The sequence below is a fragment of the Streptomonospora mangrovi genome, from assembly GCF_027604915.1.
In the GTDB taxonomy this organism is placed as follows: Bacteria; Actinomycetota; Actinomycetes; order Streptosporangiales; family Streptosporangiaceae; genus Streptomonospora; species Streptomonospora mangrovi.
Window position 1 is genome coordinate 56248 of sequence record NZ_JAJAQC010000024.1, and the last position, 57671, is coordinate 113918.

Here is a 57671-nt window from a genome sequence, read left to right on the forward strand (position 1 = left end):
GCGAAGGCAACCCCGCCCCGGCCCCTGCACGGGACACCCGGACGGCCAACCGCCGTCCCGCCGGGTCGAGACCGTCTCATCCCGCGCCTCGACCGTCCCTGCGCAGTGACGCGGCCCGGCCGTCGCCCGCCTGGGCCGAGCCACCCGGCACCGAAGTCCACCAGACAGCTACCCTCCCCCCGGCCCGCGAGGGACTGCCGCACCGGCCCCGGGCCGCGTACTGCCATACCTCCGCGACTGTCGCGGTCTTCGCGCGGGACGCCCGACCGGACGGCCACCGTCCCGTCAGCACGAGACCTCACTCCTTGAGCGCCCGGACCGTCTCGCTCAGGGCGATGGGACGACCACCACGCTCCTCCCCCGCCTCGGCGGCGGCTTGTCTCCCACCTGACGGCGAAGCCCACCCGGCGGCCCGCATATGGACCGGGAGTGGTTGCCGCGTCGGCCCGGGGCCGCGCGCGCTTCCGTCTTGCGGCCCTTGCACCGGCGCCCGGCGAGCCGTGTTGCCGGCGGCGCCCGCCACCGGGGTCTCTCCTGAGGTGATGATGTGGCCCGACCGGCGCGGCCCTCACCTCTCAGCGGCGACCTGTCGCACACCCGAAAGGCCCTCTGAACAGCGAAAACAGGGACGCCGCCCCCGGTCTCCCTCCTGCGCTCCGCGCGGACCTGCCCGGCCTTCGGCAGCGCCTTGCTTGGGAAATCGCTTTCGCCATTCCCGGGCGCGCTTTCGCCGTCCCCGTCTCGGGGCGGCCCGGCGTTTCTGCGTGCTCCTCGGTGCGAAATCCGGTAGTGCGCGCCGCCCTCGAATTGCGGCGCCGCGCGTCCCGCCGTCGCCATTCGCGACTTTCCCGTGCCCGGTCCACGGCGGGCGCGGTCCAATACCCGACGCGGGAAATGTCGGCGTCGCCGGGTTTCATCACGCGGGTGTGCGGCGGGCCGAGCGGCGAAGCATGTCCACCATGGCCGGCACCGGCGCGGGCGGGCGGCGGCGGTGGACCAGTGAGATCTCCCGCGCGAGACGCACGCCCGCCAGGGGGCGCGCCACCCAGCCGCCGGAGGGCGCGGCGTCCAGGATCATGCGGGGCACCAGCCCGATCCCCACGCCGGCGCGGATCAGCGCCAGCATCACCTCGTAGTCGCGCGTCTCGTAGGCCACGGTCACCTGCACGCCCTCGGCCTCGGCGGCGGCCTCCAGCGCCACCCGGTTGGAGATCCCGGGGGCGCCGCAGATCCACTCCTCCCCCGTGAGGTCGGCCAGCCGCCGGGGCGCGCCCGCAGCCGGGTGCCCCTCGGGCAGGACCAGCAGCAGCGGGTCGACCAGGATCCGCTCGCGGTGCAGCCCCGTGGCCGCCGGCGGGTCGACACCCGGGTAGCGGTGGGTGATGAGCAGGTCGAGTTCGCCGGAGGTCACCAGGCCGAAGCCGTCGGGCGGCTCGACGTCGGTCAGGGACAGCCGCACCTGGGGGTGCGCCCGGCCGAAGGCGGCGAGCGCGCCGGGCACCAGGTGCTTGCCGGCGCTGGTGAAGGCGCCCAGCGACAGCCGCGTGGGGGCCTCCCCCGCCGCCGCCCGCACCGCCGCCTCGGCGTCGCGCAGCTCCCCCACCACGCGTTCGCCGTAGGCCAGCAGCACCCGCCCGGCGCGGGTGAGCCGCACCCCGCTGCGGGAGCGCTCGACCAGCACGCACCCGAGTTCGCGCTCCAGCTTGGTGAGCTGCTGGGACAGCGCCGGCGCGGTGAAGGACATGCGCTCGGCGGCGGCGGTGATGGAGCCCGCGTGGGCGATCTCGACCAGCACGCGGACCCGGTCGGCGTCGAGCACGGCAGCCACCCGCCTTCGCGCGCCCCGGCCAGCCCCCGGGCCGACCCAAGCAGCGCTTAATCATCGTTAGCAATGCCAACTTTAACTTAAGCCCCGGGAGGGGCAGGGTGAAGACATGAGTACTCCCAGCGCCGCCACCGCCGCCCTGCCGACGCCCGCCGACGTCGCCGACGCCGCCCGCCGCATCGCCCCCTACGCCCGCCGGACGCCGGTGCTCTCGGCCACCGTGGACGGCCGTCCGCTGTCCCTGAAGCTGGAGCACTTGCAGACCACCGGCGCCTTCAAGCTGCGCGGGGCGCTGAACGCGCTGCTGGCCGCCGACCGGCCGGCGCGCGTGGTCACGGCCTCCGGCGGCAACCACGGCCTGGGGGTGGCCACGGCGGCGCGGATGCTGGGCGTGGAGGCGCTGGTCTACGTCCCTGAGACCGTGCCCGAGGTCAAGGCGCGCCGCCTGGAGGAGTCGGGGGCCGAACTCGTGCGCGTGGGCGCCCATTACGCCGAGGCCGCCGAGGCGGCGGTGGCCCGCGCCCGCGCCGAAGGGCTGCGCTACCTGCACGCCTACGACGACCCCGACGTGGTCGCCGGGCAGGGCACGATCGGCGCGGAGATCGCCGAGGACGCCCCGCAGTGCGACGCGATCGCGGTGGCCGTGGGCGGCGGCGGGCTGGTGGCCGGCGTCCGGCTGGGCGCCGGGGACCGCACGGTGACGGCGGTGGAGCCCGAGGGCTGCCGGTCCATGCACGCGGCCCTGGCGGCGGGCGAGCCGGTGGCCACGCCGGTGGACTCGGTGGCCTCCTCGGCGCTGGGGGCGGCGCGGATGGGTGATGTGCCCTTCGCGGTGCTGCGCCGCAACCCGGTGGCCACGGCGCTGGTGACCGACGCGGAGATCGTCGCCGCGCGCGACCGCCTGTGGGAGGAGTTCCGCATCGCGGCCGAACCGGCGGCGGCGGTCCCCTTCGCCGCGTGGCTGGCCGGGCGGGTGCCCGGCGCCCACGTCTGCCTGGTCGTCTGCGGCGCCAACGCCGACTGGACCCCGGGCCGCTAGCCCGGCCGAGGCCGTCCCCGGCGGGGCCGGGGCGCGTCTTCCATGGATACTCGCCCTACCGCGCGGCCGCGTCGGGTAGGGATTCTCGGTCTCGCTGCGTCGTCGGTCGACAGGGAACCGCCCTGACTCCCTCCTCCCCCGGCCTTGCGGGAGCGGCGCCGGTCCCTGTCCGCTGCCCCGCGCGGGGCGCACGCGAGAGCGCCGCTCGCTACGGGCGATCCCATGAAACACCCTCAGCGGCCCGGCCGCCCCGGCCAACGCCCGGAGTTTCGAGGTTCCCGAGACTCCTGGAGCGCCCGAAGCCCTCGGCGGCGGGGCGGGCTGCGGCGTGCGCGTATGATCACCGAGTCCCCCGGTTGCGCCCCTGCTGCGGCATGGATCCGCACGCGCGGCGTGCGCGGGGATCGGTGCCGCCCGCCGGGTGGACGCGCTCCCCGCGTGGTCCGCCCGGCGCCGCCGGTACTACATTGTGCGGGGCGTTGGGCGCGAGACTCGGGGGAGACGGCATGTGGTACGACGCGGCGCGGGTGGTCAGTGCGCGGGTGGGGCACGTGCTGTACCGGCCGACCATCGAGGGGCTGGCCAACATCCCCGCCGACGGCCCGGTCATCCTCGCCGCCAACCACCTGTCCTTCTGCGACAGCGTGGTGATCCCGCTCGCCGTGCCCCGGCGGGTGCGGTTCCTCGCCAAGGCGGAGTACTTCACCGGGACGGGCGTGAAGGGCCGCATGTCGCGCGCCGCGTTCACCGCGCTGGGCGCGGTGCCGGTGCGGCGCGGCACCGGCCGCGAGGCCGTCGACGCCCTCGAACTGGGTCTGCGCTGCCTCAAGGACGGCGGCGTGTTCTCGATCTATCCCGAGGGCACCCGGTCGCCCGACGGCCGGCTCTACCGGGGCCGCACCGGGGTGGCGCACCTGGCGCTGACCTCGGGGGCGCCGGTGGTGCCGGTGGGGCTCATCGGCACCGAGCGCATCCAGCCGATCGGCGCGCGCCTGCCCCGGATCAGCCCGATCACGGTGCGGTTCGGCGCGCCGCTGGACTTCTCCACCGGCTATGACCACCTCAAGACCGGCCGGGCGCGCCGCCAGGTGACCGACGAGATCATGGCGGCCATCCAGCGCCTCACCGGTCAGGAGGAGGCCGGCGTCTACAACGAGCGCTCCCAGGAGGGCTGAGGCCGCCGGGCCGGGACCCCGCGCGGCACGCGGGGCGCGAGGCGCGAGGCGGAGCCCGGCGGGCGCCGCCGGGGTCAGCCGGCGCTGGGCAGCCGCTCGGCCAGCCACGCCTCGACGTCGTCGGCGCTGCGCGGCAGGGCCGAGGACAGCACGCGGTTGCCCTCGGCGGTCACCAGGACGTCGTCCTCGATGCGCACGCCGATACCGCGCAGTTCCTCGGGCACGGTGAGGTCGTCGGCCTGGAAGTACAGACCGGGTTCGACGGTGAGGACCATGCCCGGTTCGAGGTCGCCGTAGAGGTGGACCTCGGTGCGGGCCTTGGCGCAGTCGTGGACGTCGAGGCCGAGCATGTGCCCGGTGCCGTGCAGGGTGTAGCGCCGCTGGAGGCCGAGTTCGACCACCCGGTCCACCGGCCCCTCCAGCAGCCCCCAGGCCACCAGCCCCTCGGCCAGCACGCGCTGGGCGACCTCGTGGTACTCGGTGAAGGGCCGCCCCGGGGCGACCACCGCGAGCGCGGCCTCCTGGGCGGCGTAGACGAGGTCGTAGACCCGACGCTGCACCGGGGTGAACCGGCCCGAGACGGGCAGGGTGCGGGTGACGTCGGCGGTGTAGAGGGTGGTGGTCTCCACGCCGGCGTCGAGCAGCAGCAGGTCGCCGGCGCGCACAGGGCCGTCGTTGCGGGTCCAGTGCAGGGTGGTGGCGTGCGGGCCGGAGGCGGCGATGGTGCCGTAGCCGACGTCGTTGCCCTCGACCCGGGCACGCAGGAAGAACGTGCCCTCGATGTAGCGCTCGGAGGTGGCCTGGGCCTTGGGCAGGACCGCCGCGACGTCGCCGAACCCCAGCACGGTGGAGTCGACCGCCCGCTGGAGCTGGGCGACCTCCCACTCGTCCTTGACCAGCCGCTGGTCGTGCAGGGCGATGGCCAGTTCCTCGTCGCGCTCGGCGGGGTCGCCGAGGTCGGCGGCGCCCTCGGGCCGCGCCAGGCCGGCCGCGACCGCCTCCAGGGCGGGGTCGTGGCCGCGCAGGACGCGGGTGGGCGCGGGCGGCGCGGCGCGCAGGACATCGGCCAGTTCGCGGACGTCGTGGGTGGCCAGGCCCAGGAGTTGGGACGCCTCGCCCAGGCTGTTGCGCCGCCCGGTCCACAGTTCGCCGTGGCCGTCGAGCCAGAACTCGCCGTTGTCGCGGTTGGAGCGCGGGCGCAGGTACACGGTGGTGTCGTGGCCGCCGCCGGGCCGGGGCTCGAACACCAGGCAGCCGTCGTCGGACTGGTCGCCGGTGAGGTAGACGTAGTCGCAGGAGGCGCGGAAGGGGTACTCGGTGTCGTTGGAGCGGGTCTTGAGGCTGCCGGAGGGGATGATCAGGCGCTCGCCGGGGAAGCGCGCGCTGAGGGCGGCGCGGCGCTTGGCGGTGTAGGCGGCCTGCTCCAGGGGTTCGAGGTCGCGGATCTCGGTGTCGGCCCAGCCGGTGCGCATCCAGGCGGCCAGTTCGTCGGACACGTTCTGGGCCTGGCCGTTCTTGCGGGGCGTGAACACCGGAGTCTCGGGGACCTCGGAGGCGGCGCGCTCCTGGGCCTGGGGACGGGTGCTGCGGTGCTCACTCACGGTGGTGCCTCCTGACCTGGAAAAACCGGACGGGCGGGAGCGCCGGCGGCGCCCCTGCCTTCCATCCTAGGGCGGAGGTCCACGGCCGGTCCGGCGCGCGGCGCGGCCTGTGGACAACCGGGTGCGGACGGCGGAGGGCGGCCCTCACCGGTCCGCGCTCACGCCGGGTCGGGCAGGAGGGCTTCGACGTAGGCGCCCAGGACGGTGCGGAGTTCGCGGCAGGAGTCGGGGCGGCGCACGCCCTCGGCGTCGACGGCGTGCCACAGCAGGGCGGCCAGGACGCGCACGTAGACCTCGGCGGCCGGGGCGCAGCGGTCGGGGGCCACGCCCGCGCCCGCGAACGCCTTCTCGACGCGGTGGGCGATCGCCGCCTGCATGGACGCGGCGATCTCGGTGAGGTCGCGGGAGGGGAACACCGGGCACAGCAGCGGCCGGACGCCGGGGTGGGCTGCGGTGTAGTCGATGACGCCCTCGACCACCGCGCCGTGGACGGTGCGCAGGTTGGCGCCCACGGCCGCGCTCGCGGAGGCGCTCGCGGTGCCGGGGGCGTCGGCGGGCGCGGAGAGGCGGGCGGACGCAGCCTCGGCGGGATCGGCGGGGCCGGTGGGTTCAGTGGGGACTGTGAGGGCGGGGTGGCCCGCGGCGGCGCCCGAGGCGGCCGCGGTGACCTGGTCCAGCGCGGCCAGGTGGCGCGCGGCGACGGCGTCCAGCAGCGCCCGCTTGTGCGGGAAGAACTGGTAGAGCGACCCGATGGAGGTCTCGGCCCGGGCCGCGATGCTCCTGGTGCTGGCGGAGTCGTAGCCGACCTCGGCGAACTCCGCCTCGGCCGCCTCGACCAGCCGTTCGACCCGCGCCCGGCTGCGCCGCTGCGCCGGTGTCCGCCTTAGTGAGCCGTCCACCGCCGCCCTCCCCTCTCGCGGACTCCGCCGCGTCCCTTGACATTCCCGCCGATTTCTGCGCACAGCGCGCGTCGAGCGATCGTACCGAAGGGCGCCGACAGAACCGGCGGAGGCGAAAAGGGCGGGTGGAAGGGCAGGGCGGGAGGAGGCACCGGGCCGTCGCGGACGGGGCGCGGGTGCGGCCGGGGCGCTCAGGCTCAGGCGCTCACGGGACCCGGCGCCGACGCCGGCGCCGCCCCGATGGGACGCCCGCGACGCGAGCGGTCTGGGCGCCCGCTGCCTCGGCCCGAACCCCTAGCGCTCGGCGTTGGGGCCGTACCCGGCGTCGTGGTCGCGCGGGTCGTCGGGGTCGGCGGTGTTGCCGATGATGACCGCGATGGGCGGCAGCACCATGGCCACCGCGCACATGGCCAGCGCCCAGCCCGAGCCGAGCAGGTAGTACACCGGCAGCGACCCGCCGAACAGGACCAGGCAGGTGCCCATCAGCCACGCGTAGCGGCGCACGCGCCGTTTCATGCCTCAAGCCTAGTCACCCGGCCAAGGGCGCGGCGGCTCCCTCGGCACCGGCGGAGCGCCGGGGCGCGGCCGGGCGGCGGGCGGGGCCGTGGAGCCCGCGGAACCCGGCCGCCAGGTCGCGCTGCCCGAGGGCGCGACGGTCGGCCGCGAGCGGCTCACCTGCGTGCTCACCTCACTGCCGGGAGGGGCCGGCGCGGCCGGGGATCGGCGGGTCGGCGGGCGTTCACCGCCTTGACGCCGCAGCGTCCAACCAACGTCCCGACCGACCGGTATGCGAGGGGGTAGCGTGGCCCTTCCCGCAACCCCGACGGCAGGAGGCGGACACATGGGCCCCACCCTCGCACCCGACACCCAGGCGCTCACCCTGCGCCGAGGCGACCTCGTCTTCGACGCGCTGGCGGCCGGACCCGCCGACGGGCCGCTGGTGCTGTTCCTGCACGGCTTCCCCGAGTTCGCCACCTGCTGGCGCGAGGAACTGGCGGCGTGCTCCCGGGCGGGCTTCCGCGCGGTGGCCGTGGACCAGCGCGGCTACTCCCCCGGCGCGCGCCCGGCCGACACCGCCGCCTACGCCGTGCCCGAACTGGTCGGCGACGTCCTGGCCTTCGCCGACGCGCTGGGGGCCGAGCGGTTCCACCTGGTGGGCCACGACTGGGGCGGCGTGGTGGCCTGGCCCACGGCGGCGCACCACCCCGAGCGGGTCGCCAGCCTGACCAGCCTGGCCACGCCGCACCCGCGCGCGCTGGCCGAGGCCATGGCCGGCTCCGCCGAGCAGCGCGAGCGGCTGGGCTACATCCGGCTGTTCCGCAAGCCCGGCACGGCCGAGGAGTACCTGCTGGCGGACGGCGCCGAGCGGTTGGCGGCCGTCTACGAGGGCCGCGTCCCCCAGGACCTGCTCGCCGACAACGTGGCCCGGCTCTCTGAGGAGGGCGCGCTGACGGCGGCGCTGAACTGGTACCGGGCCCTGACGTCGGACTCCGCCGACGCCGACACGGTGCCGGTACCCACCCTCTACCTGTGGGGCGAGCACGACCTGGCCTACACCTCGGCTTCGGCGCGGGCGACCGGGCGGCATGTGGCGGGACCCTACTGGTACGTGGAACTGGACGGCGCCTCGCACTGGCTGCCCGAGGAGGCCGCCGACCGGGTCGTGCCGCCGCTGCTGGACCACCTGCGGGCCGCCCAGGAGGACTCCCCGGCCTGAGAACGGCGGGGCGCGCCGCGCCGGGGAGCGGTGCGCCCCCCGGGGAGCGGCGGGCGCGGGCCGTCCCGGGCAGGCCACCGCCTCGGGCGGGAGGGCGTCAGGGCGGGCGGTCGGGGGCGGGCGCCGCCCTTACAGGGCTTCGGCGATCGCGCCGACCACCTCGGCGGCGGGCCGCTCGGCCGCTGTGGCGTAGCAGGCGCCCGCCCACAGGTGCAGGGTGTCGGCGTCTCCGGCGCGCGCGGCGGCGGCCCGGATGGGCGCGGTCATGTGGTGCACGCGCGGGTAGCCGCTGGGCGCGATCCCGTCGTGCTCGGTGAGGAAGCGGTTGACCAGCCCGCGCGCCCGGCGCCCGCTGAAGGCGCGGGTGACGGCGGTGCGGGTGAAGCGCGGGTCGGCGAGCGCGTCCTTGTGCGCCTGGCGGGCGCCGCTCTCGGGGGTGCGCAGGAACGCCGTGCCCATCTGCGCGGCCGCCGCGCCGCCGCACAGCACGCGCCGCACGGCGGCGCCGTCGGCGATCCCTCCGGCGGCGAGCAGCGGCACCCGCACGGCCTGGCGGACCTCGGCGAGCAGTTCCGACAGCGGGGTGGTGCGCTCGTAGGTGTCCTGGAAGGAGCCCTGATGGCCGCCCGCCTCGGCGCCCTGGACGCACAGGGTGTCGGCGCCCGCGTCGGCGGCGGCGCGGGCCTCCTCCACGGTGGTGACGGTGACGACGACGTGGGAACCGGCGCGGTGCAGGGTCGCGATGTCGGCGGGCGCGGGGCAGCCGAAGGTGAAGCCGACCACGGCCACCGGGTTGGCGAAGAGCGCGGCGAGTTTGACGGGGTACTCGTCGTCGTCCCAGCGGGGTTCGCCGGGCTCCACACCCAGGCGCTCGGCCTCGGGACGCAGGCGCCGCCGGTAGGCGTCGATGGCGGCGGGGTCGGCGGTGTCGGGGTCGGGCACGAACAGGTTCACGCCGAAGGGGCGGTCGGTGAGGGTGCGCAGCCGGGAGATCTGGCCGGTCAGCTCCGCCACCGAGAGGTAGCCCCCCGCGAGGAAGCCCAGTCCTCCGGCGGCGTTCACCGCGGCGACGAGTTCAGGCGTGCTCGCCCCACCCGCCATCGGCGCCGCCACGACCGGCACGTCCAGGCCGTCCCACATGCACAAAACCCCCATCAGCCGGTTGTCTGTCCTGCACCTCGGCGCGGCCCCCGCCGGGCGCCCGCGCGTTCGTCCGCATCGGGCACCCCGGGGACCGGGCCGCCGGGACTGCCGGGGCCGAGCGGCCGTGGGCGCGGCTTGCGGCCGAGGCCGAAGCTGAGGCCGGAGCCGACCGCGTGGCCGCACCGCACGACCGGCGCACCGGTGTTGACAGGTCCGCGGGCGCGCAGCGCCCGCGGACCCCGAACCATTCCCGCCGTCCTTGTTCCCATGCGACGCCGGATGACACGGCCGCTGTGCACATATGCCGTAGATCACCTTGAGGGCGGGCAAATACCCCCAAGACATGAAGGGCACTACGGCCCTGTTCAAGCCCTTATCGCCCCCTGTCCGCGTCTGGTTCCGGGGGCAGGGAACGGCGATCGAGGACGGATGAGGAGCGCGGAGTGCCGGGATGAAGAGGTGGCGGCAGGAGTTCCCGGGCACCGATGGCCGGGGTGGCAACGGCGCCGCCGAGGACGGCGCGGGCTCGACAGGCGCCCCTCGTCGCATGTGGAGAACGCCACACTTCGGCCGGGCCTCGCTTTGGTCCCTTTCCATAGGTGTCCGCGCAGGTCACGGAGACCTTCCAGCACGCCCGCCGTACCGCCGAACGCACGTGACGGGGTTCACGAGCGCGAACGGCGACAACTTGAGTTAACGGTGATTACGCTTTCTCGGGAAAGCACGTTTCGCCGCTACCGCCGATGAGGCGCCATGGAGGCATCCGCGATGGTCGACAGCGCTCTTATGACCACGATGCTCGTCATCACCCTGGCGGGGATCGGACTCGTCTTCCTCGGCGGGGTGTTCTACGTCGGCTACGAGGCCGTCCAGCGGCGGCTGGACGCCCGGGCCGGGGTGACCGCCTCCGCCGCCGGGGCCGAGCGGCGGCCCGCCGCGCACGCGGCACCGCGCGCCGGGACCGACACCGGTGCCGAGGCGCACGGCACGGCCGACCAGCGCACCCGTGAGCACCAGCCGGCGTGACGCCCCGACGGCGGGAGACCTGAGGGCGGCGGGACCACCACCGGCTCCCGCCTACAGGCTCCCGTTCCCGCTCCCGGTGTCGGTCCCCTCGGCCTCCCCGACCCCCTCAGTTCTCCCCTCCTCCCCGGCGACGGCGCGCGCCAGCAGGTCCGGGGCGGCGTTGCCGCCCGAGACCACCGCGACCGTGCGCCCGCCGGGTGTGCGTCCGGCCAGGTAGGCGGCCGTCGTGATGGCCCCGCTGGGCTCGGCCACCACCCGCGCCGCGCGGGCGAGCACGCCCATCGCCGCCACGATCTCCTCCTCCCCCACCGTGACGATCCCGTCCAGCCGCTCCCGCAGGTGGGCGAAGGTCAGCGCCGACGGCCCCACGCGCACCCCGTCGGCGACGGTCTTCTGCGTCTGCTCGGTGGGCCACGCCACCAGGCGGCCCTTGGCCAGGCTCTCGGCCGCGTCAGCGGCCAGCTCCGGCTCCACCCCGACCACCGCCGCCCCCGGCCGCCGCGCCTTCACGGCCGTGGCCACCCCGGCGGCCAGTCCGCCCCCGCCCACCGGTACCAGGACGGTGTCCACGTCGGGCAGGTCGGCGAGGATCTCGGCGCCCACCGTGCCCTGCCCGGCGATCACGTCGCGGTGGTCGAACGGCGGCACCGGGGTCATGCCCCGCTCGGCGGCGATGGCGGCGGCCCGGCGGGCGCGCTCGGCCGGGGGCACCGGCACCACCTCGGCGCCGAAGGACCGCATGGCGGCCACCTTCACCGCCGGCGCGTTGTCCGGGCACACCACCACGCACCGCACCCCGTGCGCGCGGGCGGCGTAGGCCAGGGCCTGGCCGTGGTTGCCCGAGGAGTGGGTGACCACGCCCGCCCGCCGCGCCTCCTCCGGCAGCAGCGCCAGCGCGTTGGCGGCGCCGCGCACCTTGAACGCCCCCACGGGTTGCAGGTTCTCCGGTTTCAGCCACAGCCGGCCCCGCGCCCACGGGCAGGGCAGCAGCGGGGTGCGCACCGCCAGTTCGGCCACGCGGGGCGCGGCGGCGTCGATGTCGGCCGTTGAGATCAGCTCCATCCCCCGCAGTATGCCCGCCTCCCTCCCCCTCCGCCCGCGCCCGCACCGCCCGCCCCGCCCCCCTCCGGGCGCGCCCGCCCCTCCCCTCGCCCCGCAACGCGGCGTGCGCGCGCCGGCGCGGGCGGCCCCGGCGCTAACCTCGGTGACCATGCGCACCGACCTGTCTCCCGATGCGATGTCCGCCCGCGACTTCTACCGGGTCCTCACGGCCGTGGTGGTCCCCCGGCCCATCGCCTGGGTCTCCACCGTCTCCGCCGAGGGCGTCGACAACCTGGCGCCGCACTCGTTCTTCACCGTGGCCTGCGCCAATCCGCCGATCGTGCAGTTCACCTCGGTGGGCCGCAAGGACAGCCTGCGCAACGTCCAGGACACCGGCGAGTTCGTGGTGAACCTGGCCCCCGAACGCCTCCAGCGCGAGGTCAACGCCACGGCCACCGACTTCCCGGCCGAGGTCAGCGAGTTCGACGCCGTGGGCCTGGCGCGCGAACCCAGCACGGTGGTGAATCCGCCGCGCGTGGCCGACTCCCCCGTGGCGCTGGAGTGCCGCCTGCACTCCACGGTTGGCCTGGGCGACTCCACGCTGGTGCTGGGCCGGGTGGTGCACGTGGCCGTGGACGCGGCGGTGGTGGTCGAGGGCCACCCCGAGATCGCGCTGCTGCGCCCGCTGTCGCGGCTGGGCAAGGACGAGTGGGGCGCGCTGGGCGAGGTCACCTCGCTGCGGCGGATCCGCTACGCCGACTGGCCGGGCGAGGCGCCCCACGCCTGAGGCGCCGGCGCCGACGTGCGGCCCTGAGCCCGCCGCCCGACCGCCTCCGCACGCGACGCGGGGGCGCGCACCGCCGCGCGCGCCCCCGCGGCCAGGGCCGGGCCGCACTCCGAAACCACGACTCCGACCGCCCCCGCCCCTCCCCCTGATCCCCCTGTTTGCCGCACCGCCGTTACCCCCGTTGACAGGCACCTCGCCGCCTGCCTACAGTGCGTGGGAGCGCTCCCAACGAGTGCCGCGCGGTCCTTCCCCCTCCGCCGCGGGCGCCCGCCCGGTCCCCCTCCCCCGGGCCGGACGCCTGCCGGTGCGGACGGGGTGCGGGGCGGCCGCCGACCGGCCGCCCCGCACCCTTGCGCGAACGCCCGCCCGGTCGGCCACCCGGCCGCCACGTGGCCCCCGCCTACCCCGCCGCCGTGCGTGCGCCCGCCGCCAGCACGTCGTTGACGCAGCGCAGCACCGGCGCCCGCACCGCCGCCGACGTGTCCAGTCCCGCGCCCCCGGCCACCGTGAACGTGTGGGCCTCCCCCGGCAGCAGGGTCACCAGCATGTCGTCGGCCTCGGCGTCCGCGCCCAGCCGGTCGGCGAACAGCGCCACGTCGCGCAGCAGCACGTCCGCCGTCACCGTCACCTCCAGATCCTCCCCGCGCGGCGCCGCCGCGGCGGTGAACTTCGGCTCCGGGTAGGCGATCTCGTGGTCGCGGGCGTAGAACCACCACGCCCGGTCCCCGCCGGCCTGGGCCGTCAGCAGCTCGGCCCCGGCCTCGCCCGGTAGGGCCACCGCCTCGGGCACGGCCAGGCGCGCCGCCCCCCGCGCGGGCACCCGCAACTCCAGCACGGCCTCGGCCAGCGCGCGGCCGTCCAGCCCGCGCCGCACCACCGCGCACGCGCCCTCCCACGGCTCGTCGGTGTCGTTGACCGCCGCCACCACCAGGCCGCCGCCCTCGGGCTCCCCCGACTCCCCCACCCGCTCGGGCTGCACGCTCAGCAGCCGCTCCCGGTAGGCCCGCCGCAGCGCGTACCACATCGGCTTGCGCCGCCCCTGCCCGTCCACCGCCGACCACGAGATCACCGGCCAGCAGTCGTTGAGCTGCCAGACCACCGTGCCCGCGCACAGCGGCCACAGCGACCGCAGGTGCTCCACGCCCAGCGCCACGGCCCGCGCCTGGTTGAGCTGGGTGAGGTAGTGCCAGTCGTCGTGGGACTGGTCCGGCGGCACCGGCCCGAAGTGGGCGGTGTAGGCGGCCAGCAGCTTGGCGTGGCCGTCGTCGGCGCGCTGGTGGTGCAGCATCGCCGGGGAGTCGGCGCGCATGTCGGCCTCCTCCAGCGCCGAGCGCAGGGTGGCGTGGGTGGCCGGCCCCTGGAACCCGAACTCCGCGGCGAAGCGCGGCCGGTGCGTCCGATAGGCGGTGTAGTCCAGCCGGTTCCACACGTCCCACATGTGGGTGGTGCCGTGGCCGGGGTCGTTGGCCCGCGCCCCGCCCGGGGAGTGCGGGCTGCCGGGGATGTAGGGGCGGGTGGGGTCCAGTTCGGCCACGATCGCGGGCAGCACCCGGTGGTAGAACCCGGCGCCCCAACTGCGCCCGGCCAGCGGCTCCTGCCAGCCCCAGTCCTCAAAGCCCTCCAGGCACTCGTTGTTGCCGTTCCACAGCACCAGGCTGGGGTGGGGCGCCAGCCGGTCGACCGCGTCGCGCGCCTCGGCGGCGACCTCGCCGGCCAGCGGCTCCTCCTCGGGGTAGGCGGCGCAGGCGAACAGGAAGTCCTGCCACACCAGCACCCCCAGTTCGTCGCAGACGCGGTAGAACTCGGCGCTCTCGTAGCGCCCGCCGCCCCACACGCGCAGCAGGTTGACGTTGGCGGCCACCGCCTGGTCGACGCGGGTGCGGTAGCGCTGGGGCGTGACGCGGTTGGCGAAGCAGTCGTCGGGGATCCAGTTGGCGCCCCGCACCTGCACCGGCCGGTCGTTGACCCGCACCACGAACGCCGACCCGTGCTCGTCGGGGGCGGTGTCCAGGGCCACCGTGCGAAACCCGATCCGCATCGTGCGGGAGTCCAGCACGGTGGCGCCCGCCCCGCCCGCCGCCGTCAGGGTGACCGCCAGGTCATACAGCGGCTGGTCGCCGTACCCGCGCGGCCACCACAGCGCGCAGTCGGGCACCCGCGCCTCCACCACCGCCTCGTCCTGGCCCGGGGCCAGCACCGCCTCGGCGCGCACCCCGGCGACCTCCACGGCCGCCACCAGCCCCCCGCCCGTGCCGGCGGCGCCGCCGGGTGCCTCCCCGGCGCGCTCCACCGCCACGTGCACCCGCACCACGCCCTCGGGCCCGCGCGCACCCCGCTCCACGGTGACCTCGGGGCGGGCCGCGGCCAGCCGGGCGGTGCTCCAGGCGTGCACGGCCACCGGCCGCCAGATCCCGGAGGTGACCAGGGCCGGCCCCCAGTCCCACCCGAAGTCGCAGGCGGTCTTGCGGATGAACTGGTAGGGCGCGGTGTAGGCGCCGGGCCGCTCGCCCAGGTCGGCGCGCACGCCCTCGGCGTGGGGGTAGGGGGCGCTGAAGGCCACCTCCAGTTCGTTGCCGTTGCCGCGCAGCGCCGGGCGCAGGTCGAAGCGGTGGCGCCGGTGCTGGTTGCGCGCCCGCCCCACCTCGGTGCCGTTGAGCAGCACCCGCGCCACCGTGTCCAGTCCGTCGCACACCAGGTCCACGCGCTCGGCCCCGGCGGCGAAGGCGGCGTCGAAGCGCAGGCGGTAGGTCCAGTCGGTGCGCCCGATCCAGTGCAGCCGCTCCTCGTTGGTGCCGGCGTAGGGGTCGGGGATGAGCCCGGCGGCCATCAGGTCGGTGTGCACGCAGCCGGGCACGGCGGCGGGCAGGGCGCGGCCGGCGACCTCGGCGGGAACCGCGTCGCCGCCGGCGGCGCGCACGCTCCAGCCCTCGGTCAGGTCGATGAGCATGCCTGTCTCCCTCGTGTTCTCGGCGCCCGCGCGCACACCGGCCCGCCCCGGCCGCAGGGGGCCGAGGGCGGGCGGTGCGCGGCGGGCTGGGGGGGCGGTGTCAGTCCTGGGCGGTGAAGCAGCCGACGTGGTGGCCCGGCGCCAGTTCCACCGGGCCGTGGGCCCCGGGCTGCCCGCCCCGGGCGCAGCCGGGGCAGGCGCGCTCCCCGCCGGCGCGCAGGGCGGCGTCGGCCTGCTCCCAGGTGGTGTGCAACTGCGGCACCGACGACAGCAGCCGGCGGGTGTAGGGGTGGGCGGGCGCGGCGAACACCTCGCCGGTGGGGCCCTTCTCGACCACCCGGCCCCGGCGCAGGATGACCGCGGTGTCGCTGATGTAGTTGCCCAGCGACAGGTCGTGGGTGATGAACAGGATCCCCAGGCCGCGCGCCTTGAGGTCGCCCAGCAGGTTGAGCACGTCGATGCGGGTGGAGGCGTCGAGCATGCTGATGATCTCGTCGGCCACCAGCATCCGGATGTCCAGCAGCAGCGCCCGGGCGATCAGCAGCCGCTGCAACTGGCCGCCGCTGAGCTGGTGGGGGTACTTGCCCATGACCTGGGCGGGGTCCAGCCGCACCGTGGCCAGCGCCTCCTCCACCCTGGCGCGCCAGGCGGCCGCCGAGGCGGAGCGGTGGTACTCGGCGCGGATGAGGCCGAACACCCGGTCGGCGGTGAAGACGGGGTTGAAGCAGCTGAACGGGTCCTGGAACACCCCTTGGACGCGGCGGTAGTACTCCTTGGTGGCGCGGTGGCCGCGCACGGCCGCCACGTCGCGGCCCTCGAAGGTGATGGCGCCGGCGCTGGGCGCGATCAGCCGCAGCACCATCTTGCCGATGGTGCTCTTGCCGCTGCCGCTCTCGCCGATGAGCGATACCACCTCGCCCGGGGCCACGGCGAGGTCGACGCCGCGCACGGCGTGCAGCCGCTCGCCGCCGAAGGCGCCCACCCGGTAGGTCTTGGTGACCTGGCGCAGGTCCAGCATGGTCCTCACTCCGCCTTCCAGCAGGCGGCCCAGTGGCCGGGGGCGACTTCGGCGAAGGGCGGCTGCTCGGCGCACTTGTCGAACGCCAGCGGGCAGCGGTCGCGGAACCGGCACCCGGGCGGCGGGTCGAGCAGGCCGGGCGGGCGGCCGGGGATGCCCTGGAGGCGCTTGCCCGCGAAGGTCACCCCCACCTCCGGCAGGGAGGAGATGAGCATGCGGGTGTAGGGGTGGCGCGGCGCCTCGATGATGGTGCGCGAGGACGCCTTCTCGGCGGGCCGGCCAGCGTACATCACCATGATGGTGTCGGCGATCTGGTGCACCAGCGCCAGGTCGTGGGTCACGAACACCATGCTCTTGACGAACCCGCGGTCGCGGAAGCCCGCCAGCGCCTCGGCCACCGCCCGCTGGGTGGACACGTCCAGCGCCGAGGTGACCTCGTCGGCGATCAGCAGCGAGGGGTTGAGCAGGGTGGAGACCACCATGACCACCCGCTGCTTCATGCCGCCCGACAGCTCGATGGGGTAGCGCCGCAGCACCTGCTCGTCCAGCCCCACCAGCTCCAGGCGGCGCAGCAGCTCGGGGTGCACCCCGGCGTAGTCCACGCCGCGCGAGCGCACCAGCTCGCGCACCATCCGCCCGATGCGGCGGGTGGGGTTGAGCGCGCTCATGGCGTACTGGGGCACCAGCGACACCTGGTGGAAGCGGAAGGGCACCATGCGCGCGTCGTCGGCCACCGGCAGCTCGGCGCCGTCCAGCCGCACGGTGCCGGCCACGTGGCGCATGCGCGCGTCCATGCGGATCAGGCTCTTGCCCAGGGTGGACTTGCCGCTGCCCGACTCACCCGCCAGGCCCATGATCTCCCCGTCGGCCAGGGAGAAGCTGACCCCGTCCAGGGCGCGGACGTCGCCGCGCAGCGTCCGGTAGTAGACCGCGAGGTCGTTGACGTCCAGGCTCACGCGACTACAGCTCCCTCAGCTTGGGGTTGAACACCTCGTCCAGCCCGACGTTCATGATGTAGAGCGACCCCACGATGGCGGTGATGCCAAGGCCCGGCGGCACGAACCACCACCACATGCCCAGTTGCAGCGCCCCCCAGGTGACGGCGTTGTGCATCATCAGCCCCAGCGACACGCCCTCGGTGGGGCCCAGCCCGATGAAGTCCAGCCCGGCGGCGATGAGGATGGCGCCGCCGAAGAGCAGGATGAAGGTCATGAACAGGTAGCTGCTCATGTTGGGCGCGATCTCGCGGAAGACGATGCTGTGGGCGCGCCGCCCGCTCAGCCGCGCCAGGTCCACGAAGTCGCGGGTGGCCAGCGACAGGGTCTGGGCGCGCACCGCGCGCGCCACCCACGGCCACGACGTCAGCCCGATGAACAGCCCCTGGAGGGCGATCCCGCGCGCCTGGAGGTAGGCGGCGGCGATGATCAGCACCACCAGGGCCGGCAGCACCAGCACGACGTTGGTGATCATGTTGAGCACCTCGTCGACGAGCCCGCCGCGGTAGCCGGCGGTGAAGCCCACCACCATGCCCACCACGGCGGCGATGCCGCCGCCCACCAGCCCCACCAGGAAGGTGGAGCGCAGCCCGAACACGAACTGGGCGAAGACGTCCTGGCCGAAGTTGGTGGTGCCCAGCCAGTACTGGGCGGAGGGCGCCTGGGCCTGGGGGCCGACGTAGACGTTGGGCCCCTCCTGCACGAACAGCGGCGCCACCAGCCCGGTCAGCAGCAGCGCCCCCACCACCCCGCCGCCGATCAGCAGCTTGGGGTTGCGCAGGGCGAAGTGCAGCGACTCCCCTAAGCGGCGCTCGGGCGGCCCGGCCTGGGCGGGCAGCCCCTCGGCGGCCTGGACGGCGCGGACGTCGGGCTCCATCTCGCTCATGTGCGGCTCCTTGCGGTCCTGCGGCGGGGGCGGTGCGGGCTCACGCGGCGCTGCCCTGCATCTGGGTGCGGGTGCGGGGGTCGACCACGACGTAGATGACGTCGACGATGAAGTTGGCGATGAGCACGCCGACGACGATGAACAGGAAGGCGCCCTGGAGCAGGAAGAAGTCCCTGTTGTTGAGCGCCTCCAGGATGAGGTTGCCCAGGCCGGGGTAGGCGAAGACGATCTCGGTGAGCAGGGCGCCGGCCACGATGGTGCCCAGTTGCACGGCCAGCCCGGTGAGCTGGGGCAGCACGGCGTTGCGGAAGGCGTAGCGGCGCACCAGGCGGCGGGGGGCGCCCAGCGCCTCCAGGTAGGTGGAGTACTCCGCCTCCAGCTCGTAGATGATCATGTTGCGCATGCCGATGGCCCACCCGCCGAACGCCACGAGGAACAGCGAGGCGAACGGCAGGAACCAGTGGGAGACGAGGTCGCTGATGAAGGGCCAGTTCCACCCGGGGATGGAGCCGAACCCGTAGGGCCCGGCGGTGGGGAACCAGCCTGCGACGATCCCCAGCCCCCAGGCCAGCAGGATGCCCAGCCACATGTAGGGCGTGGCGGTGAGGACGTAGCCCAGCGGCAGCAGGGTGTTGTCCAGCCACTTGCTGCGGGCGGCGAAGGCGCCGAACCGGTTACCCGCCACCCAGCTCAGCAGGGTGGCCGGCAGCAGCAGCGCCAGGGTGTAGGGCACCGCCGACAGCAGGATCTCGGTGACGGGCTGGGGGAACAGCCAGACGCTGATGCCCAGGTCGCCGCGGGCCAGGGAGGTCCAGAAGTTGAGGTACTGCTGCCAGGCGGGCTCGTCCAGGCCGAAGGTCTGCTCGTAGTAGGCGCGCATGCGTTCCATGGACGCCTCGTCGCCGGAGGCGCCGCGGCTGAGCATGGTGCGGATGGGGTCGCCGGGCATGAGCCGGGGGATGAGCCAGTTGATGCTCACCGCGACGAAGAAGGTGAGCGCGTAGATGAGGATCTTGCGGGCGAGGTAGCGGCGCAACGGGGCCTCCGGGGTTGGGGTGCCGGGCGCGGCGCCCCGCGCACGGGCGGGGTGGGCGGGGCGCGGGCGCGGGTGGGGCCGACCAGGGGGTGGCCCCGCCCCCTTCCCGGTGGCACGGGAGGAAGGGGGCGGGTCCCGGCCCGGCCGCGCGGGCGCGGCCGGGGGGCTGGTGCGCCCGGCCTACCGGCCGGCCGGCTCCAGTTCGGTCAGCGTGAGCACGGCGCCCAACTGGTTGTAGTTGCGCCAGGTGGTGGGCAGGTAGTGGGGGGCGTCCTCGGCGTCGGAGGGCCAGTTGCCCCAGTGCTGCGTGCTGTACTGCGACCAGAGGCCGTTGTACCAGAGCGGGATGATGGGCGTTTCCTGGAGCTGGATCTCCTGGATCTCGCTGATGGTGGCGCGCATGGCCTCGGTGTCATCGACCGGGGTCTCGGCCAGCTCCTGGGTGAGGTCCCACAGCTCCTCGTTCTCATAGCGCCCGAAGTTGACGGTGTTCTGGCTGTCCTGGACGGGCAGGCGGAACATGTAGTCGTAGTAGGTCCAGGGCGTGTTGCTGAGCTGGCGCTCGTTGTTGATGACCAGGTCGAACTCCCCGGCGGCGCGCTGGTCGGTGAGGGCGGCCTGGTCGGGGAACTCCTCGGTGACGTTGATGCCGACCGCCTGGGCGTTCTCGCTGATGATGCGGGCGGCCTCCATCCAGTCGCTCCAACCGGAGGGGACGATGAGGGTCAGGTCGATGGGGTCGCCGTCGGGGGTCTCCACGAACCCGTCGCCGTCGGTGTCCTCGTAGCCGGCCTCGGCCAGGATGGACTCGGCCTCCTGGGGGTCGTGGCTGAACCCGTGCTCCTCCACGAGGTCGGCGTCGACGTAGTCCTGCCAGGCGGGCAGCAGGCCGGTGGGGTCGGCGGGCTCCACGAGGTTGCTGTAGGGGCCCTCCACGATCTGCTGGAGGTCGATGGAGGAGGCCAGCGCCCGGCGGAACTCCGGGTCGTCCATGGGCTCGCGGGTGGTGTTGGGCACCAGCCAGGCGGTGTTGGCCGCCAGCATGTAGGGCGGCTCCTCGAAGTAGCTGGTGATGGTGGGGTTGCCCTCGATGGTCTGGTTGATGCCCGGCAGGAAGTTGTTGCTCAGGTCGACCTCGCCCTGGGTGAGCAGGCGCTGGGTGACCTCGTTGCTGGTGTTGACGATGTCCACGATGTACTCGGGGGCCACCCGCATGTCCAGCGCCTCGACGGCCCACCAGTCGGGGTTGCGCCGGTAGACCTGGCGGTCCTCGCTGTGGTCCTCGTAGAGGTAGGGGCCGCTCCCCACGGGGTTCTCGTTGGCCGAGGCGGTGACCTCCTCCTCGGTGCGGTCCTGCCACAGGTGGCGGGGCACGATGGGGTTGGAGTAGGTGAAGTAGGCCCACTCCTGGTAGCGGGGGGTCTCGAACTCGAACCGGGCGGTGCGCTCGTCGACGGCCTCGGCGCTCTCCAGCCAGTCCCAGACGTTGCTGTAGGGCACCGACTCGAAGCGGCCCAGCTCGTAAGTGAAGACGACGTCCTGGGCGGTGAGCGGCTCGCCGTCGGACCACTCCACGCCCTCGCGCAGGGTGACCTCGTAGGTGTCCTCGTCCACCCACTCCTCCGACTCCGCCAGCCAGGGGATGTACTCCCCGGCGAGGGGGTCGTAGAGGAACAGCGGCTCGTAGACGTAGCCGACGGTGCCGGTGGTGTACTCCCAGTTCATGATGGGGTTCCAGTTGGCGGGCGGGCCCCACTGGGTGCCGGTGGTGTAGAGGGTCTGGGCGCGGGGGTAGCCGCCCTCGCCCTCCCCGCCTCCCCCGCCGGTGCAGCCCGCGGCGGCCAGGCTCACGACCAGGGCCGCGCCCGCCCATCTCAGCCGGTTTCCCATGTCCTTCTCCCAGTGCTCGGATCCGCCAGGGGGCCGCCGCGGCGGCGGCTGGGGCGCCTCCTCCGGCGGGGGTCGGCGGCGCCGCCCAGGGGGTTGTGATCTGCGCCACCGGCGGACAGAACATCACTGAACCGGTTCAGTGGTCAAGGGGCGTTATCGAAACTAAACCGGTTTAGGACACGGGGGGCGAAAGAGGGTCGCACCCCCACTGCAAGCGCTTTCCGTGCGGGGCGGCGCGGGCGCGCGGGCCGGGCCGCCCCGGCCCGCGCGTCCCCCGCTCAGCCGCCCAGCGCCTCGGGCTCGCCCACGCGCACCCCGCTGACCAGCGCCCGGGTGTGGTCGACCGTGCGCGTGGGACCCTCCAGCGCCACCCGCGCGGTGTGCACCGCGCGCTCGCTGGAGGCCGCCAGCTCCAGCACCAGCTCCCCGGCCTCCACCACCCGGTGGCCCTCGGGGGCGGTGTAGGAGGCCAGGTCGGCCGGCACGGTGAACTCCACCCGCCGCCGCCGGCCGGCCGCCAGCTCCACCCGGGCATAGCCCACCAGGCGCCGCACCGGCAGGCTCACCCGCGCCACCAGGTCGCCCAGGTAGAGCTGCACCACCTCGGTGCCCTCGCGCTCACCGGTGTTGGCCACCGTGCAGGCCACGGTGAAGGACCCGTCGGTGGGCGCCGCGGCACGGCCGCCCGGCTCGGCCGGGGCCGCGGGTGCGGCGGCGGGCCCTTCCCCGCCCGCCGCCGCGCCCGCCACCGCGAAGTCCGACCAGGTGAACGCGGTGTAGCTCAGCCCGTGCCCGAAGGGGAACAGCGGCGCGGGGTCCACCGAGCTGACCTCGCTGGCCCGCCCCAGCGCCGCCGTCAGGTAGGTCGCCGGCTGGCCGCCGGGGTCGCGCGGCACCCCCACCGGCAGCCGCCCGCTGGGGTTGACCGCGCCGGTCAGCACGCCGGCCACCGCCGCCCCGCCCTCCTCGCCGGGGAAGAACGCCTGGACGACCGCCGCCGCGCGCTCGCCCGCGCCGCCCAGCGCGTAGGGCCGCCCGCTCATCAGCACCAGCACCACCGGGGTGCCGGTGGCCACCAGCGCCTCCAGCAGCCGCTGCTGCACCCCGGGCAGCCGCAGGTCGGCCACGTCGCAGCCCTCACCGGAGGTACCGCGCCCGAACAGGCCCGCGCGGTCGCCCAGCACCGCCACGCACACCCGGGCGCGTGCCGCCGCGTCGGCGGCCGCGGCGATGCCGGAGGTGTCCTGGCCGTCGACCGCGCACCCGGCCCGGTGCACCAGCTCGGTGCCCGGCAGCGCCGCGCGCAGCGACTCCAGCAGGGTGGGCACCGCCACACCCAGCCCCGCGTCGGGGTGGGCGGTGCCCACGTGGGCGGGGAAGGAGTAGCAGCCCAGCATGGCCTCGTGGGTGTCGGCCAGCGGACCCACCACCGCGATCTGCCCGCCCGGTGCCAGCGGCAGCGCCTCCTCGGCGTTGGCCAGCAGCACCACCGACTCCTCGGCCACGCGCCGGGCCAGGGCGCGGTCGGGGGCGGGGTCCAGGTCCACCTCGGGGGCGCCGGCCCCGCCCGCCTCGGCGCCGTGCCCGGCGGCCTCGCCGGGGAACGGGCTCCAGTCGGCGTCCAGCAGGCCCAGCTCGCACTTCTGGGTGAGCACCCGCAGCGCGGCGCGGTCCACCAGCTCCTCGGGCACGCGGCCGGCCCGCACCTCCGCGGCCAGGGTGGGCCCGTAGCAGCGCAGGTTGGGCAGCTCCACGTCCACCCCGGCCCCAAGCGCGGCGGCCGCGGCCTGGGCCGGGTTGGCGGCGGTGCCGTGCAGGGTCTCCAGGAACGCGATGCCGAAGTAGTCGGCCACCACCGTGCCCGAGAACCCCCACCGCTGCCGCAGCAGCCCGGTCAGCAGCTCCGGGTCGGCCGCCGCCGGCACCCCGTCGTTGGCGGTGTAGGAACTCATCACCGAGCGGGCGCCGCCCAGCAGCACCGCCATCTCAAAGGGCGGCAGCAGCACGTCGGCCACCTCGCGCGGCCCCACCGACACCGGCGCCAGGTTGCGCCCGGCACGGGAGGCCGAGTAGCCGACGAAGTGCTTGAGCGTGGCCACCACCCCCGCCGACTGGAGCCCGCGCACATAGGCCGTGCCCACGGTGCCCACCAGGTAGGGGTCCTCCCCGATGGTCTCCTCGGTGCGGCCCCAGCGCAGGTCGCGGGTGACGTCCAGGACCGGCGCCAGGCCCTGGTGCACGCCCACCCGGCGCATGGCCGCGCCGATGCGCGCGGCCATGGCCTCCACCAGGCCCGGGTCGAAGGTCGCCCCCCACGCCAGCGGCGTGGGGTAGACCGTGGCGGTGTAGGCGGCGAACCCCGACAGGCACTCTTCGTGGGCGATGGCGGGGATGTGGAACCGGTTGGCCGCGGCGATCTCCTTCTGGGAGTTGGCCAGCGCCTGCACCCCCATGGCGGGGTCGACCGGGGCCGTGCCGAAGGGGCGCGTGAGCTGGCCCAGGCCGTGGCGGATCGCCTCCTCCCACACCACGGGCTCCTCGGTCAGGTCGTGCTGGTGGGGCGCCACCCCCTCGCCGGAGGCATCAGCCCCCACCCAGATCCCATAGAGCTGGGCGGTCTTCTCCTCGAGGGTCATGAGCCGGAGGACCTCGCCCGCCCGTTCGGCGGCCGGACGCGCCGGGTCCTGCCAGGGGGCGGGCTCGGAGGGAGACGTCATTTACCGTCCTTCGTGAGAGGCCACGGCGGCGCGCGGTCGGCGGCGCCGGTGGCGGTCGGATCCGTTCGTGGCGGCGGGTACCGGGGGCGGCTACTTGCCGCCGACCCCCATGAGCCCGCTGATCAGCGACCGGCGGGCGACGAGGTAGACGAGGAACAGCGGCACGGTGGCCAGCACGACCGCGGTCAGCAGCCCGGGGATGTCGACCCGGTACTGGCCCTGGAACTCATACAGCCCCAGCGTGATCACCCGGGTGCCCGCCGACTGGGTCAGGATCAGCGGGAACAGGAACCCGTTCCACGCCTGGAGGGCGGCGTAGACGGCGATGGTGCTGATGCCCGAGCGCGACAGCGGCACCACCAGCCGCAGGAACGTGCGGCCCGCCCCCGCGCCGTCCAGCGCCATGGCCTCATACAGCTCGTCGGAGATGTCGCGCATCGACCCGGTCAGGATCAGCACGCAAACCGGCAGCGCGAACGCCGCCGTGGGCAGCACCACCGCCAGCAGGGAGTCGTAGAGGTCCAACTGCACGATGATCAGGTACACCGGGATGATCACCGCCTGGGAGGGGATCGCCAGCCCCAGCAGGAACACCCGGAAGAACCCGTCGGTCAGCCGGGTGCGCGAGCGCACGATGGCGTAGCCGGCCGTCACCGACAGCACCACCACCACCGCCACCACACCCGCGGTCACCAGCATCGTGTTCCACACGAAGGTGAGCAGCCCGCTGCCGAAGGCCCCCACGTAGTTGTCCAGGGTGGGATCGGCGGGGATCGTCAGCGGCCCGGCGGTGCGGTACTCCTCGGTGCGCTGGAAGGTGGCCACCAGCAGGGCGTACAGCGGCACGCCCACCACCACCAGCCAGGCCAGCGCGCCCAGCCCGGCCAGCGGGTTGGGGCGCTCGCGCCCCAGGCGGCGGCGCCGGGGCGCGGTGCGGGCGGCCGGGGCCGCCGGAGTCGTGGTCACATCCCCTCCCGGGTGCTGCGCATCGCGCCGAAGCCGGTCAGGCGCACCATCACCAGGGAGGCGGCCGTGGCCACCACCACCAGGGTGAAGGCGATCGCGCTGGCGTAGCCGTACTGGTAGCTCTCAAACCCCACCCGGTACATCAGGTAGGGCACGATCGTGGTGTCGGTGCCCGGACCGCCGCCGGTCATGATGAGCACGGTGTCGAAGTAGGTCAGCGAGCCCACCACCATCAGCACCGAGGAGGTGGTGATGGTGTTGCGCAACTGGGGCAGCGTGATGTGCCAGAACGCGCGCAGCCGCCCGGCGCCGTCGATCTGGGCGGCCTGGTAGAGCGAGGCGGGGATCTGGCGGGCGCCGCCCTGGTAGAGCAGCATGTGCAGCGGGATGAACTGCCAGGCGGTGACGAAGACGATCACCCCGAAGGCGGCGGTGCCGTCGCTGAGCACGTCCAGGCCCGGCATGCCGATCAGCGGGCCGATCTGGGCCAGCGGCCCGAAGTTGGGGTCCAGCAGCGCCCGCCAGATGATGGCCACCGCCGCCGAGGACAGCAGCAGCGGCACGAAGAACAGCGCCGAGAGCACCGCCCGGTTGCGCTGGCGGCCGGCCGCCCATACCCCCAGCAGCAGCGCGATGGGCGTCTGCACGGCCCAACTGCTCACGCTCAGCACCAGGGTGAGCACCACCGCGCGGTGCATGGCGGGGTCGCCGGCCAGCCGCGTCCAGTTCTGCGCGCCGATGAAGCGGGGCGTGCCCAGGCCGCCCCACTCGGTGAAGGACAGGTAGACCACCAGCCCCATGGGCAGCACGGCGAACGCGCCGAAGAACACCAGGGCGGGCAGGGCCCACCAGGCGCCGGGACGGCCCACGCGCGGCCCCGGCCGGCGCGCCCGCCCCGAGGGGGCGGTGCGCGCCGAGGGGGCCGCGGTGGGCCGGCGGCGGCCGTCGCGGCTGGGCGAGAGCACGCTCACTGGAGCGCCGCCAGGGTGTCGACGAACTCCTCCGGCGTGGTCTGCCCGTTGAACAGCCGGTCGATCTCGGTCAGGACCGGCTCGGCGGCGGTGCGGGGCAGCGCCTGGTCCCAGGAGAGCTGGAAGGTGGGGGCCTCCTGCACCAGGTCGTACTGGTAGCGGGCGAAGTCGGGGTTGGGGCTGTTGTCCAGCAGTTCCTCGGCGCCGGTGGTCACCGGCACCTCGCCGTTCTCCACCATGTCGGCCACGTACTCCTGGGTGTAGGTCTGCTTGAGGAAGTCCACCGCCGCCTCGGAGTCGGCCTCCGAGGTCACCGAGAAGTAGTTGGTGGGGTTGCCCACCACGGCCGCCGGGTCGCCCTGGCCGTCGGGGACCTCGGGGAAGGTCGTGTAGCCCAGGTGCTCCTCGGCGAACTCCGGGGCCTCGGCCAGTTGGGTGGAGTACTCCCAGGAGCCCATGAGGTGCATGGCGGCGCGCCCCTCGGCCAGCAGCGCCGAGGCACCGCCCTCGGTGTAGCTCACCGAGGCGAAGTTGTCGCCGAAGGCGCCGCGGTCGACCAGGTCCTGGACGGTCTGGGCCGCCCACAGCACGGCCGGGTCGCGCCAGCCCTCGAAGTCGCCCCCCTGGATGCGCTGGAACACCTCGTGGCCGCCGCGGCGGTCCACCAGGTACTGGAGCCACATCTGCTGGGTCCAGGTGGTGTTGCCGGCCAGCGCGAAGGGTGTGACGCCCTCGTCGTTGAAGGTGTCGATGAGGCTGAGCAGGTCCTCCCAGGTCTCGGGCGGCTCCACGCCGGCGTCCTCGAAGACCTGCTCGTTGTAGAACAGCATGACCGGCTGGGTGCCGCGCAGCGGGATGCCGTACTGCACGCCGTCGATCTTGCCCGCGTCCAGGACGGAGGGGATGAACGCCTCCTCCATCTCGGGGTTCTGCGCCAGGGCGTCGTCCAGGGACAGCAGCATGTCCTGCTCGACGTAGGGCTCGATGCTGCCGCCGCCCCAGTTGAAGAAGACGTCGGGGGCCTCACCCGATCCCATGACCGTGCGGAGCTTGTCGTCGTAGCCGTCGCCGGGGACCTCGTCGATCACGGCCCGGACATCGGCGCCCTCGTTGTAGCGCTCGGCGGCGTTGTGCTGCACCACCGCCAGGGTGTCCTGGTACATCATCACGTTCAGTTCGCCGTCGCCCGACTCGGCTTGGGAACCGGAGCCTCCGCAGGCGGTGGCGGTCATCAGGAGCAGCGCGAGCGCGGCGGCGGTGCCCGTCCGTTGGGGGGGTGTCATGGCCACGTCCTATCGAAACTATCGGACAAGTTATCGCAATGCGTGCTGCCAGAATTTACGGCGCTGCCACAAACACCGTCAATACTCCACGAGAACTTCGTCACCCTCCCGGCGGCCGACCCCGCGCGGACTCCCAGTAAAATGCGGCCTTGTGACAGCCCAACCCGCACCAGTCCCCTCCGGCGCCGCCGGCACCGAACCCGTCACCATCTCGAAAATTGCGGCGGCGGCCGGTGTATCGGTGCCCACGGTCTCCAAGGTCCTGAACGGCCGGGCCGACGTCGCGCCCGAAACCCGCGCGCGCGTGGAGGAGCTGATCCACCGCCACGGCTACCGCCGCCGGCGCGGACCCGGCGCCGGGCGCGCCCCGACGATCGACCTCGTCTTCCACGAACTCGACAGCGCCTGGGCCATCGAGGTCATCCGCGGCGTGGAGCGCATTGCCCGCGCCGAAGGGCTCAGCGTCGTGCTCTCGGAGTCCGGCGGCGAGCAGCGCCCCGGCGACGCCTGGGTCGACGCGGTCCTCAGCCGCCAGTCCACGGCCGCCATCCTGGTCTTCTCCGACCTCGCCCCCGAGCAGCGCGCCCGCCTGGCCGCCCGCAGCATCCCCTTCGTGGTGGTCGACCCCACCGGCGACCCCGGCGAGGACGTGCCCTCGATCGGCTCGGCCAACTGGAACGGCGGCCTGGTGGCCACCCGCCACCTCATCGAACTGGGCCACGAGCGCATCGCCGTCATCGGCGGCCCCGCCGACGTGCTGTGCAGCCGCGCCCGCATCGACGGCTACCGCGCGGCCCTGGACACCGCCGGCCTGCCGGTGGACCCCTCCCTCATCCGCACCGGCGACTTCCACGTGGAGGGCGGCCACGGCAACGGCCGCGACCTGCTGCTCTCCCCCGAGCCGCCCACCGCCATCTTCGCCGGAAGCGACCTCCAGGCCATGGGCCTGTACGAGGCCGCGCGCGAACTGGGCGTGCGCATCCCCGAGGACCTGAGCGTGGTGGGCTACGACGACCTCCCGGTCGCCCGCTGGGTGGGCCCGCCGCTGACCACGGTCCGCCAGCCCCTGACGGAGATGGCCGAGGAGGCCACCCGCCTGGCGCTGCTGCTCAGCCGCGGCCAGCAGCCGCCCAACCTGCGCCTGGACCTGGCAACCAACCTGGTGGTACGCCAGAGCACCGCCCCGCCGCGCAAGGGCTAGGGCGCACGGCACAGCGGAAACCGGCGGCGCACGCAGAGCCCCGCCCCGCGCGGAAGGGGTGGCCGGCGGGGCGGGGCCTTCCTGCGCGGACGAGGGGCGGGACCGCAGCCGTCCCGCCCCTCGTCGCGGGGCGCCCCCAAGGGGCCGGAGGGGGCGCCCTATCCAATGAAGTCCATTGAAGTCCATGCCGGCCGCGAGGCCGGCCCTGGGCCGGTGCCCGGGGACCGGCCGATCAGCCTGGCCTGGGACCGGCCGCACGAGGCCGCAGTGATGTGAATGCGGCCGGCCCCAGGGTCGTAGAGCGGTCGCCGCGCGGGGGGCGCGGCGGGCGCAGGCGTTTCCGGGCGCAGGGGACCCGCCCGGACCCGGTCTGCCGACGGCCCGGAGGGCGGCGGCCGGATACGGCCACCGTCGTCCGGATGGGGTACCGCCGTCCGCCGCGCTGGGCACGGCGCCGCTCACAGTCGCGCGGGCGCGAAGCGCGCCACGCGGCAGCGGAAACACGGGGATGGGTGTGATGGGGTGCTGGTGCCCGCCCGATGGGGACGCCGGGGGACCTGCCGGACACGTTCCCCCTCGGGGGAACGGGCCGGGTGGAACCCCGGTGCACGGTCGGCGCTGACTAGGCCGGAAGGGGCGGGCGCGTCCGCGCGCGGCGTCGGGAAGCGGGTCGGGCCACGGTGTCGGTCCTTCCTGTCGGTCCAACTCGGAGTGCCACTGCCACCTGCGCTCCCATTGGGAGCGCTCCCATGCGTGACGAATGTAACACGGTCGCCATCCGGCACCAAGAGGTGACAGATCGAAATTGCCCCGAAACCGCAAAGACCGATGTCACAGCCCCGAAATCCGCGAGGAAGCGGGACTGCGTCAGGGCCGGTGGGGCAGCCGGAAGGGCGAGGGCGGGCGAAATCCGGTACCGCTGCGCGGTTGCCACGGCGGCGACGGGGCAGCGAGGGCGGCCACGGGATGGGCGGGGCGCCCACCGGAACGCGCGGTGCGTGGCCGGTGAGCCGACGGGGCACCGACGGCGGCGGGGGTTCAGGTGCGCGACCATCGCCCCGAAGCACTACGGCCCGGTTCGCGTCGATGGCGGCGAGGGCGCCCACGGGCGCGGCGGGGCGCTCACCGGAACGCCGGGCGGCGGGCGGGTGAGGCGGTGAGGTGGCGAACCGAGGACCGCATCCGCCCGAGTAGCGCACTCCATTCACGGAAAGGCGCGCAACGCGTCCGATCAACGCCTACCAGCAGCCCTATTTGTTGTCTTTTGCCCCATTTGCGCGAGCATCAACGAGTCCCGCACTGGCCCCCGCATCGCACTTGTCTCACAGTTCGAGACACTCGGCCAAATCCGCGCGCATTTGCTCGCTTATGGCCGATTTGCAAGGCGACGATCCTCGTCTTTCGCACGAAAGGCGCACCAAAGGCGTGGCCGAACACGGCACCACGGCCAATCGTCTCACCATATGAGACTTCCTGGGGTGGTATGCACTCTTTGCCCCCGTTCGCCACGTCGCCCATAAGGCACATCCGCAGAGAAGCGCATTACTTCCGCATCGGCGGAGAAGATAAGGGCACGTGCGCCTCGATTTGCCCGCAATGTCCCACCGGCACGATGGCGGACCACCCTCGCGCCCCCTCGCCATCCCCGACACCGCCGCGCGCACGGGCAACCGCAAACCGGAGGCATCCACCCGCCGCCGCCCCCGTCGCAACCGTCGCCACCCGCCGCGCGTAGCGACGGCGGTCAGGTTGTCAGTCCGGCGAAGCCTCGGTGGTGCTGGCGCGCTGGACCAAGGTGGGCGGGCTGGTGCTGACCTGGCGGGGCGGGGCGCCCGCGACGGCCTCCAAGAGGAGGGACGCGGCGAGGCGGCCGTGCTCGGGGAGGTCGCGGCGCACGGCGGTCAGCCCCGGGCGCACCGACTCGCACAGCGGGGAGTCGTCCCAGGCCACGATCGACACGTCGGCGGGCACCGACAGCCCCGACTCCTGGACGGCGCCCAGCCCGGCCACCGCCATCAGGTCGTTGTCGAAGATGAGCGCGCTGGGCCGGGGCCGCTCCCCCAGCAGGCGGCGGGCCGCCTCGGCCCCGCCCTCGCCGGTGTAGTCGGTGTGCACCACGCGCGGGGTTTCCATGCCGTGCTCGCGGGCGGCGGCCCGCAGCGAGTCGGTGCGCGCGGCGGTGTGCACGAAGGCGTCGGGACCGGCCACGTGGCCGATGCGGCGGTGGCCCAGCGCCGCGAGGTGGTCGACGGCGGCGCGCATGGCCCCGGCGTCGTCGGCCCACACGCACGGCAGCCCCTGGGTGTGCTCGGGGCCGCCCACCACCACGGCGGGCAGGCCGGTCTCGCGCAGCGCGCCCACGCGGGGGTCGTCGCGGCGCAGGTCGACCACCAGGACGCCGTCGACGCGGCGCTCGGCGTACCAGCGCTTGTAGGTGGTCAGCTCGGCGGCGGTGTTCTCGACCGATTGCAGCATCAGGGCCGTGGGGCCGTCGCCCAGTTCCTCCTGGATACCGGCGATGAAGCGCATGAAGAAGGTCTCCACGCCCAGGATCAGCGCGGGGCGGTCGATGACCAGTCCGATGGCTCCGGCGCGGCCGTCGGAGAGGGCGCGGGCGGCGCTGCTGGGCGCCCAGCCCAGGTCGGCGGCGATGCCGAGGATGCGCGCGCGGGTGGCCTCGGAGACCCCGGGGCGCCCGTTGAGGGCGCAGGACACCGCCCCTTTGGAGACCCCCGCGGCCTTGGCGATGTCGACAATGGTCGGGCGCCTCACCCTGGTCCCCCTGTCAAAGAGCGCGCCACCGCAGTCGGACACGGACAAAGCTATCAGGCGCCGGGCCGCCCGCCGGGCGAACCGGCCGCCTCAGGCCACGCCCCCGGCCGGTCCCGGCTGCCTCCACCGCCTCGGCCCGCCCGCCCGCACCGCCCGGCCCGTTCCGTCCCCGGCGACCTCGGGGCCGACCGGTCCGCCCGGCCCCTGCCCCGCGCTCCCCCTCCACTCCTCCCGCCCTCTCCCGACACCCGCGCCGGCCTCCCCACCGCCCGCACCCGGCGCCCCCTCCCTCGCCTCCCGCCGTGCCGCCCCCGCCACCAGGCGACCGAAACTATCGAAACCTCCCGTCGCGGCCCCGCCCCATCCCCGCCCCTCACCGGCCGCCCCGCTGCCCCACCGGCCCCATACTGGGCAGATGCGTGCGAGTCGGCTGCTTTCGCTGGTGCTGCTGCTGCAAACCCGGGGGCGGATGACCGCCGCCGACCTCGCGGCCGAACTGGAGGTCTCCCCGCGCACCGTCTACCGCGACGTCGAAGCGCTCAGCGCCGCCGGGATCCCCGTCTACGCCGACCGGGGCACCGGCGGCGGCTACCAACTACTGGAGGGCTACCGCACCCGCCTGACCGGCCTGACCGGCGGCGAGGCCGAGTCCCTGTTCCTGGCCGGACTCCCCCAGGCCGCCGCCGAACTGGGCCTGGGCGCCGAGATGGCCGTGGCCCACCTCAAACTCCTCGCCGCCCTGCCCGAGGACCTGCGCGAACGCGCCGAGCGCGTGCGCTCCCGCTTCCACCTGGACGCCGTGGGCTGGTGGCGCACCGCCGAGGACACCCCCCACCTGTCCACCATCGCCGCCGGGGTGTGGCGCCAGCGCACCGCCGACATCGCCTACCGCCGCTTCGACGGCACCGACGTGCGCCGCACCGTCGACCCCCTCGGCCTGGTCCTCAAGGGCGGCGGCTGGTACTTCCCGGCCCGCGTCCACCCCCGCCCCGGCGCCCGCGCCGACGTGCGCACCTTCCGCGTCTCCCGCCTCACCGCCGCCCACCTGCGCGCCGACACCTTCGACCGCCCCGCCGACTTCGACCTCGCCCAGCGGTGGCGCGAGTGGTCGGCCGAGTTCGAGCGCAGCCGCCACACCCTGCGCATCCGCGTGCGCCTCACCCCGCGCGGGGTGGAACTGGTGCGCGCCCTGGCCTCCCCCCTCACCGCCGCCGGCCTCGACGGGCACACCCCCGGCCCCGACGGCTGGTATGAGGCCGACCTGCTCGTGGAGTCGATCCCGGTGGCCGTCAGCCAGTTCGCCTCCTACGGTCCCCACGCCGAAGTCCTGGAGCCCGCCGAACTGCGCGCCGAACTGGCCGCCTACCTGCGCGCCGCCGCCGACCGCTACCGCACCTGACCCCCGCCCCACCCGTCCCCGCACCCGCGGGAAAACGCGTTGACCCTCCCGTAAGGGGAGACCCCACGATGGCACCCATGCACACGCCCCACGACGCCCTGCTCACCATCGGCGAGGCGGCCGCCCGCACCGGCCTCACGGTCAAGGCGGTCCGCTTCTACGCCGACGAGGGCATCGTGCCCGAGACCGCCCGCAGCCCCGCCGGCTACCGGCTCTACGACTCCACCGCCACCGCCCGCCTCGACCTCGTGCGCAGCCTGCGCGACCTGGGCATCGACCTGCCCACCGTGCGCGCCCTGCTGCGGCGCGACGCCGACCTCGGCGCGGTCGCCGCCGCCCACGTGGAGTCCCTCGACGCCCAGATCCGGCTGCTGCGGCTGCGCCGGGCCGTGCTGCGCACCGTCGCCCACCGCACCCCCACCGAACGGGAGATCACCCTCATGACCGACCTCGCCCGCCTCTCCGCCCAGGAACGCCAGCGCATCATCGACGACTACCACGACGCCGTCTTCGGCGGCCTGGACATGGACGAGGAGTTCGTCGCCCACCAGCGCTCGGTGCGCGTCGACCTGCCCGACGACCCCTCCCCCGCCCAGGTCGACGCCTGGGTGGAGCTGGCCGGACTCGTGGGCAACCCCGCCTTCCGCGACCGCGTCCGCCGGATGAGCACCGCCCACGCGCGCGCCCGCGCCGAGGGCACCTACCGCCGGCCCGACCGCGACGACACCGCCTTGGCCGAGCGCGTGGCCGCCGAGGCGGGCGCCGCACGCACCGCCGGGCTCGACCCCGCCGACGCGGCCGCCCGCCCCGTCGTGGACGGCCTGGCCGCCGCCGCGCTGGGCACCCGCCCCGACACCCCCCAGGAGCGCCGCCGCCTCGCCGACGAGCTGGCCGTGTTCGTCGACGCGCGGGTGGAGCGCTACTGGCACCTGGTCGGTGTCATCAACGGGTGGGCGCCGATGGAGTCCCACACCCCCTCCTGGGAGTGGTTCCTGGCCGGCCTGCGCGCCCACGCGCGCTGAGGCCCCACCGCCCCCACCGCCCCACCCCCCCCCCACCCCCCCCCCCACCCCCCCCGCCCCCCCCCCCGCCACCCCCCCCCCCCCCCCCCGGGCCGCCCCCCCCCCCCCCCCCCCCCCCCGCCCGCTCGCGCCCCGCGCGCCACCCGCCGCGCCGCCTCGGCCACCTGCGCGCCGGCCCTCTTCCCACGCTCGCCCGCGCGCCCATTACCAGGGCACCACCGGTTTGGCCCTACGCTCGTGCGGGAAAGCGCCGGGCGGAACTCCCGCCGTTCCGGCAATACCACCAGTGGAAAGAGAGGCCGAAACATTGCCGTTATTTTCACGTTATTGCATTGCAACTCTCCAATGCGGCGGACACGCTTTCCCCGACGGCGGCCCGCTCCGTCGTGTGCCCTCAGCACCGGCCGTGCCGTGCGCACACGACGGAAGGTAAAGCGCGGCATACACACCACCCGCGCACTTTCCAGCAGCCCTCACCACGAAAGCACCGCACCATTGCGCAAACTCCGCAGCACACCGCGCCCCACCCAATCCGGCGCGCCCCGCACGTTCCCTGACACGAGGTTGGTTCGGCCATGACAACAGAAACACAGGAAACACCGGCGCCCACCACCCCGCCGCCGGACAAGCCGAGAATCGACCCCGTCGTCTTCGGCGTCTCCATCGCCCTCGCCGGCGTCTTCTGCGTCCTCGGCGCCGTCTGGCCCGACCAGGTCAGCGAGTACGGCAGCGCCGCCCTCAACTGGATCGTCGCCAACCTCGGCTGGGTCTTCGTCCTGGCCACCACCGGATTCGTCGCCTTCGCGCTCGTCCTGGCCTTCAGCCGCTACGGCCGCATCCCCCTCTCCGCCAACGGCGAACCCCCCGAGTTCTCCACCGTCTCCTGGGTCGCCATGATGTTCAGCGCCGGCATGGGCATCGGCCTGATCTTCTTCGGCATCTACGAACCCGTCTGGCACTTCGCCAACACCCCGCCCCAGACCGGCGTGGCCGACGGCAGCGAGGAAGCCGTCACCACCTCCATGGCCTACACCCTGTTCCACTGGGGCCTGCACCCCTGGGCCATCTACGCCGTCGTCGCCCTCGCCCTGGCCTACTCCATCTTCCGCAAGGGCCGCGGCAACCTCATCAGCGCGCCCTTCCAGTCCCTCACCGACAAGGAAGTCGAAAACACCTGGTGGGGCAAGGGCATCAACATCTGGTCCATCATCGCCACCAAGTTCGGCGGCGCCACCTCCCTGGGCCTGGGCGCCCTCCAGATCGGCGGCGGCATCTACCTGTTCACCGGCATCGGCGGCAACTTCACCAGCCGCGACCCCGAAGCCCTGAACGTCGCCTTCGCCATCATCGTCGTCCTGGTCATCTTCGCCATCCTCTCCGCCGTCAGCGGCGTGGGACGCGGCATCAAGTGGCTGTCCAACACCAACATGGTCCTGGCCGTCATCCTCGTCGTCTTCGTCGTGGTCGTCGGCCCCACCGTCTTCCTCTTCAACCTCATCCCCGAGGCCATCGGCGCCTACATCGTCGACCTGCTGCCCATGAGCTTCCGCGCGCCCCTCTTCGGCGACGCCGAGTGGTTCTCCGGCTGGACGATCTTCTACTGGGCCTGGTGGATCTCCTGGACCCCCTTCGTCAGCACCTTCATCGCCCGCATCTCCCGCGGCCGCACCATCCGCGAGTTCGTCCTGGGCGTCCTGCTGGTGCCCACCCTCGTCTCGGCGCTGTGGTTCATCTTCCTGGGCGGCGCCGGCGTCCACCTCCAGTTGACCGGCGCCGTCGACATCGCCGCCGCCCCCGACGAGGCCGTCGCCTTCTTCGAAGCCCTCCAGGAATACCCCGGCTTCACCATCACCGGCATCCTCGTCATGGTCCTCGTCGCGATCTTCTGGGTCAGCGGCGCCGACGCCAGCGCCCTGGTGCTGGCCACCCTGTCCTCCCGCGGCGCCATCGAACCCAACAAGTGGCTCGTGGCCCTGTGGGCCGCCCTCAGCGCGGTCGTCGCCGGCGTCCTGCTCTACATGGGCGGCCTCGACGCGCTCCAGACCTTCACCATCCTGGTCGCCTCACCGTTCATCGTCGTGATGATCGGCCTGTGCTGGGCGCTCTACGTCGACCTGCGGCGCGACCCGCTGCGCGGCCGGCGCCTGGGACCGGTACGCGGCAACGCGCCCTCACCCGGCTCCTACGGCATGATCCTCAGCGCCATCGCCCCCGCCACCGCCCGCACCGCCCCCACCGGCGACACCGCCGATGGCGCCACCGCGACGGACACCGGCACCGGCAGCGACGGCACGAGTGGCGGCACCGCCACGGCCGCACCCGCCACCGGCACCGCCACGGGCACCACCACCGCCGACACCGGCACCCCCGGCCCCGCCGCCCCCGGCGGCGAGGACGGCAGCGGCGACACTCGCTGACCACCGCGGCCCGGCGCCCCCGCGCCGGGCCGCAACGCGAAGGGCGGGCCGCACCTCGCCCCACGGCGACGCGGCCCGCCCTTCGCATGCGGCCCCCAACGGCGACCGCTACGCCTGCTCGGCCTCCTGCTGCTGCTCCTGCGCCTCCTGCGCCGCCCGCTCCGACAGCCCCGGCTGCCACAGCAGGTCCCCGTGCTCGGCGTTGGCCGTCCGCGCCAGCACGAACAGCAGCGCCGAAAGCCGGTTCAGATAACTCGCGGCCAGCAGGTTCATCGACTCCGGGTTCTGCTCCAGCGCGATCCACACATGGTGCTCGGCCAACCGCACCGACGCCCGCGCCTTGTGCAGGAACGCCGCACTGGCCGTACCGCCCGGGATCACCGCACTCGCCGACGGCGCCGTCTGGTCGCTGTAGGCGTCGTACAGCGCCTGGATCCGGTCGATGTAGCCGGTGGTGATCCGCACCTGGTGCTCGTCCTCCACCCCCATCGGCGTGTGCAGGTCGGAGTAGACGTCCAGCAGGTCGTTCTGGAGCAGGGACAGCAGGCTCACCATCTCCTCCGGCAGCACCCCGCCGAAGGCGATCACCAGCCCGATCGTGGCACCCGCGTCGTCAACGCAGGCCAGCGCCCCCAACCGGGGGTCGCTCTTGTGGACGTGGCTGCCGTCCCCCAGCACGGACACACCCATGTCCGTCTCCTGGAGGCCGGTGTTGTCCTGGTCTACACGTGCGCTCTCGCTAGCAGTCATGGGGACCAGCATTAGCACGACCCGCGGCCTTCACCCAAACGGCGCACACCGACACGCTCAGCCGAAGAACCCGTAGGTCCACAGCATCCCGTTGGTCCCCGCGATCACCGCCGCCGCCAGCACCACGCCCACCACGTAGCCCGTCCGCAGCGACCGGACCAGGTACTCCAGCCCGATGATGTTGTTGAGCAGGAAGTACCCCAGGTACAGGGCGTGAAAGAACCCCTCCCACGAGAAGATCCCCGCATACCACCACGGCTGCCCGCCCCAGGCCCCCGACTCCGTCGTGAACCACTGCCACGCGTAGGACACACCCGTGCCCAGCGGAATCTGGATGATCGGGATGATCAGCAGCGGCAGCAGCTTCACAAAGCTCCACAGGCTCGGCTGGTCGGCCTGGCGCGCCTGCTGCTGGGCGCGCCGCGCCGCCTCCTGCTCGGCCCGCACCCGCTGCCGGTGGGCGCGGTCGGCCTCCTCGCGGCGCCGCCGCTCCTCGCGCTCCTGCTCGCGCCGCCGGCGCTCCTCGCGCTCCTCCTCACGGCGCCGCTCCTCCTCCTCGCGGCGCCGCCGCTCCTCGGCCCGGGGGTCCACCCCCCGGGTCTCGGCCCGGCGCGACCCCCGGTACATGTCGGAGTAGGCGTCGTCGTCGGCCGCGGGCATGGCGGCGGTGGGCGGCGCCTGGCCGGCGCCGTAGCCCCCCGACGGGTCGTAGGCGCGCGTGTGCCGGCCGTAGGCGGCCGTGCCCGCCGGGTCCTGCGGGTCGTAGGCCCGGGTGCGCGGATCGGCGCCACCGGCGGTCTGGGGGCCCTCGGGGCGGTAGGGCGGCGGGTACTGGCCGGTGCCCCCGGGCAGGGTGCTCCCGGCGCCGCCCGCGCCCATGACCGAGGTGGGGTCGGCGCCGGCCGGCCCCGCCGCGCGGGTGGGGTCGTGGTCGCCGTAGCGGGCCGTGGCGGCGGCCCCGGCCGCCCCGCCCGCGGCACCGGCCGCCGCCGCGCCCAGCACGGAGGTGGCGCCGGGGGCGCCGCCCTCGGTGCCCGGGGCGCCGCTCAGCGCGGCGTTGGTCTTGGCCACCTGCTGGCGCACGCCCCGCATGACCTCCGGCGGCAGCCAGGACTCCCCGATGGGGACGTCGCCGAGCGCGTCCAGCAACTGGCCGGGGCTGGGGCGGTTGCGGGCGTCCTTGGCCAGGCACGCCGCCACCATGCGGTGCAGCGACGGCGGCACCGCCGACAGGTCGGGCTCGTGCTGGAGGATGCGCATGACCAGGGTGGGCATGGCGCCCTCGCCGAAGGGGCCGACCCCGCCGGCGGCATAGACCAGCACCGCGCCGAAGGCGAACATGTCGCTGGCCGGGGTGAGGTACTCCCCCTGGACCTGCTCGGGCGACATGAACCCCGGGGTGCCGATGATCGACTGCGTGGCGGCGGTGCCGTCGGTGGCGCGGGCGATGCCGAAGTCGATGACGCGCGGGCCGTCCTCGGCCAGCAGCACGTTGCCGGGCTTGAGGTCGCGGTGGATGAGCCCCACGCGGTGGATCTCGGTCAGCGCCTCGGCCAGGCCGGTGGCCAGGACGCGCAGGGTGTGCTCGGGCAGTCCGCCGTAGGCGCGCACGGCGTCGTCGAGCGGCAGGGAGGGCACGTAGGAGGTGACCAGCCAGGGGACGTCGCCGTCGGGGTCGGCGTCGATCACCGGGGCGGTGAAGGCGCCGCTGACCTGGCGGGCGGCGGTGACCTCGCGGGCGAAGCGCTCGCGGAAGGAGGCGTCGGTGGCCAGATGGGGGTGGATGCGCTTGACGGCGACCGCGCGGCCGCCCGCGGAGCGGCCGAAGAACACCTGTCCCATGCCTCCGGCGCCCAGCCGTCCGATCAGCCGATACCGGCCGATGCGCTCCGGGTCGCCGTGCTCCAACGGACCCACGTCCGTACCTCCGCATTCACCGCTGCGTCTACTGGAAAGAACTCGCCGGACCCCTGGATCGTGCCACATCGGCGGACGCGCCCCGTACGGTCGGCCGCGGGTGTGTGCCGGCCCGCGGGCGGGGCGCCGCTCCCTGAGTCGTCGGGGCGCGGACCGGGGTCCGGTGCGTGGCGGCGCCGCCTCAGGGAGACGTTCAGTCTAGGCGGTCGGTGTACGGACAGCAGTGCCTTTATGGCGTAGATTTCGGGTGATTCGAGTTGATGTGGGACACCCCGGATCCCCGTCCTCGTCGGGGCTTTGGGCACCGGCCCGGGCCGGCGAGCGCCGGCGGCCACCGCCCCCGCGCCGTCGCGTCACGCCGGGTGACGCCCTACGCTGCGGGTATGGCCCAATTCCTTCCTCCCGAGCAGTGGTTCGCCTCCCTGCCCACCGCCTACCTCGCGGCGTTCGGCCTGATCACCGACGAGTCCGGCCGCGTGCTGCTGGTCGACCCCAACTACCGCGAGCACTGGACCCTGCCCGGCGGGGTGGTGGAGGAGGGCGAGGCGCCGCACCGCGCGTGCGAGCGCGAGGTCGCCGAGGAGACCGGGCTCACCCGCACGGCCGGCGACCTGCTGGCCCTCCAGTGGAGCGCGCCGCGGGACCCGCGCCCCAAGCCGTTCGTGTCGTTCGTGTTCGACTGCGGGCAGGTGGACTCGCACACGGCCATCACCGTGCAGGCCGACGAGCTGGACGGCTACGCGTTCTTCGAGCCCGAGGCGGCCGTGGCGCACCTGCACCCGGCGCTGGCGCCCCGGCTGAGCGGGGCGCTGCGGGCGCGGGCCACCGGCACCACCGTCTACGTGCCCTGAGCACCGGGCGGCGCGGCCGCCGGGCTCCCCCGGCGGCCGCGCCGGGCCTCCGGTGCGGTCAGTGGCGCGGGACCAGGCGCACGAAGGGCAGTTCGCGGCCCATCGCGCGGTAGTCCTCGGGCGAGCCGTCGACCTTGAACCCCGTGAAGCCGGCCAACTGCTCCGCCGCGCGGGGGTGGCGCGTCGCGTAGCGGGCCATCAGCTCGGCCCCCTCGTCGGCGCTGAGCGGCTGGGCCGTCACCGCCATTGAACGCGCGCCCACCTGGATCGTGGCGCGGGGGTGGGCGATCACGTTGCGGTACCAGTCCGCGCGCGGCCCGAAGCCCGAGCACACCGCATAGGAGCCGTCGGGCGCGCGCTCGACCACCTCCAGCACGACCTGCCGGCGGGCGCCGGAGACGCGGCCGACGTGGTTGAGCAGCAGCAGCCGCCAGCCCAGCAGACCGCCCAGGCGCCACCGGTAGAGGTGCAGGGGCAGGCGGAACAGGAACCGGGCCAGCCCGGTGGGCGGCTCGGGGCGTTCGGTGATCTCCATGGCGGTGTCCCTTCGGATACGGGTCTGCGGACTGTGCGGTTGTGCGGGGTGCCGCGGGCGGCGCGGTGCGCCGGGGCCGGTGGGCGTCCGCCCGGGCCGACCGCGCGGGGCCGGGACCGGTGGGGGCGGTCGGGCCGGGAGCGGCCGGGGCCGGTCACCGGCGGCGCGGGAGCAGGGCGCGCAGGGTCTCGGCCGCCTCCTCGACGGGCAGGTCGGGATCGAGCACGGCGTGCAGCACCAGGCCGTCGATCTGGGCGGCCGCCAGCACGGCCGCCCCTTGGCAGCGCCCGGCCGGCCAGTCGGGACGCAGCCGCGCGATGCGCTCGGCCAGTCGCGCGCGGGCCTCGCGCAGGTCGCCGCGCAGCGCCCGGCACAGCTCCGGATCGCGCCCGGCGCCGGCGATGAGTTCCACCATGAGCCGCACGGCGGTCTCGTCGGCGGCCGCGGCCGGGATCAGCTCGGCCAGGCGGTCGAGCACGGCGGCGGGGTCGTCGCCGCCGACGAGCGCGCCGACGAAGGGCGCCACCACCTCCTGGGCGGCACTGCGCGCGACCTCGCGGCGCAGGCCGGGCAGCCCGCCGAAGTGGTAGTGGATCAGCCCGGTGTTGGCGCCGCTGCGCCGGGCGATCGCCCGCGCCGTGAGCGCGGCCCACCCGCCCTCGGCCAGCAGCGCCACGCCCGCCGCCACCATGGCGTCGCGCCGCCGCCGGCCCCGGTCGTCATTTACACGATCGGCTAAGTTAGCCATACGGCCAAGATAGCGCCTCGGGCAGCCGGGCGCGACTCTGGCCCCGGGCGGCCGGCGGACCGGCCCGCGCCGACCGCCTCCGCCCGCCGCGGAGTTCCCGCAGCGCCCGCCGGCGGCCGGATCCGGCCCCCGGGCACCCCGCGGGCGCGCCCCCGCGCGCGAGCGGATACGTTCGCAGCCAAGCCCAGCGTGTAAGGGGATCCGATGCCCACCCTCGACGACCTCCGCCTCGACCTCCGGCTGCGCTCCCAGCACGGCCTCACCTGGTTGTTCGCCCAGGCAGGCGACCCGCTCAGCCGGATCGACCACCGGCCCTGGCGCGACAACCCCTATCCGCTCTTCGCCCGCATGCACGCCGGCCGGCCGGTGGTGCGCAGCCGCCTGGGCCCGCTGGTGGCCGTGGGGCACGCGGCCAACCGGCAGGTGCTGCGCGACCGCGACTGCCGGGTGCGGGCGCCCGGCGGCCCCTCCCCCGAGGAGGGCCTGGTCGACCTGTCCTTCCTCCAGCGCGACGCACCCGACCACACCCGCCTGCGCGCCCTGGCCCGGCCGGCGTTCAGCCCGCGCCGCATCGAGGGCTACCGCGCCGGCATCCAGAAGGTCACCGACCGGCTGCTGGACGCCGCCGCCGCGCGGGGCGGCTTCGACCTCGTGCGCGACTTCGCCGCGCCGCTGCCCATCGCCGTCATCAGCGAACTGCTGGGCATTCCCGAGGTCGACAACGAGCGGTTCCTGCGCTACGGCAACGCCCTGGGCGCCTCACTCGACGGGGTGCGTTCGGCGCGCCAGTACCGCGAGCTGCGCCGGGCCGCGCACGAGATCGACGAGTTGTTCGCCCGGCTGATCGAGCGGCGCCGCGCCGACCCCGGCGAGGACGCGGTCAGCGCGCTGGTCACCTCCCTGGAGGAGGACCGGCTGACCGCCGCCGAACTGCGCACCATGGCGCGGCTGCTGCTCATCGCCGGGTTCGAGACGACCGTCAACCTGATCGGCAACGGCGTCGCCGCGCTGCTGCGCCACCCCGGCCAGTGGGAGCGGCTGCGCGCCGACCCCGGCCTGGCCGCCGGCGCCGTGGAGGAGGTCCTGCGCTTCGACTCCCCCGTGCAGGTCACCGGCCGCTACCCGCACCGCGACATCGAGGTCGGCGGCCTGGCGGTGCCCAGCGGCACCCCGGTCATCCTGCTGCTCGGCGCGGCCGGGCGCGACCCGGCGGTGTTCCCCGAACCCGACCGGTTCGACATCACCCGCGCCAACGCCGGCGAGCACCTGGCGTTCTCGGCCGGGGCGCACTACTGCCTGGGCGCCCCGCTGGCGCGCCTGGAGGGCGAGGTCGCGCTGCGCGCGCTGGCCGAGCGGCTGCCCGGGCTGAAGGCGGCGGCCGTGCCCACCCGGCGCCGCACCACCACCATCCGGGGCTACTCCCGCTTCCCCGTGCGGACCTGAGGCGGGGGCGGCGCCCGCCGAGGGGCCGGGCACGGCGCGGGCCGCCCGCCGCGCGAATCGCGGCGGGCGGCCCGGTCGGCGCCGCGCCTCAGCCGGCCGCCGCCGGGGCGCCGTTCCCGCACACCGCGCAGGCGCCCCGGCGCCGCAGGTAGTAGGCCAGCGTCGCCGCGCCCAGCGCCACGCCCCACACCGGGAACAGCAGGCCCGGCAGGAGGGCCATCATCCCGGCCGCTTCGGCGTCGCCGCTCACGCCCTGGCCGACCAGTTCGGCATAGCCCGACCACATCGCGAACCCGCCGACCACGACCAGCACCGCGACCACCGAGGCCGGTGCCACCGCGAGCGTGATCGGCACCCGCCGGCCGGCCAGCCCCACCATCCAGCGGGGGAAGACCTCGCCCCAGCGCTGGACCAGGCCGAGGGTGAGCACGGCGCCGACCACGGCGAAGGCGGCGAGGAACAGCCCGGAGGTCCACATGCCGTTCTCCTGCCCGGCCCGCAGGAACTCCCGGCTGATGCCCAGCGGGATCCCCAGCCACCAGGCCACGCGGGTGAAGGCGTAGAGCAGGGGCACCGCGGCGGCCACGGCCACGGCGTAGACGCCCCAGCGCGCGGCGGCACCCGGCGCGGCCCAGCCCTCGGCCGTGCCGTCGCGCCCGCAGGCGGCGCAGGCGCCGCGGCTGGTGCGGGCATAGGACAGGGTCGCCGCCAGCCACAGGAACCCGCCGGCCAGGCACAGGAGCTGGTGCAGGAAGGGCCAGTTGAGCACGGCGGCGCGGAAGGCCGCGCCCACGGGCGCGCCGGTCACCTGGCCCACCAGGCCGTAGGGCAGGTAGCCCAGGGCGGTGAGCAGGTTGACGTCGATCATGGCCAGCAGCAGCAGCGCCGCGACCAGCGCGCCGGCGGCGGTCAGCACGCGCCGCGCGGCGGGCGAGCGGCGCAGCATCGCCGCACCCAGGGCGGCGGCGGGGAACCCGGCCAGGACGATCGCCGCCCACGCCGGCCCGGTCCCGAACTGGGTGGCCAGCGGCGCGACGGGCGCGCCGACCATGCCCGCGTAGGGGAAAGCGCCGCCGACGGCCGCGCAGGCGGCGCCGACGACGCCGTAGCCCAGCGACCAGCCGAGGGCGGCCACAGGCGCCCAGCGCGGCCAGCCGCGCACCCGCCCGGCCGGGTGGCGGTGCGCCGGGCCGGACCGGGCCGCCGGGTCGCTGCCGCTGACGCCGGTTTCGGTTCGTGGACTGGTGTGCTCGGCCACCGTGCTCTCCTCGCTGCCCCCCGGCCCGCCGGGCCGGCTCCGCTGTTGGTCTCCACCCTGCGGCCGGGACCGGGGGCGGGGCATCCCGCAGGAGGGGGGTCGGGCGCGGCCGGGCTCCCCCCTGCGGGGGAGGCCGGCCGGCGAGGGCCGCCCGGCGGCCGAAGGGCCGGGCGGCGGGAGGCGGCGGAGGCCGACCGGGCGGGCCGGGCCGCCGCCGGTCAGCCTCCGGCGACCGAGGGCAGGATGCGGACCTCGGCGCCGTCGGGCACGGCGGTGTCCAGCCCGTCCAGCGCCCGGCATTCGTCGGAGTCCACGAACACGTTGACGTAGCGGCGCAGCCGGCCCTGCTCGTCGCGGACGCGGCGGTCCAGGCCCGGGTGGCGCCGCGCCAGCTCGTCCAGGACCGAGCGCACGGTGACCGCCGGGGCGGCGCCGTCGAGCGGCGGGGCCGCTTGGTCCAGCGGGGCGCCGAGCAGGATGTCGATCCTGGCGGCCCCGCCGGCGTGGGCCTGGAGGACCTGCGGGAGCAGCACGGTCACACCCATGGTTCAGACCTCCACCGCGCGCACGCACAGGACGTCGGGCAGGTGGGCGGCCACCAGCGACCACTCCTCGGTGGAGTCGGTGGTGGCGAAGACGTCGCCGGAGCGGGTGCCGAAGTAGAACCCGGGGTCGGCGGCGGCGTCGGTGCAGGTGCCGTCGCGCAGCACGATGCCGTAGTAGGGCTCCTGCGGCAGGCCCTTGTCGTCGGGCTGCCAGGACTCCCCCGCGTCGTCGGTGCGGTGCACCTGGAGGTGGTCGCCGGGCGGCAGGTGGCACTCCTGGCTGATCACCGGGAAGACGTAGCCCACGCCGGGCCGGTGCGGGTGGGCCAGGAAGTTGAAGCCGAAGTCGCTGGGCAGGCCCTCGGCGATGGAGGTCCACCCGGCGGCGGGGTCGGGGCTGCGGTAGACGCCGTGGTGGTTCTGGGCGTAGAAGACGCCGTCGGCGCCGACCGCGACCTTGTGCACGCACTGGCCGTACTCGGGGAACTCCTCGGGCAGGAACACCGCGCTGATGCCCTGGCTGGCCGGCGCCCAGGTGGCGCCGTTGTCGCGGGTCTGGTACACGCCGCCGGTGGACATGGCCACGGTCATGGCCGCGGGGTCGGTGCCGGCGGCGGTCACCCGGCCCGGCAGGACGGTGTGGATGGCGCCGCCGCCCGCGCCGGGGAACCACTCGGTGCGGTGGGGGTGGTCCCACAGGGGGCGGACCAGCTCGAAGCTCTGGCCGCCGTCGGTGGAGCGGAACAGGGCGTGGGGCTCGACCCCGGCGTAGACGGTGCCGGGTTCGTCGCCGAAGGCGAACTGCCACACGCGGGTGAGGCTGTCCTCGACGTCGTCTGGGAAGGCGATGGGCGCGTGCGGCGGTTCGTGCCAGGTGCCGCCGAGGTCGTCGCTGAACCAGACGCTGGGGCCGAAGTGGGAGCTTTCGGCGCCCACCAGGATGCGGCGGGAGCGGGGGTCGATGCCCACGGCGTAGACGCCCGCCATGTTGGCGTAGTCCTCGGTGTCGAGCCGGTGCGGACCCCGCAGCTCCCACCTGCGGCGGTCGTCGCTCGTGGCGGTGAACAAGCCCTTGCGTGTTCCGATGACCAGGAGATACGTCATGATCGCCCCACTGTGCCGATGGATTCGGGTGCTCTGCGTGACCACGGGGGCCACAGGTTCGCGCACCGGTGCGGTGGGGCCGGGAAGCCGCGCCGGCACCCCCTTGGCCCGCGCCTGAACCGCGCCGCCGATGTGGTCTAGCATACAGAACAAGTGCTAGAATTCGTACATGTGTTCGCCGCTTGTTCGCGAGGCTCAGGCGGGGGAGCGAACACACGAAGGGGCCGTCTCGCCGGACCGCTCCGCCGGCGAGACGGCCCCTTCTCCGCGGGCGCGCACCCGTGCGGCCGCCCACTCTCCGCGACCGCCCGTCGCCCGCCCCCGGCACCCCCCGAGGAGCCGCCGACCACGCCGGTGTCCGCTGGCCGCCGCCGGGCGCTCCGCTCCTCCGCACCGCCGCCGCACGACCCCCGCCACCTCTGCCGTCCGTGCGGGGGTATCCGTGAAATCACCAGTCTGGGGTCGGGTACCTGTCGGGAGCATTTACGTCTGTGTAATTTGAGCGTGTGTCCAGTGGAAACCCGACGGCCCCCCGTATCCGCCTGAGGGGCCGGGAGTCAGAGCAGCGCATGCTGGTCAACGCCCTGGACGGCGCGCGGGCCGGGCAGGGGACGGCGGTGCTCGTCTCCGGCGGCCCCGGCACCGGCAAGACGGCCCTGCTCGACCACGCCCACCGGGCCGCGCTCTCGCCTCCCGACTCCCCCGCGTCCAGCGCCTCCTCCCCCGAAGCCGAAGCCTCCGCCCCGTCCCCCTCCTCCGCCGCGCGCCCCGCCCTGGTGCTGCGGGCCCAGGGCACCGAGCCCGAGAGCGGCATGGCGTATGCGGGCCTGCAACGCCTCCTGCTGCCCGTGCTCGACCGCGTGGCCGACCTCGCCGCGCCCCACAACCACGTGATCGGGCACGCGCTGGAGACCGGCCGCGTCGCCGAGAGCGACCGGTTCGCCCTGTCCATCGGCCTGCTGCGCCTGCTCGGGCTGCTCGGCCACGCCGCGCCCCTCCTCGCCGTCGTCGACGACGCCCACCTCATGGACGCGCCGTCGCTGGACGCCCTCGCCTTCGCCGCCCGCCGGCTGGGCACCGACTCCGTGGCCATGGTCTTCGCCGCCCGCGACGACCAGCCCAAACCCGTCGTCCCCGGCATCCCGGCGATCCATCTCGCGCCGCTGCCCGACTCCGCCGTCAGCGAGGTCCTGGGCGACGCCGCCCCCGGCGGCCTGGCGGCCGGGGTGCGCGGCACCCTGGCCGCCGCCAGTCACGGCAACCCCGCCGCCGCCCGCGCCTTCGCCGCCGCGCTCTCCCGCGAGCAGCTCGCCGGCCTGCGCCCCCTGCCCCGCACCCTGCCGCTGCCCGCCGACCTGCGCCGCGCCTACGAGCCGCGCCTGGAGGCGCTGCCCGAGCCCACCCGCCACCTGCTGCTGCTGGCGGCCACCGACCCCGAGTGCGACGCCGACCTGCTGGTGCGCGCCGCTTCCCGCCCCGACGTCACCGTGGGCGACCTCGCCCCCGCCGAGGACGCCGGGGTCGTCCGCGTCGACGGCTCCCGGGTGGTCTTCGCCGACCCCCTGCTGCGCGAGTCCGTCTACCAGGCCGCCCCGGTCGTGCGGCGGCGGGCCGCCCACGCCCGGCTGGCGCGGGTGCTGGACCCCCACCGCGACCCCTCCCGCTACGCCCGCCACCGCGCCGCCGCCGCCCAGGGCCCCGACTCCGACCTGGCCGCCGAACTCGCCGCCGCCGCCGACACCGCCAAGGAGCTGAGCGGCCACTCGGTGGCCTCGGCCGCGCTGGAGCAGGCAGCCGAGCTGACCCCCATCCCCCGCCTGCGGGCGTGCCGGCTGTCGACCGCCGCCCAGGACGCCTGGCTGGCGGGGATGCCCGACCGCGCCGCCGAACTGCTGGAGCGCGCCCAGCCCGACGCGGTCACCCCCCGCCAGGAGGGCGTGCTCGAACTGATCCGGGGCCAGATCCGGCTGCGCGAAGGCAACGCCCTGGACACCGCCGACGCCCTCCTTGCCACCGCCGAGCGGCTGATCCCCCACGACCGCGAACTGGCGGTGCGGGCGCTGATGCGCGCCGCCGACGCCGCCTCCTTCGCCGGCGACCCGGTGCGCCACGCCGCCGCCGCGCGCCGGCTGGCGCCGCTGGCCCGCGACAACGACCCGCCGGTCATGCGCCTGGCTTTCGCGTTCATGGAGGGCGCCGCGCTGTCCTTCGCCGGGGAGTACGCCGCCGCCGTGGGCCCGCTGCGCCGGGCCACCGACATCGCCGAGGAGATCGACTCCCCCGTGGAGCTGATCTGGGCCAGCATCGCCGGGCTGCGACTGGGCGACGCCCCGCTGGTGCACTCCCTGGCCACGCGCGCCGTCGCCGTCGCCCGGCGCCGGGGCGCGCTGGCGGTGGTGCCCCAGGCGCTGGAGTTCCTCGTCTACTCGGAGTTCTGGAGCGGCCGGTTCCCCTCGGGCATCGGCAACTGCATGACCGGCCTGCGGCTGGCGCGCGAGACCGCCCAGCCCAACTGCGCCACCCACCACCTGGCCGCGCTCAGCCTGCTGGCCGCCATCCAGGGCGACGTCGAGACCTGCCACGCGCGGGCGCGGGCGGTGGCCGAGCGCGCCAGCGAGAACAGCCTGGGCCTGCCGGCGTCGCTCAGCTCGTGGGCGCTGGCGCTGCTGGACCTCGCCCAGGGCGACGCGGCGGGCGCCTACTCCCGGCTGCGCTCGCTGACCCACGCCGGACCCGGCTACGGCCACCCCACGATGCGGCTGCTGACCGCGCCGGTGTTCGTGGAGGCGTGCGTGCGCACCGGGCGCACCGAGCGCGCCGCCGCCGCGCTGGCGCCCTACGAGTCCTGGGCGGCGGCCACCGGCAGTCTGAGCGCGCTGGCGGTGGCGATGCGCTGCCGGGGGCTGCTGGCGCCGCCGGAGGAGGCCGAGCGCTGCTTCGCCGAGGCGGTGCAGCTTCACCGGGCCTGCGGCGACGACGACGTGGAGCGGGCGCGCACCGCGCTGCTCTACGGCACCGTGCTGCGCCGCAACCGGCTGCCGGGCCGGGCGCGCGAGCACCTGCGCGAGGCGCTGGAGACCTTCGAGTGGATCGGGGCGCGGCTGTGGGTGGAGCAGGCGCGCGCCGAACTGCGGGCGATCGGCGATCCGGAGTCCGCGGGCGAGCCGGCCCGGGCCGGCCACGGGCTGACCACCCAGCAGCACCAGATCGCCTTGCTGGTGGCCGAGGGCGCGACCAACCGCGAGGTCGCCGCGCACATGTTCATCAGCCCGCGCACGGTCGAGCACCACTTACGGGGGATCTTCCGCAAGCTCAACATCCGCTCGCGCGTGGACCTGGCCCGCATGTTCCGCTGACCGGGGCGCCCCCGCCCGCCTCCCCCGACCCCGCCCCTTTCTCCTCCCCCGCAGCCCGTGACCTCACGACCCCCGCACCCTCCGCCCATCCCCGTCCCCAACATGCCGACCGGACGGTCTGTGACTTGCGACACTCCGCCCCCGGCTTGGAAAGAGCGCCGATGACCACCACAACGCCCGACCCCTTACTCGCCGCCGAGGGGATCACCGTCCGCTTCGGCGGCCTGACCGCCCTGAGCGACGTGGGGCTGGCGGTGGCGCCCGGCACCGTCGTGGGACTGATCGGCCCCAACGGCGCGGGCAAGACGACCCTGTTCAACGTGGTGTCGGGGGTGGTCCGCCCCCAGCACGGCACCGTCGCCTGGAAGGGCCGCGTGCTGCGCGCGCACCGCCCCCACCACCTGGCCGGCCTGCGCATCGCCCGCACGCTCCAGGGCCTCAACCTGTTCCCCGGCCTCACCGCCCTGGAGAACGTCATGGTGGGCGCCGACCGGCTCGCGCGCGGCGGCACCTTCGCCATGCTCACCGGCCTGGGCCACTACCACGGCGACGAGCGCCGGCTGCGCGAGCGCGCGATGGCGGCGCTGGAGGAGTTCGGGGTGGCCGACGCCGCGCGGGCGCTGCCGGCGACCCTGCCCTTCGGCGTGCAGAAGCGCGTGGCCCTGGCCCGCGCCCTGGTCGCCGACCCCGAACTGCTGCTGCTGGACGAGCCCGCCAGCGGGCTCTCCGGCGAGGACATCACCGCCCTGGGCGAGGCGGTGCGCGGCTTCAGCGCCCGCATGGGCGTGCTGCTGGTCGAGCACCACATGGACCTGGTGATGGCCGTCTGCGACCACATCGTGGTGCTCAACTTCGGCCAGGTGATCGCCCAGGGCACCCCCGCCGAGATCCAGGCCGACGCCGCGGTCGCCCAGGCCTACCTGGGCGCCGCCGAGGAGGACTCCGATGCCTGACGACGACCCGATCCTGAGCATCGAAGAGCTGAGCGCCGGCTACGGCGCGGTCACCGCGCTGGACCGGGTGACCATGCGGGTGCCGCGCGGCGCGATCTGCGCCGTGCTGGGCGCCAACGGCGCGGGCAAGACCACGCTGCTGCGCACCGTCAGCGGCCTCAAGCGCGCCTCCTCCGGCCGGGTGCTGCTGGACGGCGCCGACGTCACCCGGCTGCCCGCCGAGCGCCACGTGCACCACGGCCTGGTCCACGTGCCCGAGGGCGGCGGGGTGATCGTGGAGCTGAGCGTTGAGGAGAACCTGCGCCTGGGCGGGCTGTGGCGCGCGGGCCGACGCGAGCGCGCCGAGCGCCGCGAGGAGGTCCTGGAGCTGTTCCCCCGGCTGCGCGAGCGCCTGGGCGCGCCGGCCGCCACCCTCTCGGGCGGCGAGCGCCAGATGCTGGCGCTGGGCCGGGCGCTCATGGCCCGCCCCCGCGTGCTGCTGCTGGACGAGCCCTCGCTGGGCCTGGCGCCGATGGTGACCCGGCAGATCATGCGCACGCTGCGCGACCTGCGCGCCGCACAGGGCCTGACCGTGGTGCTGGTGGAGCAGAACGCGCGCAGCGCGCTGGCGATCACCGACCACGGGTTCGTGCTCAGCCAGGGCGCGGTCGTGGTGTCCGACACCTCCCAGCGGCTCCTGGCCGACGACCGCATGCGCCACGCCTACCTGGGCTTCTAGGGGGAGCCGTGAACCACTTCATCGACCTGACCCTCAGCGGGCTGTCCTCGGGCGCGGTCTACGCCGCCCTGGCGCTGTCGCTGGTCATCATCTACCAGGCCACCCGCGTGGTGAACTTCGCCCAGCCGGCGCTGGCCCTGATCTCGGTCTACATCGCCTACACGGTGTCCCAGGCCACCGGCAACTACTGGCTGGGGTTCGGCGCCGCGCTGGTGACCGGACTGGTGCTGGGCGCGGCGACCGAGCGGCTGCTCATCCGCCCGGTGCACGGGCGCTCCCCGCTCAACGCCATCATCGTCACCCTGGGCCTGCTGCTGGTGCTCCAGGGCGTGGCGGGCATGGTGTGGTCCAACGAGCCGCACTCCTTCTCCTACCCGCTGGACTACCGGGGCCGGTTCTCCGCCTCCGACTGGTTCGCGCTGGGGTCGGTGGCCGCCGCCGCGCTGCTGCTGTTCGCGCTCTACCGGTTCACGCCGCTGGGGCTGCGGATGCGGGCGGCCGCCTTCCACCCCGAGGCCGCGCGGCTGTCGGGGGTGCGGGTGGGGCTGATGCTGACCGCCGGCTGGGCCATCGCCTCGCTCATCGGCGCGCTGGCGGGCATGCTCGCCGCGCCGCCGTTCATCTTCCCCAACGTGCTGGACGCGGTGTTCGTCTACGCCATCGCCGCCGCCGTGGTGGGCGGGCTGGACAACCCCTTCGGCGCCCTGGTGGGCGGCGTCCTGATCGGCCTGTGCCTGTCCTATGTGTCCGGCTACGCCGGGCCGGAGCTGACCACCCTGGCGGCCCTGGCCATCCTCGTCCTGGTCCTCAGCGTCCGGCCGGACGGGCTGTTCTCCCGCCCGACCGCGCGAAAGGTGTAGCCATGGTGTCCCTGCGCAACCACGAGTCCACCGCCCCGGCCCCCCGGGCGCGGCGCGGCGGCGGCCCCGGCGCGGCCGGGCGCTGGCGGGCGCTGCCCGCGCTGGTGCGGTTCCCCCTGGCGGCGCTGGCCGCATTCACCGCGGTGCTGGCGCTGACCTCCCTGACCGGCCCGGCCGAGGACCTGCGCATCGGCAGCGTGGGCTACTACATGCTGGCCATCGCCGGGCTGCAACTGCTCATCGGCTACAGCGGGCAGGTGTCGCTGGGCCACGGCGCGTTCATGTTCATCGGCGCCTACACCATGGCGCTGCTGGTGCTGCACCAGCCGGCGTTCCCGCTGTGGCTGAACATGCTGCTCACCGTGGTGGTGAGCTGCGCGGCCGGGGTGCTGGTGGGCGCGGCGACCGCCCGCCTGCACGGCCCCTACCTTGCCGGGGCGACCCTGGCGCTGGCGGTGGGGCTGCCCGCGCTGACCGTGCGCTTCCCCGAGCTGCTGGGCGGCAGCAACGGCCTGGCCTTCTCGGTGCGCGGCGCGCCGCCCGCGCTGGCCGGGGTGGTGACCACCAGCCAGTGGCAGGCGGCGGCGGTGTGGCTGACCGCGCTGGTCGGGCTGGTGGTGCTGGCCACGGTCAACGCCGGACGGCTGGGGCGGCGCATGCGGGCGCTGCGCGACGACGAGTCGGCGGCGGCGCTGGCCGGGATCCCGGTGGGCCGCACCAAGGTGACCGCGTTCCTCATCAGCGCGGGCAGCGGCGGCCTGGCCGGCGCCTGCCAGGCCTACCTGCTGGGCACCGCCACCCCCAGCTCCTTCACGGTCGCGCTGTCGCTGAGCCTGCTGGCGGCCCTGGTGCTGGGCGGGCTGGGCAGCATGTGGGGCGCGTTCTGGGGCGCCGTGGCGCTGGTCTACGTCGAGCTGTGGGGCCAGGAGCTGGCGCACTCCCTGTCCCTGGGCACCAACGTCGCCAACAACCTGCCGATCGTGTTCTTCGGCGTGCTGCTGATCCTGGTCATCCTCATCTGGCCGCAGGGCCTGCACGGGATGTTCAGCCGGCTCGCCGGCCTGGTCCGCCGCGGGCGCTGACCGACCTCCCCGCACCTGCCCGCACCGTCCCCCCACCCCCACCCCTATCCGGGAGAGCACACATGAGAAGACCGATAGTCACCCTGGCCGGGCTGATGGCCGCGGCCCTGCTGGCGACCTCCTGCGGCGGCGCGGGCGAGGTGGAGGACGGCGCGGCGGCCGACCTCGACGTCTCCACGGGGGTCACCGACGACGCGATCACCATCGGCACCCACCAGCCGCTGACGGGGCCGGCCGCGCCGGGCTACGCGCAGATCTCGGTGGGCCACGCGGCGGTGTTCGACTACGTCAACGACAACGGCGGCATCCACGGCCGGCGGATCGACTACGTGGTGGAGGACGACGTCTACGACCCGGCGCGCACCATCGAGGTCACCCGCGACCTGGTGCACACCGAGGAGATCTTCGCGATGCTGGGCGGCCTGGGCACGCCCACCCACTCCAAGGTCATCGACTTCCTCAACGAGGAGGGCGTGCCCGACCTGTTCGTGTCCTCGGGCGCGCTGATGTGGAACCGCCCCCAGGAGTACCCGCTCAGCTACGGCTTCCAGGTGGACTACACCAAGGAGGCCAAGATCCAGGGGCAGTACATCGCCGAGAACATGCCCGACGCCCAGGTGGGCCACCTCTACCAGAACGACGACGTGGGCACCGACTCCGAGGCCGGGCTCAACCAGTACGTCCGCGACATGGTGGTGGCCTCCGAGGCCTACGACCCGGGCAACACCGACCTGGGGCCGCAGGTGGCGGCGCTGGAGGAGGCCGGCGCCGACGTGGTGGTGTGCTCCTGCATCCCGGCGTTCACCGCGCTGCTGATCCTGGAGGCCCAGCGCATCGGCTACGAGCCGCAGCTTGTGGTCAGCTCGATCGGCGCCGACACCGCCACGCTGACCGGGCTGCTGTCGGAGTTCGCGGCCGAGGCCGGCACCGAGGACCTGCCGGCCGAGCAACTGCTGGAGGGCATGATCTACACCAGCTACCTGCCCACGGTGGAGACCCCCGACGACCCCTGGATCCAGCTTTACTCCGACATCTACGACGAGTACGCCGACTCCGAGAGCCCGATGACCAACACCACGGTCTACGGCATGGTGCAGGCCACGATGATGGCCCAGGCGCTGATGGCGGCCGGCGAGGACCTCACGCGGCAGAGCCTGATCGACGCCGTGGAGTCCCAGGACTGGGCCGGCCCCGGCATGGTGCCGTTCGCCTCCACGCCCGAGGACCACGGCGGCTTCGGCGGCGCGCTGGTCAGTCAGTTCCACGCCGAGGACGAGCCCGAGGTGCTCCAGGAGGCGCGGGTGACCGACCGCGAGGGCGGCGACATCACCGAGGCCGAGGTCGAGCGGCCCGACCCCGGGGAGGTCGAGTTCTACGGCGGCTGACGCCGCCCCTCCGCCGACACGGGCGCGCCCGGCCCTCCGACCACGGGGGCCGGGCGCGCCCGTGCGCGGGGGCCCGGCCGCGCGCGGGGGCCCAAAGCCCCTTGCGGGCTCCGCCCCGGGCGGGCGAATGGCCGGGAATTGCGAACGCCGCGCGGCGGGCACCGGCAATCCGGCCATTCCATAAACTGCCGCTTTCTTTAATCGCCTTTCACACGGGTGCGCACCCTCCCGGGGAAACGAATAGCGGCGCAACGAAAACGGGGGCCGCGGGCGCACCCCGCCGCCGCGCGGCGGCGGGCGGACCGTGGGCGGCGGACCCGCGCGGCCCCGGCGGGCGCCCCGCACCGGACCTCGGCGCGCGCGGGCGCCGGCCGCGCGGTTCGTCCTGGTGGATCGGCGGCCCCGCACCGGTGGGCGGCCCGCCCCGGGTCCACAGTGCCAACGGCGCGATGCCGCGTCCGTGCCGGTTGCGGGCGCCACCTAGGGTACAGTCGTTGACACAGGCATGGCCGCCGGGAATACTCGCAAACCTCTGCGTGAATTCCGCGGCGGCCTTGTTCGGTCGCATCCCGGTCCACCATCCGAGAAGCCATTCGGTCCCGCCGACTGGCGCCATGTGCTGTGCGTCGGCTTCACTCCGGGTTGTGGTCCGGACCCGGCATTTCGTCCAACGGCACAGAAGGGCGTGCGATGCTCCACAACGAACAGTCACCCCTCCCGGAAAGCCTCGCCGACGTGGTCCGGTCGCTGTTCGCCGAGCCCGACGTCCACGAGACGATGCAGCGGATCGTGGACCTGGCGGTGGCCACCGTCCCCGGCTGCGACCACGCCGGGGTCGCGCTGGTGGAGTCCCGCCGCAAGGTCGACACCCCCGTCTACACCCACGAGGTGGTGCGCCGCAGCGACGACCTCCAGCGCAGCCTGGGCGAGGGCCCCTCGATCGACGCCATGTGGTCCAGCACCCACATCCACCTGCCCGACGTCGCCGCCGACCGGCGCTGGCCGCGCTACGCCGCCGAGGCCGCCAAGCTTCCCGTCGGCAGCCTGCTGAGCTTCCGCCTGTTCACCGCCCAGGGCACCCTGGGCGCCCTCACCCTCTACGCCCGCGCCGCGCACGCCTTCGACGACCGCGCCCACGAGGTGGGCGTCATCTACTCCGCGCAGGCCGCCTCGGCGCTGGAGGCCAACCGGCGCATCGCCAACCTCAACCGCGCGCTGGACACCCGCGAGACCATCGGGCAGGCCCAGGGCATCCTGATGGAGCGCCACCAGATGACCGCCGAGCAGGCGTGGGAGCGGCTCAAGGCGGCCTCGCAGAACCTCAACGTCAAGCTGGCGGAGCTGGCCGAGAAGATCGCCCGCACCGGCGAGGACCCCACCGGCCCGCCGGACTCCGGGCGCTGAGGCGGGCCACCCGGCCCCGGCCGACGCGCCGGGCCGGCCGACGCCGAGCGCCGAGCCCGCACGCGCCGCCGCCGGCCGCGCGCGCCGGTGCCGCCGCCCGCGCCCCGGATCCGGGCGCGGTGCGGGCCCGGCACCGGCCCCCGGCTCCGCCCCGGCGGGCGGCTCAGCCCACGTAGCGGCGCGCCGGCGAACTGCGCTGGGGCGCCTCCAGCAGCCGCAGCCCCTCCTCCACCCGCGCCGGCACCGGCCGGCGCTGGGCCAGCACCCAGGGCAGCCCGGCCAGCGCGGCGGCCACGGCCCTGGCGCTGGCGGTGTCGCGCGGCACCGCGCCCAGCACCGCGCCGGTGCGGCGCAGGGCGGCCCCGGCGGGGCGGCGCAGCCAGGCGGTCCACAGCGTGTTGCGGATCCCCAGTCGGCGCCGCGCGGTGCTGTCGCGCCCGCGCGAGGGGGCGTGGTGCACCACCATGTCCTCGATCCAGCACATCCACCAACCGGCCGCCGCCAGGTCCAGCGACAGCAGCTCCTCCTCGCCGCCCAGCCACAGCCGCTCGTGGAACCCGCCGACCTGGCGGAAGGCGCTGACGCGCAGCACCGAGGCGCCGGCCAGCACGCCCAGCAGGGCGGGTCCGGGCAGGCCGGGCCGGCCCGGCACGGGCGAGTGGCGCAGCTCGGGGGTGATGGGGTCCTCGGTGCCCCCGGGCTCCACCAGGATCCGCGCGGTGAGCGAGGCGACGTCGGGGTGGGCGTCCAGCAGGTCGGCGGCGCGGGTGAGCGACCCGGGCTCCCACCAGGTGTCGTCGTCGGCGAAGGCGACGTAGGGGACCTCCAGCGCCTCCACCCCGATGTTGCGGCCCACCGCGCCCAGGTTGGCGCCCGCCCGGACCAGCAGGACGTCGGGGAAGTCGGCGGCCACGGCCTCGGCGGTGCCGTCGGTGGAGGCGTTGTCCACCACGACCAGCGGCGGGCGCTCGGGCAGGGCGGTCAGGTGGGTGAGGGTGCGCAGCAGTTCGGAGCGGCGCTGGTGTGTGATGATTACCACACCGATGCGCGGGTCGCGGTCGGACGTTTTCGCCACCGCCGTCACCGCTCCAGCACCCGCAGGTCGCGCTCGACGCGGGCGGGCAGCCGGCGGCGGGCGCGCAGCGTGCGCGGAAGGTCGCGGGCGACGTCGGCCAGGGCGCCGCGCGCCTCGGGCGCCGACGCGGCGGCCGCCGCCAGTTGGGCGGTCGCGCCCAGCGCGCGGCCCGCCGGGCGGCGCAGCCAGTGCACCAGCACCCGGTTGCGCAGCTCCAGGCGGCGCCGCCAGGCGCCGGGCGGGCGGCTGCGCGAGGGGTGGTGGTGGGCGCGGACCTCGGGCAGGTAGCACGCCTCCCAGCCCAGAGCGGCGAGATCCTGGGCCAGCAGCGCCTCCTCGTGGGTGAAGAACAGCAGCTCGCTGAACCCGCCGGCGGCCAGGAACGCCTCGCGGCGCACGATCGCCGCGCAGGCCAGGAAGCCCAGGACGCGGGGCCCGGGCAGGCCGGGCGGCGCCGGGCCCAGGCCGCGCGCCAGCAGGTCGTTGATGGGGTCGGGGCGCTCCTCCTCGCCGACGAAGGTGGCGGCGGCCACCAGGCCGAGCCGGGGGTGGGCGTCGAAGGCGGCGGCGGCGCGGGCCAGGGCGTCGGCGGGCCACCAGGAGTCGTCGTCGCAGAAGGCGACGTAGTCGGTGGGCGTGTGGCGGACCCCGACGTTGCGGGCGGCGCAGCCCAGGTTCTCGGGCAGCCGCACCAGGCGCACGCGCGGGAACTCCTCGGCCACCAGGTCGGGGGTGCCGTCGGTGGAGGCGTTGTCGACCACGGTGACGGGCGCTCCGGGCTGGGCGGCGGCCAGGCGGCGCAGCGTGGTGGCGAGTTCGGCGCGCCGGTCGCGGGTGGCGATCACGATCCCCACCCGCGCGGCGGCCGGGTCTTCGGGGGCGCCGCCGGGTGCCGGGCGGGGGGCGGGCGCGGGGCGCGCGCCTGAGGCGTGGGCGTCGGTGGCGCCGGTGCGCACATGGACCTCCGGGTCGGGTTATGCGGGTTCCAGACAGACTCCTTGACCTTCCCGCCTACCCGGACATCGGCGGCTATCACTTCCCAATTGGACGCAAAGGCCGATTATCGTTAGCGTCCCCGGGGTGGCCGGATCGAGTGGGTCTCGATATGGTCAAGAATGTTGTGCAGGAGGTCCGAAAGCGCGGCCTGACGACGCCCATCACGTGTCTCCCGGTCCCCGCTGCGGTAGGTCCGTATATCCAAGGGTTCCGCATCGGCGCAGCACAACGCGCCGTTCGTCAGGAGGCAGGTGGTCGGCGGTCCGAATCCGACGCAGCGAGGAATGACGACGATGGCTCCATCGAGCGTTGTCCGCGAACGGACAGAGACCGCAGTACCGCGTCCGCGCAGTACCCGCCGTACCAACGGCAAGAACAGCAAGTCCGATGAGGCGTACTACGCCAGGACACGGGAGCTGTTCGAACAACTCAGCAATACCGAAAAGGGATCGCCGGAACGGGACGAGATCTATCGGAACCTGGTGGATCTGCACGCCCCGGTGATCCGGCGCATCGCCCGCCGCTACCGCAACCGCGGTGAGCCCGAGGAGGACCTGCGCCAGGTGGTGACGGTCGGCCTCGTCCAGGCGATCCGCGACTTCAACCCGGACTACGGCAAGGAGTTCATCTCCTATGCCCTCCCCATGATGACCGGGGAGGTCAAGCGCCACTTCCGGGACCGCACCTGGGCCATCCGGGTGCCGCGCAAGTACCAGGAGAAGCGGCCCGAACTCAACCGGGTGACCTCGACGTTCGCCCAGGAGTTCGGGCGTTCGCCCACGGTGGCTGAGATCGCCGAACGGCTGGAGATGAGTGTCGACGACACTCTGGAGCTGATCGACGCCTCGTCGGCCTACAGCGCCCTGTCCCTCGACGTGCCCTACGGGGCCGAGGAGGAGGACAAGACGCTGGGCGACA

45 protein-coding genes (1 of these 45 running past the window's edge) are annotated in these 57671 nt (G+C 74.8%); 19 read left to right on the plus strand and 26 right to left on the minus strand.

The genetic code is table 11. The annotated features are described in order from the left end of the window. Positions 1-916 precede the first annotated feature (916 nt). The gene (locus LG943_RS14855) at positions 917-1819 is read right to left on the minus strand and encodes a LysR family transcriptional regulator (protein WP_270072871.1); all 903 of its coding nucleotides are present in this window, start codon (positions 1817-1819) and stop codon (positions 917-919) included. Between the two features lie 115 nt (positions 1820-1934). On the opposite strand from LG943_RS14855, the gene LG943_RS14860 reads away from it, so the two are divergent. Continuing rightward, positions 1935-2864 carry a serine/threonine dehydratase gene (locus LG943_RS14860; RefSeq protein WP_270072872.1) on the plus strand — a complete coding sequence of 310 codons (930 nt, stop codon included), beginning with the start codon at positions 1935-1937 and terminating at the stop codon, positions 2862-2864. Between the two features lie 506 nt (positions 2865-3370). Further along, positions 3371-4039, plus strand: a complete 669-nt coding sequence (locus LG943_RS14865; RefSeq protein ID WP_270072873.1) for a lysophospholipid acyltransferase family protein — start codon at positions 3371-3373, stop codon at positions 4037-4039. 74 nt (positions 4040-4113) lie between these two features. Here the strand turns inward: LG943_RS14865 and LG943_RS14870 are convergent, their stop codons facing one another. The 3 genes from LG943_RS14870 to LG943_RS14880 all read right to left on the minus strand — a co-directional run bounded on the left by LG943_RS14870 (position 4114) and on the right by LG943_RS14880 (position 7055). Further along, positions 4114-5640 (minus strand): aminopeptidase P family protein, encoded by a 1527-nt coding sequence (locus LG943_RS14870; RefSeq protein WP_408648596.1) that lies wholly within the window; start codon positions 5638-5640, stop codon positions 4114-4116. Between the two features lie 158 nt (positions 5641-5798). Next, entirely contained in the window at positions 5799-6539 is a 741-nt protein-coding gene (locus LG943_RS14875) for a TetR/AcrR family transcriptional regulator (RefSeq protein ID WP_270072874.1), read from the minus strand. A gap of 294 nt (positions 6540-6833) precedes the next feature. Then, on the minus strand, positions 6834-7055 hold the full coding sequence (locus LG943_RS14880) for a DUF3099 domain-containing protein (protein WP_270072875.1): 222 nt from the start codon (positions 7053-7055) through the stop codon (positions 6834-6836). A gap of 325 nt (positions 7056-7380) precedes the next feature. Here LG943_RS14880 and LG943_RS14885 point away from each other — a divergent pair, with 325 nt between their 5' ends. Then, positions 7381-8256 (plus strand): alpha/beta fold hydrolase, encoded by an 876-nt coding sequence (locus tag LG943_RS14885; RefSeq protein WP_270072876.1) that lies wholly within the window; start codon positions 7381-7383, stop codon positions 8254-8256. A 129-nt stretch (positions 8257-8385) separates the two neighbouring features. On the opposite strand, the gene LG943_RS14890 is transcribed toward LG943_RS14885, so the two are convergent. Next, positions 8386-9411: a nitronate monooxygenase gene (locus tag LG943_RS14890; RefSeq protein WP_270072877.1), complete on the minus strand. Its 1026-nt coding sequence runs from the start codon at positions 9409-9411 to the stop codon at positions 8386-8388. 741 nt (positions 9412-10152) lie between these two features. On the opposite strand from LG943_RS14890, the gene LG943_RS14895 reads away from it, so the two are divergent. Next, positions 10153-10425, plus strand: coding sequence for a hypothetical protein (locus LG943_RS14895; protein ID WP_270072878.1), 273 nt, complete (start codon positions 10153-10155; stop codon positions 10423-10425). A 51-nt stretch (positions 10426-10476) separates the two neighbouring features. Here LG943_RS14895 and LG943_RS14900 read toward each other — a convergent pair whose 3' ends face one another. Continuing rightward, positions 10477-11487, minus strand: coding sequence for a threonine ammonia-lyase (locus tag LG943_RS14900; protein ID WP_270072879.1), 1011 nt, complete (start codon positions 11485-11487; stop codon positions 10477-10479). 148 nt (positions 11488-11635) lie between these two features. Between LG943_RS14900 and LG943_RS14905 the strand changes: the two genes are divergently transcribed. After that, complete coding sequence (locus tag LG943_RS14905) at positions 11636-12253, plus strand: flavin reductase family protein (RefSeq protein WP_270072880.1); 618 nt, start codon at positions 11636-11638, stop codon at positions 12251-12253. A 400-nt stretch (positions 12254-12653) separates the two neighbouring features. Here LG943_RS14905 and LG943_RS14910 read toward each other — a convergent pair whose 3' ends face one another. From LG943_RS14910 to LG943_RS14955, 10 genes are all read right to left on the minus strand, one after another. Beyond that, positions 12654-15200, minus strand: coding sequence for a glycoside hydrolase family 2 protein (locus LG943_RS14910; RefSeq protein ID WP_270072881.1), 2547 nt, complete (start codon positions 15198-15200; stop codon positions 12654-12656). Positions 15201-15300: 100 nt separating this feature from the next. Next, complete coding sequence (locus tag LG943_RS14915) at positions 15301-16218, minus strand: ABC transporter ATP-binding protein (protein WP_270072914.1); 918 nt, start codon at positions 16216-16218, stop codon at positions 15301-15303. A gap of 5 nt (positions 16219-16223) precedes the next feature. After that, positions 16224-17174 carry an ABC transporter ATP-binding protein gene (locus tag LG943_RS14920; protein WP_270072882.1) on the minus strand — a complete coding sequence of 317 codons (951 nt, stop codon included), beginning with the start codon at positions 17172-17174 and terminating at the stop codon, positions 16224-16226. Positions 17175-17178: 4 nt separating this feature from the next. After that, on the minus strand, positions 17179-18090 hold the full coding sequence (locus tag LG943_RS14925) for an ABC transporter permease (RefSeq protein ID WP_270072915.1): 912 nt from the start codon (positions 18088-18090) through the stop codon (positions 17179-17181). Between the two features lie 49 nt (positions 18091-18139). Further along, on the minus strand, positions 18140-19135 hold the full coding sequence (locus LG943_RS14930) for an ABC transporter permease (protein WP_270072883.1): 996 nt from the start codon (positions 19133-19135) through the stop codon (positions 18140-18142). 180 nt (positions 19136-19315) lie between these two features. After that, positions 19316-21025, minus strand: coding sequence for an ABC transporter substrate-binding protein (locus LG943_RS14935; RefSeq protein WP_270072884.1), 1710 nt, complete (start codon positions 21023-21025; stop codon positions 19316-19318). A 278-nt stretch (positions 21026-21303) separates the two neighbouring features. Further along, positions 21304-23742 (minus strand): glycoside hydrolase family 3 N-terminal domain-containing protein, encoded by a 2439-nt coding sequence (locus tag LG943_RS14940; RefSeq protein ID WP_270072885.1) that lies wholly within the window; start codon positions 23740-23742, stop codon positions 21304-21306. A 90-nt stretch (positions 23743-23832) separates the two neighbouring features. Beyond that, on the minus strand, positions 23833-24708 hold the full coding sequence (locus LG943_RS14945; RefSeq protein ID WP_270072886.1) for a carbohydrate ABC transporter permease: 876 nt from the start codon (positions 24706-24708) through the stop codon (positions 23833-23835). Further along, positions 24705-25679, minus strand: a complete 975-nt coding sequence (locus LG943_RS14950; protein ID WP_270072887.1) for a carbohydrate ABC transporter permease — start codon at positions 25677-25679, stop codon at positions 24705-24707. Before LG943_RS14950 ends, LG943_RS14945 begins: the two co-directional genes overlap by 4 nt. Beyond that, positions 25676-26962: an ABC transporter substrate-binding protein gene (locus LG943_RS14955; RefSeq protein ID WP_270072888.1), complete on the minus strand. Its 1287-nt coding sequence runs from the start codon at positions 26960-26962 to the stop codon at positions 25676-25678. Before LG943_RS14955 ends, LG943_RS14950 begins: the two co-directional genes overlap by 4 nt. Positions 26963-27179: 217 nt before the next feature. Between LG943_RS14955 and LG943_RS14960 the strand changes: the two genes are divergently transcribed. Beyond that, positions 27180-28163 carry a LacI family DNA-binding transcriptional regulator gene (locus tag LG943_RS14960; protein WP_270072916.1) on the plus strand — a complete coding sequence of 328 codons (984 nt, stop codon included), beginning with the start codon at positions 27180-27182 and terminating at the stop codon, positions 28161-28163. Positions 28164-29915: 1752 nt separating this feature from the next. Here the strand turns inward: LG943_RS14960 and LG943_RS14965 are convergent. Further along, positions 29916-30935, minus strand: coding sequence for a LacI family DNA-binding transcriptional regulator (locus LG943_RS14965; RefSeq protein WP_270072889.1), 1020 nt, complete (start codon positions 30933-30935; stop codon positions 29916-29918). A 415-nt stretch (positions 30936-31350) separates the two neighbouring features. On the opposite strand from LG943_RS14965, the gene LG943_RS14970 reads away from it, so the two are divergent. From LG943_RS14970 to LG943_RS14980, 3 genes are all read left to right on the plus strand, one after another. Further along, positions 31351-32334 (plus strand): helix-turn-helix transcriptional regulator, encoded by a 984-nt coding sequence (locus LG943_RS14970; protein WP_270072890.1) that lies wholly within the window; start codon positions 31351-31353, stop codon positions 32332-32334. 77 nt (positions 32335-32411) lie between these two features. Then, entirely contained in the window at positions 32412-33356 is a 945-nt protein-coding gene (locus LG943_RS14975; RefSeq protein WP_333486368.1) for a MerR family transcriptional regulator, read from the plus strand. A 575-nt stretch (positions 33357-33931) separates the two neighbouring features. Then, positions 33932-35773: a BCCT family transporter gene (locus LG943_RS14980; protein WP_270072892.1), complete on the plus strand. Its 1842-nt coding sequence runs from the start codon at positions 33932-33934 to the stop codon at positions 35771-35773. Positions 35774-35881: 108 nt separating this feature from the next. On the opposite strand, the gene LG943_RS14985 is transcribed toward LG943_RS14980, so the two are convergent. Beyond that, the gene (locus tag LG943_RS14985) at positions 35882-36523 is read right to left on the minus strand and encodes an ATP:cob(I)alamin adenosyltransferase (RefSeq protein WP_270072893.1); all 642 of its coding nucleotides are present in this window, start codon (positions 36521-36523) and stop codon (positions 35882-35884) included. A 57-nt stretch (positions 36524-36580) separates the two neighbouring features. Continuing rightward, complete coding sequence (locus LG943_RS14990; protein WP_270072894.1) at positions 36581-38440, minus strand: serine/threonine protein kinase; 1860 nt, start codon at positions 38438-38440, stop codon at positions 36581-36583. A 383-nt stretch (positions 38441-38823) separates the two neighbouring features. Here LG943_RS14990 and LG943_RS14995 point away from each other — a divergent pair, with 383 nt between their 5' ends. Beyond that, positions 38824-39291 carry an NUDIX domain-containing protein gene (locus tag LG943_RS14995; RefSeq protein ID WP_270072895.1) on the plus strand — a complete coding sequence of 156 codons (468 nt, stop codon included), beginning with the start codon at positions 38824-38826 and terminating at the stop codon, positions 39289-39291. A 58-nt stretch (positions 39292-39349) separates the two neighbouring features. Here the strand turns inward: LG943_RS14995 and LG943_RS15000 are convergent, their stop codons facing one another. Then, on the minus strand, positions 39350-39826 hold the full coding sequence (locus LG943_RS15000) for a nitroreductase family deazaflavin-dependent oxidoreductase (protein ID WP_270072896.1): 477 nt from the start codon (positions 39824-39826) through the stop codon (positions 39350-39352). Positions 39827-39980: 154 nt separating this feature from the next. Further along, positions 39981-40574 (minus strand): TetR/AcrR family transcriptional regulator, encoded by a 594-nt coding sequence (locus tag LG943_RS15005; RefSeq protein WP_270072897.1) that lies wholly within the window; start codon positions 40572-40574, stop codon positions 39981-39983. A gap of 204 nt (positions 40575-40778) precedes the next feature. Between LG943_RS15005 and LG943_RS15010 the strand changes: the two genes are divergently transcribed. Further along, a complete protein-coding gene (locus tag LG943_RS15010) occupies positions 40779-42017 on the plus strand; it encodes a cytochrome P450 (RefSeq protein WP_270072898.1) in 1239 nt (412 codons plus the stop codon). An 88-nt stretch (positions 42018-42105) separates the two neighbouring features. Here the strand turns inward: LG943_RS15010 and LG943_RS15015 are convergent, their stop codons facing one another. The 3 genes from LG943_RS15015 to LG943_RS15025 form a co-directional block, all read right to left on the minus strand. After that, entirely contained in the window at positions 42106-43275 is a 1170-nt protein-coding gene (locus LG943_RS15015; RefSeq protein WP_270072899.1) for a hypothetical protein, read from the minus strand. 218 nt (positions 43276-43493) lie between these two features. Continuing rightward, complete coding sequence (locus tag LG943_RS15020; RefSeq protein ID WP_270072900.1) at positions 43494-43820, minus strand: MoaD/ThiS family protein; 327 nt, start codon at positions 43818-43820, stop codon at positions 43494-43496. A 3-nt stretch (positions 43821-43823) separates the two neighbouring features. Continuing rightward, positions 43824-44924, minus strand: a complete 1101-nt coding sequence (locus LG943_RS15025) for a WD40/YVTN/BNR-like repeat-containing protein (RefSeq protein ID WP_270072901.1) — start codon at positions 44922-44924, stop codon at positions 43824-43826. Positions 44925-45493: 569 nt separating this feature from the next. On the opposite strand from LG943_RS15025, the gene LG943_RS15030 reads away from it, so the two are divergent. From LG943_RS15030 to LG943_RS15060, 7 genes are all read left to right on the plus strand, one after another. Next, positions 45494-48280: a helix-turn-helix transcriptional regulator gene (locus LG943_RS15030; RefSeq protein ID WP_270072902.1), complete on the plus strand. Its 2787-nt coding sequence runs from the start codon at positions 45494-45496 to the stop codon at positions 48278-48280. A 161-nt stretch (positions 48281-48441) separates the two neighbouring features. Next, on the plus strand, positions 48442-49233 hold the full coding sequence (locus LG943_RS15035; protein WP_270072903.1) for an ABC transporter ATP-binding protein: 792 nt from the start codon (positions 48442-48444) through the stop codon (positions 49231-49233). Continuing rightward, positions 49226-49951 (plus strand): ABC transporter ATP-binding protein, encoded by a 726-nt coding sequence (locus tag LG943_RS15040; RefSeq protein ID WP_270072904.1) that lies wholly within the window; start codon positions 49226-49228, stop codon positions 49949-49951. Before LG943_RS15035 ends, LG943_RS15040 begins: the two co-directional genes overlap by 8 nt. An 8-nt stretch (positions 49952-49959) precedes the next feature. Then, positions 49960-50811 (plus strand): branched-chain amino acid ABC transporter permease, encoded by an 852-nt coding sequence (locus LG943_RS15045; protein ID WP_270072905.1) that lies wholly within the window; start codon positions 49960-49962, stop codon positions 50809-50811. 2 nt (positions 50812-50813) lie between these two features. Next, positions 50814-51893 carry a branched-chain amino acid ABC transporter permease gene (locus LG943_RS15050; protein ID WP_270072906.1) on the plus strand — a complete coding sequence of 360 codons (1080 nt, stop codon included), beginning with the start codon at positions 50814-50816 and terminating at the stop codon, positions 51891-51893. 62 nt (positions 51894-51955) lie between these two features. Beyond that, the gene (locus LG943_RS15055) at positions 51956-53278 is read left to right on the plus strand and encodes an ABC transporter substrate-binding protein (RefSeq protein ID WP_270072907.1); all 1323 of its coding nucleotides are present in this window, start codon (positions 51956-51958) and stop codon (positions 53276-53278) included. A gap of 690 nt (positions 53279-53968) precedes the next feature. Next, positions 53969-54682, plus strand: coding sequence for a GAF and ANTAR domain-containing protein (locus LG943_RS15060; RefSeq protein WP_270072908.1), 714 nt, complete (start codon positions 53969-53971; stop codon positions 54680-54682). Between the two features lie 163 nt (positions 54683-54845). Here the strand turns inward: LG943_RS15060 and LG943_RS15065 are convergent, their stop codons facing one another. Both LG943_RS15065 and LG943_RS15070 read right to left on the minus strand, forming a co-directional pair. Further along, positions 54846-55757, minus strand: coding sequence for a glycosyltransferase family 2 protein (locus tag LG943_RS15065; RefSeq protein WP_270072909.1), 912 nt, complete (start codon positions 55755-55757; stop codon positions 54846-54848). A 5-nt stretch (positions 55758-55762) separates the two neighbouring features. Next, a complete protein-coding gene (locus LG943_RS15070) occupies positions 55763-56611 on the minus strand; it encodes a glycosyltransferase family 2 protein (protein ID WP_270072917.1) in 849 nt (282 codons plus the stop codon). Positions 56612-57220: 609 nt separating this feature from the next. On the opposite strand from LG943_RS15070, the gene LG943_RS15075 reads away from it, so the two are divergent. Continuing rightward, positions 57221-57671, plus strand: the 5' portion of a protein-coding gene (locus LG943_RS15075) for a SigB/SigF/SigG family RNA polymerase sigma factor (RefSeq protein ID WP_408648597.1). It continues 230 nt past the right edge of the window; the window shows 451 of its 681 coding nt (coding positions 1-451); the start codon lies at positions 57221-57223; the stop codon falls past the right edge of the window.

What these genes read in the sequence shown, in the direction of transcription:
- LG943_RS14860 (WP_270072872.1), top strand. Translation starts at nt 1,935, where the DNA reads ATGAGTACTCCCAGCGCCGCCACCGCCGCCCTGCCGACGCCCGCCGAC.
- LG943_RS14865 (WP_270072873.1), top strand. Translation starts at nt 3,371, where the DNA reads ATGTGGTACGACGCGGCGCGGGTGGTCAGTGCGCGGGTGGGGCACGTG.
- LG943_RS14880 (WP_270072875.1), bottom strand. Translation starts at nt 7,055, where the DNA reads ATGAAACGGCGCGTGCGCCGCTACGCGTGGCTGATGGGCACCTGCCTG.
- LG943_RS14885 (WP_270072876.1), top strand. Translation starts at nt 7,381, where the DNA reads ATGGGCCCCACCCTCGCACCCGACACCCAGGCGCTCACCCTGCGCCGA.
- LG943_RS14890 (WP_270072877.1), bottom strand. Translation starts at nt 9,411, where the DNA reads ATGGGGGTTTTGTGCATGTGGGACGGCCTGGACGTGCCGGTCGTGGCG.
- LG943_RS14895 (WP_270072878.1), top strand. Translation starts at nt 10,153, where the DNA reads ATGGAGGCATCCGCGATGGTCGACAGCGCTCTTATGACCACGATGCTC.
- LG943_RS14900 (WP_270072879.1), bottom strand. Translation starts at nt 11,487, where the DNA reads ATGGAGCTGATCTCAACGGCCGACATCGACGCCGCCGCGCCCCGCGTG.
- LG943_RS14905 (WP_270072880.1), top strand. Translation starts at nt 11,636, where the DNA reads ATGCGCACCGACCTGTCTCCCGATGCGATGTCCGCCCGCGACTTCTAC.
- LG943_RS14910 (WP_270072881.1), bottom strand. Translation starts at nt 15,200, where the DNA reads ATGCTCATCGACCTGACCGAGGGCTGGAGCGTGCGCGCCGCCGGCGGC.
- LG943_RS14915 (WP_270072914.1), bottom strand. Translation starts at nt 16,218, where the DNA reads ATGCTGGACCTGCGCCAGGTCACCAAGACCTACCGGGTGGGCGCCTTC.
- LG943_RS14925 (WP_270072915.1), bottom strand. Translation starts at nt 18,090, where the DNA reads ATGGAGCCCGACGTCCGCGCCGTCCAGGCCGCCGAGGGGCTGCCCGCC.
- LG943_RS14935 (WP_270072884.1), bottom strand. Translation starts at nt 21,025, where the DNA reads ATGGGAAACCGGCTGAGATGGGCGGGCGCGGCCCTGGTCGTGAGCCTG.
- LG943_RS14940 (WP_270072885.1), bottom strand. Translation starts at nt 23,742, where the DNA reads ATGACGTCTCCCTCCGAGCCCGCCCCCTGGCAGGACCCGGCGCGTCCG.
- LG943_RS14955 (WP_270072888.1), bottom strand. Translation starts at nt 26,962, where the DNA reads ATGACACCCCCCCAACGGACGGGCACCGCCGCCGCGCTCGCGCTGCTC.
- LG943_RS14970 (WP_270072890.1), top strand. Translation starts at nt 31,351, where the DNA reads ATGCGTGCGAGTCGGCTGCTTTCGCTGGTGCTGCTGCTGCAAACCCGG.
- LG943_RS14975 (WP_333486368.1), top strand. Translation starts at nt 32,412, where the DNA reads ATGCACACGCCCCACGACGCCCTGCTCACCATCGGCGAGGCGGCCGCC.
- LG943_RS14980 (WP_270072892.1), top strand. Translation starts at nt 33,932, where the DNA reads ATGACAACAGAAACACAGGAAACACCGGCGCCCACCACCCCGCCGCCG.
- LG943_RS14985 (WP_270072893.1), bottom strand. Translation starts at nt 36,523, where the DNA reads ATGACTGCTAGCGAGAGCGCACGTGTAGACCAGGACAACACCGGCCTC.
- LG943_RS14995 (WP_270072895.1), top strand. Translation starts at nt 38,824, where the DNA reads ATGGCCCAATTCCTTCCTCCCGAGCAGTGGTTCGCCTCCCTGCCCACC.
- LG943_RS15000 (WP_270072896.1), bottom strand. Translation starts at nt 39,826, where the DNA reads ATGGAGATCACCGAACGCCCCGAGCCGCCCACCGGGCTGGCCCGGTTC.
- LG943_RS15005 (WP_270072897.1), bottom strand. Translation starts at nt 40,574, where the DNA reads ATGGCTAACTTAGCCGATCGTGTAAATGACGACCGGGGCCGGCGGCGG.
- LG943_RS15010 (WP_270072898.1), top strand. Translation starts at nt 40,779, where the DNA reads ATGCCCACCCTCGACGACCTCCGCCTCGACCTCCGGCTGCGCTCCCAG.
- LG943_RS15020 (WP_270072900.1), bottom strand. Translation starts at nt 43,820, where the DNA reads ATGGGTGTGACCGTGCTGCTCCCGCAGGTCCTCCAGGCCCACGCCGGC.
- LG943_RS15025 (WP_270072901.1), bottom strand. Translation starts at nt 44,924, where the DNA reads ATGACGTATCTCCTGGTCATCGGAACACGCAAGGGCTTGTTCACCGCC.
- LG943_RS15030 (WP_270072902.1), top strand. Translation starts at nt 45,494, where the DNA reads ATGCTGGTCAACGCCCTGGACGGCGCGCGGGCCGGGCAGGGGACGGCG.
- LG943_RS15035 (WP_270072903.1), top strand. Translation starts at nt 48,442, where the DNA reads ATGACCACCACAACGCCCGACCCCTTACTCGCCGCCGAGGGGATCACC.
- LG943_RS15040 (WP_270072904.1), top strand. Translation starts at nt 49,226, where the DNA reads ATGCCTGACGACGACCCGATCCTGAGCATCGAAGAGCTGAGCGCCGGC.
- LG943_RS15050 (WP_270072906.1), top strand. Translation starts at nt 50,814, where the DNA reads ATGGTGTCCCTGCGCAACCACGAGTCCACCGCCCCGGCCCCCCGGGCG.
- LG943_RS15055 (WP_270072907.1), top strand. Translation starts at nt 51,956, where the DNA reads ATGAGAAGACCGATAGTCACCCTGGCCGGGCTGATGGCCGCGGCCCTG.
- LG943_RS15060 (WP_270072908.1), top strand. Translation starts at nt 53,969, where the DNA reads ATGCTCCACAACGAACAGTCACCCCTCCCGGAAAGCCTCGCCGACGTG.